This window comes from Bradyrhizobium sp. F1.4.3 (genome assembly GCF_040548375.1).
Taxonomy (GTDB): Bacteria; Pseudomonadota; Alphaproteobacteria; order Rhizobiales; family Xanthobacteraceae; genus Bradyrhizobium.
In genome coordinates this window covers 1-55844 of the sequence record NZ_JBEPRN010000022.1, presented here as the reverse complement: position 1 = coordinate 55844, position 55844 = coordinate 1, and the positions used below count along the sequence as shown (strand labels likewise).

The 55844-nt window shown below is 64.2% G+C and carries 51 protein-coding genes, 1 tRNA gene and 2 pseudogenes (1 of these 54 running past the window's edge); 26 read left to right on the top strand and 28 right to left on the bottom strand.

Translation table 11 applies throughout. The annotated features are described in order from the left end of the window. The 3 genes from ABIB73_RS33820 to ABIB73_RS33810 form a co-directional block, all read right to left on the bottom strand. Positions 1 to 83, bottom strand: the start of a protein-coding gene (locus tag ABIB73_RS33820; RefSeq protein ID WP_354231336.1) for a Bax inhibitor-1/YccA family protein. It extends 709 nt beyond the left edge of the window; the window shows 83 of its 792 coding nt (coding positions 1–83); its start codon is at positions 81 to 83; the stop codon falls past the left edge of the window. Positions 84 to 354: 271 nt separating this feature from the next. Further along, on the bottom strand, positions 355 to 2925 hold the full coding sequence (locus tag ABIB73_RS33815; protein ID WP_354231334.1) for an ABC transporter permease: 2571 nt from the start codon (positions 2923 to 2925) through the stop codon (positions 355 to 357). Continuing rightward, positions 2922 to 3644 carry an ABC transporter ATP-binding protein gene (locus ABIB73_RS33810; RefSeq protein WP_354231332.1) on the bottom strand — a complete coding sequence of 241 codons (723 nt, stop codon included), beginning with the start codon at positions 3642 to 3644 and terminating at the stop codon, positions 2922 to 2924. The genes ABIB73_RS33815 and ABIB73_RS33810 overlap by 4 nt, the downstream gene beginning before the upstream one ends. A gap of 55 nt (positions 3645 to 3699) precedes the next feature. Here ABIB73_RS33810 and ABIB73_RS33805 point away from each other — a divergent pair, with 55 nt between their 5' ends. Then, positions 3700 to 4344, top strand: a complete 645-nt coding sequence (locus ABIB73_RS33805) for an arylesterase (RefSeq protein ID WP_354231330.1) — start codon at positions 3700 to 3702, stop codon at positions 4342 to 4344. A 171-nt stretch (positions 4345 to 4515) separates the two neighbouring features. After that, a complete protein-coding gene (thpR, locus tag ABIB73_RS33800) occupies positions 4516 to 5052 on the top strand; it encodes an RNA 2',3'-cyclic phosphodiesterase (RefSeq protein WP_354231328.1) in 537 nt (178 codons plus the stop codon). An 80-nt stretch (positions 5053 to 5132) separates the two neighbouring features. Here thpR and ABIB73_RS33795 read toward each other — a convergent pair whose 3' ends face one another. Next, positions 5133 to 5387, bottom strand: a complete 255-nt coding sequence (locus tag ABIB73_RS33795; protein WP_354231326.1) for a type II toxin-antitoxin system VapB family antitoxin — start codon at positions 5385 to 5387, stop codon at positions 5133 to 5135. 140 nt (positions 5388 to 5527) lie between these two features. Here ABIB73_RS33795 and zapE point away from each other — a divergent pair, with 140 nt between their 5' ends. From zapE to ABIB73_RS33745, 10 genes are all read left to right on the top strand, one after another. Beyond that, positions 5528 to 6715, top strand: a complete 1188-nt coding sequence (gene zapE, locus ABIB73_RS33790; RefSeq protein ID WP_354231324.1) for a cell division protein ZapE — start codon at positions 5528 to 5530, stop codon at positions 6713 to 6715. A gap of 182 nt (positions 6716 to 6897) precedes the next feature. After that, positions 6898 to 7866 (top strand): malate dehydrogenase, encoded by a 969-nt coding sequence (gene mdh / locus ABIB73_RS33785; RefSeq protein WP_354231322.1) that lies wholly within the window; start codon positions 6898 to 6900, stop codon positions 7864 to 7866. A 217-nt stretch (positions 7867 to 8083) separates the two neighbouring features. Then, positions 8084 to 9280: an ADP-forming succinate--CoA ligase subunit beta gene (sucC, locus tag ABIB73_RS33780; RefSeq protein WP_354231320.1), complete on the top strand. Its 1197-nt coding sequence runs from the start codon at positions 8084 to 8086 to the stop codon at positions 9278 to 9280. A 4-nt stretch (positions 9281 to 9284) separates the two neighbouring features. Beyond that, positions 9285 to 9764, top strand: coding sequence for a DUF1579 family protein (locus ABIB73_RS33775; RefSeq protein ID WP_354231318.1), 480 nt, complete (start codon positions 9285 to 9287; stop codon positions 9762 to 9764). 33 nt (positions 9765 to 9797) lie between these two features. Then, the gene (gene sucD / locus ABIB73_RS33770) at positions 9798 to 10682 is read left to right on the top strand and encodes a succinate--CoA ligase subunit alpha (protein WP_354231316.1); all 885 of its coding nucleotides are present in this window, start codon (positions 9798 to 9800) and stop codon (positions 10680 to 10682) included. Positions 10683 to 10819: 137 nt separating this feature from the next. After that, entirely contained in the window at positions 10820 to 13789 is a 2970-nt protein-coding gene (locus ABIB73_RS33765) for a 2-oxoglutarate dehydrogenase E1 component (protein ID WP_354231314.1), read from the top strand. Between the two features lie 180 nt (positions 13790 to 13969). Beyond that, the gene (gene odhB / locus ABIB73_RS33760; protein WP_354231312.1) at positions 13970 to 15217 is read left to right on the top strand and encodes a 2-oxoglutarate dehydrogenase complex dihydrolipoyllysine-residue succinyltransferase; all 1248 of its coding nucleotides are present in this window, start codon (positions 13970 to 13972) and stop codon (positions 15215 to 15217) included. Positions 15218 to 15272: 55 nt separating this feature from the next. Continuing rightward, on the top strand, positions 15273 to 16034 hold the full coding sequence (locus tag ABIB73_RS33755) for an SDR family oxidoreductase (RefSeq protein ID WP_502918478.1): 762 nt from the start codon (positions 15273 to 15275) through the stop codon (positions 16032 to 16034). Positions 16035 to 16070: 36 nt separating this feature from the next. Next, positions 16071 to 17471, top strand: a complete 1401-nt coding sequence (lpdA, locus tag ABIB73_RS33750) for a dihydrolipoyl dehydrogenase (protein WP_354231308.1) — start codon at positions 16071 to 16073, stop codon at positions 17469 to 17471. A gap of 34 nt (positions 17472 to 17505) precedes the next feature. After that, the gene (locus tag ABIB73_RS33745; RefSeq protein WP_354231306.1) at positions 17506 to 18036 is read left to right on the top strand and encodes a hypothetical protein; all 531 of its coding nucleotides are present in this window, start codon (positions 17506 to 17508) and stop codon (positions 18034 to 18036) included. A 102-nt stretch (positions 18037 to 18138) separates the two neighbouring features. Here ABIB73_RS33745 and ABIB73_RS33740 read toward each other — a convergent pair whose 3' ends face one another. Both ABIB73_RS33740 and ABIB73_RS33735 read right to left on the bottom strand, forming a co-directional pair. Next, a complete protein-coding gene (locus ABIB73_RS33740) occupies positions 18139 to 18729 on the bottom strand; it encodes a DUF4337 domain-containing protein (protein WP_354231304.1) in 591 nt (196 codons plus the stop codon). Between the two features lie 90 nt (positions 18730 to 18819). Beyond that, positions 18820 to 19785 carry a tyrosine recombinase XerC gene (locus ABIB73_RS33735; protein WP_354231302.1) on the bottom strand — a complete coding sequence of 322 codons (966 nt, stop codon included), beginning with the start codon at positions 19783 to 19785 and terminating at the stop codon, positions 18820 to 18822. 122 nt (positions 19786 to 19907) lie between these two features. Here ABIB73_RS33735 and ABIB73_RS33730 point away from each other — a divergent pair, with 122 nt between their 5' ends. Then, the gene (locus tag ABIB73_RS33730; RefSeq protein ID WP_354231300.1) at positions 19908 to 22118 is read left to right on the top strand and encodes a primosomal protein N'; all 2211 of its coding nucleotides are present in this window, start codon (positions 19908 to 19910) and stop codon (positions 22116 to 22118) included. A gap of 264 nt (positions 22119 to 22382) precedes the next feature. Here the strand turns inward: ABIB73_RS33730 and ABIB73_RS33725 are convergent, their stop codons facing one another. Next, on the bottom strand, positions 22383 to 22886 hold the full coding sequence (locus ABIB73_RS33725; protein ID WP_354231298.1) for a septal ring lytic transglycosylase RlpA family protein: 504 nt from the start codon (positions 22884 to 22886) through the stop codon (positions 22383 to 22385). 636 nt (positions 22887 to 23522) lie between these two features. On the opposite strand from ABIB73_RS33725, the gene ABIB73_RS33720 reads away from it, so the two are divergent. From ABIB73_RS33720 to ABIB73_RS33695, 6 genes are all read left to right on the top strand, one after another. Further along, positions 23523 to 24083, top strand: a complete 561-nt coding sequence (locus tag ABIB73_RS33720; protein WP_354231296.1) for a F0F1 ATP synthase subunit delta — start codon at positions 23523 to 23525, stop codon at positions 24081 to 24083. Continuing rightward, positions 24083 to 25612 (top strand): F0F1 ATP synthase subunit alpha, encoded by a 1530-nt coding sequence (gene atpA / locus ABIB73_RS33715; RefSeq protein WP_354231294.1) that lies wholly within the window; start codon positions 24083 to 24085, stop codon positions 25610 to 25612. The genes ABIB73_RS33720 and atpA overlap by 1 nt, the downstream gene beginning before the upstream one ends. A 190-nt stretch (positions 25613 to 25802) precedes the next feature. Then, a complete protein-coding gene (locus ABIB73_RS33710; RefSeq protein ID WP_354231293.1) occupies positions 25803 to 26678 on the top strand; it encodes a F0F1 ATP synthase subunit gamma in 876 nt (291 codons plus the stop codon). Between the two features lie 54 nt (positions 26679 to 26732). Further along, positions 26733 to 28175 (top strand): F0F1 ATP synthase subunit beta, encoded by a 1443-nt coding sequence (gene atpD, locus ABIB73_RS33705; RefSeq protein WP_354231291.1) that lies wholly within the window; start codon positions 26733 to 26735, stop codon positions 28173 to 28175. Positions 28176 to 28274: 99 nt separating this feature from the next. Further along, the gene (locus ABIB73_RS33700) at positions 28275 to 28682 is read left to right on the top strand and encodes a F0F1 ATP synthase subunit epsilon (protein WP_354231289.1); all 408 of its coding nucleotides are present in this window, start codon (positions 28275 to 28277) and stop codon (positions 28680 to 28682) included. 149 nt (positions 28683 to 28831) lie between these two features. Next, a complete protein-coding gene (locus ABIB73_RS33695) occupies positions 28832 to 30487 on the top strand; it encodes an adenylate/guanylate cyclase domain-containing protein (protein WP_354231287.1) in 1656 nt (551 codons plus the stop codon). Positions 30488 to 30602: 115 nt separating this feature from the next. Here ABIB73_RS33695 and ABIB73_RS33690 read toward each other — a convergent pair whose 3' ends face one another. The 10 genes from ABIB73_RS33690 to proB form a co-directional block, all read right to left on the bottom strand. After that, a complete protein-coding gene (locus ABIB73_RS33690; RefSeq protein WP_354231285.1) occupies positions 30603 to 31112 on the bottom strand; it encodes an RNA pyrophosphohydrolase in 510 nt (169 codons plus the stop codon). A gap of 64 nt (positions 31113 to 31176) precedes the next feature. Beyond that, positions 31177 to 31680 carry an RNA pyrophosphohydrolase gene (locus tag ABIB73_RS33685; protein WP_354231283.1) on the bottom strand — a complete coding sequence of 168 codons (504 nt, stop codon included), beginning with the start codon at positions 31678 to 31680 and terminating at the stop codon, positions 31177 to 31179. Positions 31681 to 31755: 75 nt separating this feature from the next. After that, positions 31756 to 32979, bottom strand: a complete 1224-nt coding sequence (locus ABIB73_RS33680) for a divergent polysaccharide deacetylase family protein (RefSeq protein WP_354231281.1) — start codon at positions 32977 to 32979, stop codon at positions 31756 to 31758. Positions 32980 to 33126: 147 nt separating this feature from the next. Beyond that, entirely contained in the window at positions 33127 to 34482 is a 1356-nt protein-coding gene (locus ABIB73_RS33675; protein WP_354231279.1) for a S41 family peptidase, read from the bottom strand. Continuing rightward, complete coding sequence (locus tag ABIB73_RS33670) at positions 34479 to 35804, bottom strand: murein hydrolase activator EnvC family protein (RefSeq protein WP_354231277.1); 1326 nt, start codon at positions 35802 to 35804, stop codon at positions 34479 to 34481. Before ABIB73_RS33670 ends, ABIB73_RS33675 begins: the two co-directional genes overlap by 4 nt. Positions 35805 to 35837: 33 nt before the next feature. Next, positions 35838 to 36320 carry a 23S rRNA (pseudouridine(1915)-N(3))-methyltransferase RlmH gene (gene rlmH, locus ABIB73_RS33665; RefSeq protein WP_354231276.1) on the bottom strand — a complete coding sequence of 161 codons (483 nt, stop codon included), beginning with the start codon at positions 36318 to 36320 and terminating at the stop codon, positions 35838 to 35840. Between the two features lie 95 nt (positions 36321 to 36415). After that, positions 36416 to 36772, bottom strand: a complete 357-nt coding sequence (rsfS, locus tag ABIB73_RS33660) for a ribosome silencing factor (RefSeq protein WP_354231274.1) — start codon at positions 36770 to 36772, stop codon at positions 36416 to 36418. A gap of 207 nt (positions 36773 to 36979) precedes the next feature. Continuing rightward, the gene (locus ABIB73_RS33655; protein WP_354231272.1) at positions 36980 to 37624 is read right to left on the bottom strand and encodes a nicotinate-nucleotide adenylyltransferase; all 645 of its coding nucleotides are present in this window, start codon (positions 37622 to 37624) and stop codon (positions 36980 to 36982) included. Between the two features lie 23 nt (positions 37625 to 37647). Then, positions 37648 to 38943: a glutamate-5-semialdehyde dehydrogenase gene (locus ABIB73_RS33650; protein WP_354231270.1), complete on the bottom strand. Its 1296-nt coding sequence runs from the start codon at positions 38941 to 38943 to the stop codon at positions 37648 to 37650. A gap of 147 nt (positions 38944 to 39090) precedes the next feature. Beyond that, complete coding sequence (proB, locus tag ABIB73_RS33645) at positions 39091 to 40212, bottom strand: glutamate 5-kinase (protein WP_354231268.1); 1122 nt, start codon at positions 40210 to 40212, stop codon at positions 39091 to 39093. 191 nt (positions 40213 to 40403) lie between these two features. Between proB and ABIB73_RS33640 the strand changes: the two genes are divergently transcribed. After that, a complete protein-coding gene (locus tag ABIB73_RS33640; RefSeq protein ID WP_354231266.1) occupies positions 40404 to 41369 on the top strand; it encodes a Bug family tripartite tricarboxylate transporter substrate binding protein in 966 nt (321 codons plus the stop codon). A gap of 82 nt (positions 41370 to 41451) precedes the next feature. Then, positions 41452 to 41721: a hypothetical protein gene (locus ABIB73_RS33635; protein ID WP_354231264.1), complete on the top strand. Its 270-nt coding sequence runs from the start codon at positions 41452 to 41454 to the stop codon at positions 41719 to 41721. Between the two features lie 15 nt (positions 41722 to 41736). Here ABIB73_RS33635 and ABIB73_RS33630 read toward each other — a convergent pair whose 3' ends face one another. The 3 genes from ABIB73_RS33630 to ABIB73_RS33620 all read right to left on the bottom strand — a co-directional run bounded on the left by ABIB73_RS33630 (position 41737) and on the right by ABIB73_RS33620 (position 45189). Next, positions 41737 to 43371: an alkaline phosphatase family protein gene (locus tag ABIB73_RS33630; protein ID WP_354231262.1), complete on the bottom strand. Its 1635-nt coding sequence runs from the start codon at positions 43369 to 43371 to the stop codon at positions 41737 to 41739. A gap of 195 nt (positions 43372 to 43566) precedes the next feature. Beyond that, on the bottom strand, positions 43567 to 44607 hold the full coding sequence (gene obgE / locus ABIB73_RS33625) for a GTPase ObgE (protein ID WP_354231260.1): 1041 nt from the start codon (positions 44605 to 44607) through the stop codon (positions 43567 to 43569). A gap of 102 nt (positions 44608 to 44709) precedes the next feature. Further along, entirely contained in the window at positions 44710 to 45189 is a 480-nt protein-coding gene (locus tag ABIB73_RS33620) for a MaoC family dehydratase (RefSeq protein WP_354231258.1), read from the bottom strand. 132 nt (positions 45190 to 45321) lie between these two features. On the opposite strand from ABIB73_RS33620, the gene ABIB73_RS33615 reads away from it, so the two are divergent. Beyond that, positions 45322 to 46236, top strand: coding sequence for a DMT family transporter (locus ABIB73_RS33615; protein WP_354231256.1), 915 nt, complete (start codon positions 45322 to 45324; stop codon positions 46234 to 46236). Positions 46237 to 46292: 56 nt separating this feature from the next. Here the strand turns inward: ABIB73_RS33615 and ABIB73_RS33610 are convergent, their stop codons facing one another. The 3 genes from ABIB73_RS33610 to rplU form a co-directional block, all read right to left on the bottom strand. Then, a complete protein-coding gene (locus ABIB73_RS33610) occupies positions 46293 to 46886 on the bottom strand; it encodes a GNAT family N-acetyltransferase (protein WP_354231254.1) in 594 nt (197 codons plus the stop codon). Positions 46887 to 47027: 141 nt separating this feature from the next. After that, positions 47028 to 47297, bottom strand: coding sequence for a 50S ribosomal protein L27 (gene rpmA, locus ABIB73_RS33605; protein ID WP_045004325.1), 270 nt, complete (start codon positions 47295 to 47297; stop codon positions 47028 to 47030). A 97-nt stretch (positions 47298 to 47394) separates the two neighbouring features. Continuing rightward, the gene (gene rplU, locus ABIB73_RS33600; RefSeq protein ID WP_354231251.1) at positions 47395 to 47784 is read right to left on the bottom strand and encodes a 50S ribosomal protein L21; all 390 of its coding nucleotides are present in this window, start codon (positions 47782 to 47784) and stop codon (positions 47395 to 47397) included. Between the two features lie 354 nt (positions 47785 to 48138). Here rplU and ABIB73_RS33595 point away from each other — a divergent pair, with 354 nt between their 5' ends. Next, entirely contained in the window at positions 48139 to 49275 is a 1137-nt protein-coding gene (locus ABIB73_RS33595) for an ROK family protein (RefSeq protein ID WP_354231249.1), read from the top strand. A 168-nt stretch (positions 49276 to 49443) separates the two neighbouring features. On the opposite strand, the gene ABIB73_RS33590 is transcribed toward ABIB73_RS33595, so the two are convergent. Continuing rightward, a complete protein-coding gene (locus ABIB73_RS33590) occupies positions 49444 to 50307 on the bottom strand; it encodes an alpha/beta fold hydrolase (protein WP_354231247.1) in 864 nt (287 codons plus the stop codon). A gap of 135 nt (positions 50308 to 50442) precedes the next feature. Between ABIB73_RS33590 and ABIB73_RS33585 the strand changes: the two genes are divergently transcribed. Next, a tRNA-Ser gene (locus ABIB73_RS33585) sits at positions 50443 to 50532 on the top strand. 73 nt (positions 50533 to 50605) lie between these two features. Next, entirely contained in the window at positions 50606 to 50998 is a 393-nt protein-coding gene (locus ABIB73_RS33580) for a hypothetical protein (RefSeq protein WP_354231246.1), read from the top strand. Positions 50999 to 51014: 16 nt separating this feature from the next. Here the strand turns inward: ABIB73_RS33580 and ABIB73_RS33575 are convergent. Next, positions 51015 to 52377 (bottom strand): annotated as a pseudogene (locus ABIB73_RS33575) (aminotransferase-like domain-containing protein). A 160-nt stretch (positions 52378 to 52537) separates the two neighbouring features. On the opposite strand from ABIB73_RS33575, the gene ABIB73_RS33570 reads away from it, so the two are divergent. Further along, entirely contained in the window at positions 52538 to 53410 is an 873-nt protein-coding gene (locus tag ABIB73_RS33570; RefSeq protein ID WP_354231244.1) for a DMT family transporter, read from the top strand. Positions 53411 to 53420: 10 nt separating this feature from the next. Here ABIB73_RS33570 and ABIB73_RS33565 read toward each other — a convergent pair whose 3' ends face one another. The 3 genes and pseudogenes from ABIB73_RS33565 to ABIB73_RS33555 all read right to left on the bottom strand — a co-directional run. Continuing rightward, a complete protein-coding gene (locus ABIB73_RS33565; protein WP_354231242.1) occupies positions 53421 to 54635 on the bottom strand; it encodes an EAL domain-containing response regulator in 1215 nt (404 codons plus the stop codon). 286 nt (positions 54636 to 54921) lie between these two features. After that, positions 54922 to 55347, bottom strand: a complete 426-nt coding sequence (locus tag ABIB73_RS33560) for a hypothetical protein (RefSeq protein WP_354231240.1) — start codon at positions 55345 to 55347, stop codon at positions 54922 to 54924. Between the two features lie 397 nt (positions 55348 to 55744). Beyond that, a pseudogene (locus ABIB73_RS33555) lies at positions 55745 to 55844 on the bottom strand (IS481 family transposase); the annotation flags it as partial.

Genomic DNA, 55844 nt, shown 5'->3' with positions numbered 1-55844 from the left:
AGGCCGGCGTCGACCGTCGCGGCGTCAACACGCCCGGCGGCCCTGCCGAAAGGAGAAGCGTAGTTACGGTCTAGGTCCGACATGGTCGAATTCCCGTTGGTTGCCCGGTCCGGCACGAGGGTTGCCATGCCGCCGGTTCGTCAAATTCTATCTCGGATACCGATGTCTGCCGACATTAAATTTGGCTAACAATCGGGGCTCCGAACCCGTCCGATATGTGGGAAACTAACACATTCGCTGCAACCGTCCACGCGCGGCTGAATGTCGCCCTCCGCTCACAATCCTGACGGGCGGAGGTGGTTAACCGCGGGAATCGGGCGATTCCGCTCCCGCGCGACCACCCGCTACCTTTTGTCACAAATTACGCAACACCGTGGCGGGCTTTTTGTTCAGCGCCAGCAGGGTGCCGGCGAGCCCGAGCCCGACGGTGACGACCAGGGCGGCCGCGACCACGCCGGCCGCGCTGCCGGCCTGCCAGACGAAGCTCAGCGTCATCAGCCGCGTCACAATCATCCAGGCCGCGATACTGCCGGCGAAAACGCCGAACACCGCGGTGGCGAGCCCGATCAGGAGATACTCGAGCGCATAGGCGCCGAGCAGCCGCAGCCGCGTCGCGCCCAGCGTCTTCAGGATCACGGCATCATAGACCCGGTGACGATGGCCGGCAGCGAGCGCGCCGCCCAGCACCAGGATCGCCGAGATCAGGGTCACGGCGCTGGCGCCGCGGATCGCGAGCGCCAGATTGGTCACGACCGAGCCGACCGTCTCCATCACCTCGCGCACGCGCACGCTCGTCACCATGGGATAGGCGTCCGCGACCTGCTTGATGATCCTGCCGTCGCTGCCTGCGTCGCCGCCGGCCTCCGTCAGCGTCGCGATGTGGGTATGCGGCGCGCCCTTGAAGGCGTTCGGCGAGAACACGAGGACGAAATTGATGCCGAGCCCCTGCCAGTCGATGGTGCGCAGATTGCCGATTCTGGCCGGGATGTCGCGGCCGAGCACGTTGACCACGATCTCGTCGCCGAGCCTGAGGCCGAGCCCGTCGGCGATCTTCTTCTCCATCGAGACCAGCGGCGGGCCGGAATAGTCGGCGCCCCACCACTCGCCCTCGACCACCTTGGAGCCTTTCGGCAGTTCGCCGGTATAGGTCAGGCCGCGGTCGCTTTGCAGCACCCATTCGGAATCGGTCGTGGGCTTGAGGTCCTCGGCGCGGACACCACGCGCGGCCACGATGCGCCCGCGCAGCATCGGCACGTCCTCGACCTTCGCATCCGGAACGATCTGGTGGAGATAGCCGTCGAACTGCACCGCCTGTGTGCTCGGAATGTCGATGAAGTAGAACGACGGCGCGCGATCTGGCAGCGCGGCGAGAAATTGCCGGCGCAGATTGCCGTCGATCTGGGTGATGGTGACGAGCACGGCGAGCCCGAGACCGAGCGACAGCACGACGGACGGCGTCAGTGCGCCCGGGCGGTGGATGTTGGCGATCGCAAGCCGCAGCATCGGCAGCCGCGTGCGCGGCAGCCGCCGCGCGATCGCCATCAATAGCGCGGCGACACCGCGGAGCAGCGCGAACACGATGACGGAGGAGAGCACGAACACCGCGGCGATGCGCTTGTCGAAGGACAGTCCGATTACGACGGCGACGAGCAGGGCGACGACGACGCCCATGAAGGCGAGATAGCGCCAGCGCGGCCGGTGCCATTCGTTGCTGATGGTGTCGCGGAACAGCGCCGCGACGGGCACGTCGTGGACGCGCCCGAGCGGCCACAGGCCGAAGGCGAGCGCGGTCAGGAGGCCGTAGACGAAGGACAGCGCGAGCTCGTCGGCATGCACGGCCGGCACCACCGGCAGCGGCAGGAGCTTGCCGAACAGGCCGACGATGGCAAACGGCATCGCGGCACCGAGCGCAAGCCCGATCACCGAGCCGATTCCCGCGAGCAGGATGACCTGCGCGAGATAGATGCCGAACACGTCGCGCCCCGTGGCGCCGACGGCCTTGAAGGCCGCGATCACCTCGAGCCGGCGGTCGATATGGCTCTTCACGGCGTTGGCGACGCCGACGCCGCCGACCAGCAGCGCGGCGAGGCCGACCAGGGTCAGGAATTGCGTGAAGCGGCTGATATTGCGCTCGAGCTGCGGCGAGGCATTGGAGCGGCTGCGGACCTCCCAGCCGGCCTGTGGCGCGGCGTTGCGGGCGTCCGCGATGAAGGCGTCAGTGGCGCGGTCGCTGTTGGCCGCATCCGGTAGCTTCACCCGGTAGACCCAGCGCACCAGGCTACCGGGCTGGATCAGGCCGGTGGCGCGCAGGCCGGCCTCGCTGATCAGGAAGCGCGGACCGAAGCCGATGCCGCCGGCAAGCTTGTCGGGTTCGGCCTCGACGGTGCTGCGGATCTGGAACGTCGCGGAGCCAATGGTGACGCGGTCGCCGGTCTTGAGCGAAAGCCGCGCCAGCAGTGTCGGATCGGCGGCGGCGCCGAACGCGCCGTCGCGCTCGACGAGTAGATCGGACAGCGGCATTGGCGGCGCCAGCGTCAATTGCCCGAGCATCGGATAGGTGTCGTCGACCGCCTTCATCTCGACCAGCGCCAGCTGGCCCTCGGCCGAGCGCGCCATGCCGCGCAAGGTGGCGGCAATGGAGACGGTGCCGCGCGAACGCAGGAAGGCGACCTCTTCCGGCTTGGCCTCGCGCTGGAACAGCACGAACGAAACGTCGCCGCCGAGCAGCGTGCGGCCTTCGCGGGCGAGGCCGTCGCTCAGGCTCGCCGAGACCGAGCCGACGCCGGCGATCGCCATCACGCCAAGCGCGATACAGGCGATGAAGACGTAGAAGCCGCGCAGGCCCCCGCGCAATTCGCGCAGCGCGTAGCGCAGCGACAGCGCGACACCATTGGGCCGCGCGAACGGTTCGACGGCTGCGCTCATGCTGGCGTCGTCTGCGTGTCGATGCGGCCCGAGCGCAGGCGGATCACGCGATCGCAGCGATGCGCGAGCGAAGAATCGTGCGTCACCAGCACCAGCGTCATGCCGCGCTCGGCATGCTTGCCGAACAGCAGATCGACGATCTGCTTTCCGGTCGCCTCGTCGAGATTGCCGGTCGGCTCGTCGGCGACGAGGATCGTGGGATCGGGCGCCAGCGCACGGGCGAGCGCGACGCGCTGCTGCTCGCCGCCGGAAAGCTGTGTCGGATAATGATGCAGGCGATCGCCGAGCCCGACCGATTGCAGCTCCTGCGTCGCGCGCTTCGCGGCATCGGGATTGCCGGCGAGCTCGAGCGGCACGGCGACATTCTCCAGCGCCGTCATGGTCGGGATCAGGTGAAAGGACTGGAAGACGATGCCGACCTGGCGGCCGCGGAAGCGGGCCAGCGCATCCTCGTCGAGGGCATTGAAAGGCGTGCCGTCGACCACCACCTCTCCGCTATCAGGACGCTCCAACCCCGCCATCACCATCAGCAGCGTGGATTTGCCCGAGCCTGACGGACCGATCAGGCCGATCGTCTCGCTACGGCCGACCCGCAGGCTGATATCCTTGAGGATGTGAACGCGTGCCGCCCCCGTACCCAATGAGAGATTGACGTTGGAGATGGCGATGGTGTCCGCCGAGCTGTCGGCGAGCGAAGAGGATTCGATGCGACTGTCCATGGTCCGGTCATATGGCAACTCCGATAGCGCGGTCGAGAGGCGTTACGGATTGTTCATGCACATAGCCGTGTTGATGTTCGCTTTGATGACGGTCGTGAATGCGGCATCCGCCCAGGCGCAACCGGCGGCGAAGCCGATCAAGCTCGTCGTCCTCGGCGATTCCCTGAGTGCCGGCCTCGGCCTCCCGGCCCAGGAGGCATTCCCCGCGAAACTCCAAAAATCCTTGCAGGCCAAAGGCATAGCCGTCGATATGATCAACGCGGGGGTGTCCGGCGACACCGCCTCCGGCGGGCGCGACCGGCTCGACTGGTCGGTGCCGGAGGGAACCGAGGGGGTCATCGTCGAGCTTGGCGCCAACGACGCGCTGCGCGGCATCGATCCCGACTTGACGCGTACAGCGCTGACCGACATCGTCGCGCAGCTGAAGGCGCGCAGGATTTCGGTCATGCTGAGCGGCATGGTGGCCCCGCCGAACTATGGCGCCGACTATGCCGCGCGCTTCAATTCGATTTATCCGGATCTCGCGAAAAAATTCGACGTGCCGCTCTATCCGTTCTTCCTCGACGGTGTCGCGGCCGACGCCAAGCTCAACCAAGCCGACGGCATTCATCCGACCGCGGCCGGCGTCGACATCATCGTCAACAACATGATGCCCACGGTGGAGGCATTCCTGCGCACGATCGGCGAGCAACGCCGTTGAAAAGCAGGCAATGCTAACCCTAACAACCAGGGTTTTCCCGGGGTAGCGTGGCCCACTCTTCGCAGAGTCACACAACTGCGATAGGAATCAGGGTACCGGTGATTCGTCGCCGGCTCTAATTTGGATAAGCTCTGCTGAGGGGTCGTATCCAAGCATCGGGAGTGCGAAACGATGCCGCGTTTGTTCACTGGTCTGGAAATTCCGGCCGAGGTCAGCCAGACGCTTTCCAACTTGAGGGGCGGCCTTCCCGGCGCCCGCTGGATCGATCCCGAAAATTATCACGTCACCTTGCGCTTCATCGGCGATATCGACGGCATCTCCGCCAACGAGATCGCCTCGATGCTGTTTCGCGTCAACCGCAAACCCTTCGAGGTGAAGGTGCAGGGGCTAACGAGTTTCGGCGGCCGCAAGCCGCGCGCGGTGGTCGCCACCATTGCGCCGAGCAAGCCGCTGATCGAATTGCAGGCCGAGCTCGAACGGATGATGCAGCGGATCGGCCTCGACCCGGAAGGCCGCAAGTTCATCCCGCATGTCACGCTGGCCCGGCTGCACGACGCCTCCGACCGTGACGTCGCCGACTATCTCTCGCTGCGCGGCTACTTCCCGAGCAAGGCGTTTCTTGCAGAGCGCTTCGTGCTGTTCTCGTCGCGCGCCTCCACCGGCGGCGGCCCGTATGTGGTCGAGGACGCCTACGAGCTTTGTCCGTGAGTTTGGCTATCAAGAATTTGGCTATCAAGAAGATGAGACGCGGACCCATATGGCGCGTAGACGCGTAGCGTTGATCGCGATCAGAATGGCAATCCGTGTTTGTCATATCCCACAATTTCGTCTGGCGTCCGGTCGGCTATCACAGGCAGTTCGCTCCAGCGTCGACGGATTGCGGCCATATCGTCCAAGAGAGCGGTTTTGCGATGCTGATTGCTGATCCGGCCCAGCCGCTCCTCGATAGCTCGCTTCGTCGCGATCGCAACGGTCTCGCCGGTGAGTTGCGCCAGACTCCACGCCAGATGTTCGGTCTCGGAATCCTCGATGCTAAAAGCCATGTTAGCAACCCCGTGGTAGCCGGTTTAACCCTCTGATATCTCAGCCGTATGCCCGCTCCCACGTGGACAAAGTCAAGCGCATACGCCCCTTGCACCAATATACCGTTGCAATTTGCCGCCGTCTCTGGCGGTAAAGGGCCATGCTCTCGACCCCCAGTTCCTCTTTCCGCGACGCGTACCAGGCCCAGATCGCGTCCGGCGCGATCGAGCCCGATGCCGCGCAGGCCGAGGTCGCCGAAGCCTATGCGGCGCTCGACCTTCGGCTCGCGGACTACAAGCCGCCGCGCAAGCAGGGCCTGCTCAGCCGCCTGTTCAGCAGCAGCGACAAGGACGAGGCGCCGCGCGGGCTCTACGTCCATGGCGAAGTCGGACGCGGCAAGACCATGCTGATGGATCTGTTCTTCCAGTACAGTACCGTCGAGCACAAGCGGCGCGCGCATTTCCATGAATTCATGGCCGAGGCGCATGAGCGCATCTACGACTATCGCCAGAGCATTTCGCGCGGCGAGATCGCCGATGGCGACGTCATCGCGCTGACCGCGCATGCGATCTTCGAGGAGAGCTGGCTGCTCTGCTTCGACGAATTCCACGTTACCGACATCGCCGACGCGATGATCCTTGGCCGCCTTTTCTCAAAGCTGTTCGAACTCGGCACCGTGGTGGTCGCGACCTCCAACGTCGCGCCGGACGATCTCTACAAAGGTGGCTTGAATCGTTCGTTGTTCCTGCCGTTCATCAAGCAGATCACCGACCACATGGACGTGCTGCGGCTCGATGCGCGGACCGACTTCCGGCTGGAGAAACTTCAGGGCGTGCCGATGTGGCTGACGCCGGCAGATGCCGATGCGGACACCGCGATCGCCCGCGCCTGGTCGAAGATGACCGGCGGCGCCAAATGCAAGCCGCGCGATATTTCGATCAAGGGCCGCATCCTGCACGTGCCGTGCTCGGCCCATGGCGTGGCGCGGTTTGCGTTCGCCGATCTCTGCGAGAAGCCGCTCGGGGCATCCGACTACCTCAGGCTCGCGCACGACTATCACACCATCCTGGTCGACCATATTCCAGTGATGGACCTCTCTCAGCGCAACGCCGCCAAGCGTTTCATCACGCTGATCGACACGCTCTATGACAATGCCGTGAAGTTGATGGCGTCGGCCGATGCCAATCCGATTTCGCTCTACCTCGCCGATGAGGGCAACGAGGCCAACGAGTTCAAGCGGACCTCGTCGCGCCTGATCGAAATGAGCTCGGAATCCTATCTGGCGCTGCCTCACGGCCGCAAGGATTCCACCGCCAGCGGCTCGACCAAGGGCCTGGTAGAGACTTAAGTCCTATTACCAGACGTCGTCATTCCGGGGCGCGCGAAGCGCGAGCCCGGAATGACGGGGCTGCATGCCCGAGGCATCAGCAAGCCCGACAATTGGGCATCCGCCGACTTGAACGGGGGAAGCGAAAGGGATAACCACCCTGTCAGTTTTCCCCTCCTTACGTGTCTAAAGGACAGGTTCACATGGCGCGCGACAAGATTGCTTTGATTGGCTCCGGTCAGATCGGCGGAACGCTGGCTCATCTCATCGGCCTGAAAGAACTGGGCGACGTCGTGATGTTCGACATCGCCGAGGGCGTGCCGCAGGGCAAGGCACTCGACATCGCGCAGTCCTCGCCGGTCGATGGTTTTGACGCGCACTTCACCGGCGCCAATTCCTACGAGGCGCTCGACAACGCCAAAGTCTGCATCGTCACCGCCGGCGTGCCGCGCAAGCCGGGCATGAGCCGCGACGACCTCCTCTCCATCAACCTCAAGGTCATGGAGCAGGTCGGCGCCGGCATCAAGAAGTACGCCCCCGACGCCTTCGTCATCTGCATCACCAACCCGCTCGACGCCATGGTCTGGGCGCTCCAGAAGGCCTCGGGCCTGCCGCACAAGAAGGTCGTCGGCATGGCCGGCGTGCTGGATTCCTCGCGCTTCCGCTACTTCCTGGCCGACGAGTTCAACGTCTCGGTTGAAGACGTCACCGCCTTCGTGCTCGGCGGCCATGGCGACACCATGGTGCCGCTGGTGAAGTACTCCACCGTCGCCGGCATCCCGCTGCCCGACCTCGTCAAGATGGGCTGGACCTCGCAGGCGCGCCTCGACGAGATCGTCGACCGCACCCGCAACGGCGGCGCCGAGATCGTCAATTTGCTCAAGACCGGCTCGGCCTTCTACGCCCCAGCCGCTTCCGCGATCGCGATGGCCGAGAGCTATCTGCGCGACAAGAAGCGCGTGCTGGCCTCAGCCGCCTACCTCAACGGCGAATACGGCGTGAAGGACATGTATGTCGGCGTGCCCGTCGTGATCGGCTCCAAGGGCGTCGAGCGCGTCGTCGAGATCGAACTTTCCGGCAAGGACCGCGAGGCCTTCGACAAGTCGGTCGGCGCGGTGCAGGGTCTGGTCGACGCCTGCAAGAAGATCGCACCTGATCTTCTCGGCCGCTAAGCCAACAACCCCCGCCGAAGATCGAAAATGATCTTCGGCGGTTTCACTTCCGGGGCCCGGCTGCAACACTTGTTGAAGGCTGGCGGGTTCCGGGTCCGGAAGTCCAGAAATCCATGTCAAAGAATCCGGGTTGCAGTTCCTGTGGTATATGGTATGCCAGCCACAAGACTGAGGTGGGCCTACGAGGTCACCGCCCGCGGGTTCAGGGAGCGACTATATGAATATCCATGAATATCAGGCCAAAGCGCTGCTGAACGAGTTCGGCGTGGCGATCTCCAAGGGCGTTCCGGTTCTGAAGGCGGCTGATGCGGAAGCTGCCGCCAAGGCCCTCCCGGGCCCGGTCTGGGTGGTGAAGAGCCAGATCCATGCCGGCGGCCGCGGCAAGGGCAAGTTCAAGGAAGCCTCGGCCGGCGACAAGGGCGGCGTCCGCATCGCCAAGTCGGCCGCGGAAGTCACCGAATTCGCCAAGCAGATGCTCGGCGCCACGCTGGTGACGATCCAGACCGGCGCCGCCGGCAAGCAGGTCAACCGCCTCTACATCGAGGACGGCTCCGACATCGACAAGGAATTCTATCTCTCGATCCTGGTCGACCGCGAGACCTCGCGCGTTTCGTTCGTGGTGTCGACCGAGGGCGGTGTCAACATCGAGGACGTCGCGCACAACAGCCCCGAGAAGATCGTGACCTTCTCGGTCGATCCGGCGACCGGCATCATGGGCCACCACGGCCGCACCGTCGCGAACGCGCTGAAGTTGTCCGGCGATCTCGCCAAGCAGGCCGAGAAGCTCACCGCGCAGCTCTACGCGGCGTTCGTCGCCAAGGACATGTCGATGTTGGAGATCAACCCGCTGGTCGTGACCAAGCAGGGCCAGCTCCGCGTGCTCGACGCCAAGGTGTCGTTCGACGACAACGCGCTGTTCCGTCATCCCGAGGTGCTCGCGCTGCGCGACGAGACCGAGGAAGACGCCAAGGAAATCGAGGCGTCGAAATACGACCTCAACTACGTCACCCTCGACGGTAATATCGGTTGCATGGTCAACGGCGCCGGTCTCGCCATGGCGACGATGGACATCATCAAGCTCTACGGCATGGCGCCGGCGAACTTCCTCGACGTCGGCGGCAGCGCCAGCAAGGAGAAGGTTGCGGCGGCGTTCAAGATCATCACCGCCGACCCGAACGTGAAGGGCATCCTGGTCAACATCTTCGGTGGTATCATGAAGTGCGACGTGATCGCCGAGGGCGTCACCGCCGCCGTGCGCGAGGTCGGCCTCAGCGTGCCGCTGGTGGTCCGCCTCGAAGGCACCAATGTCGAGCTGGGCAAGAAGATCATCCGTGAATCCGGCCTGAACGTGGTGCCGGCCGACAATCTCGATGACGCCGCGCAGAAGATCGTGAAGGCCGTCAAGGGAGGCTAAGGCCATGACCCAAGACCATCTCGCCGCATCATCTCCGCTGCCGGAGCACGCGCGTCTTGCCGCGTTCGCCGGCGAATGGAATGGCGAAGAGGTGGTCTTCCCGTCGCGCTGGACCGCCGGCGGGCCGGCGACCTCGCGCACCGTGGCGCGCATGGATCTCAACGGCTTCTACCTGATCCAGGACTCCGTCCAGATGCGCGACGGCAAGGAGATCTTCGCCACCCACGGCATCTTCACCTACGATCGCGACGACCGGACCTATAAATTGTTCTGGTACGACTCGCTCGGCTACACGCCGCCCTCGCCCGCCTCAGGCGGCTGGGTCGGCAAGACCCTGACGCTGGTGCGCGGCTCGCTGCGCGGCAATGCGCGCCACGTCTACGAAATCATCGACGACGATGCCTATTCGTTGAAGATCCAGTTCTCGCCGGACGCGGAAGGCTGGGCTGACGTGCTCACCGGCGTCTACCGCCGCATCCACTGACCTCTCACTGTTAGTTTCGCGAAAGCAGACCTCATGTCCATCCTGATCGACAAGAACACCAAGGTCATCTGCCAGGGCTTCACCGGCAAGAACGGTACCTTCCACTCCGAGGCCGCGATTGCCTACGGCACCAAGATGGTCGGCGGCACCTCGCCGGGCAAAGGCGGCTCGACGCATCTGGGCCTGCCGGTGTTCGACACCGTACGTGATGCGCGTGAGAAGACCGGCGCGGATGCGTCGGTGATCTACGTGCCGCCGCCGGGCGCTGCCGACGCGATCTGTGAAGCCATCGATGCCGAGATCCCGCTGATCGTCTGCATCACCGAGGGCATTCCGGTCCTCGACATGGTGCGGGTGAAGCGCTCGCTCGCCGGCTCCAAGTCGCGCCTGATCGGGCCGAACTGCCCGGGCGTCATGACCGCTGGCGAATGCAAGATCGGCATCATGCCGGCCAACATCTTCAAGACCGGCAGCGTCGGCATCGTCTCCCGCTCGGGCACGCTGACCTACGAAGCCGTGTTCCAGACCTCCCAGGAAGGCCTCGGCCAGACCACCGCGGTCGGCATCGGCGGCGACCCGGTCAAGGGAACCGAGTTCATCGACGTGCTGGAGATGCTGCTCGCCGACCCCAAGACCGAGTCGATCATCATGATCGGCGAGATCGGCGGTTCCGCCGAGGAGGATGCCGCCCAGTTCCTCAAGGACGAGGCCAAGCGTGGCCGCAAGAAGCCGATGGTCGGTTTCATCGCCGGTGTCACCGCTCCTCCCGGCCGCCGCATGGGTCATGCCGGCGCGATCATCTCGGGCGGCAAGGGTGACGCCGGTTCCAAGACCGACGCGATGAAATCGGCTGGAATTACAGTCTCGCCGTCTCCCGCCCGCCTCGGGCACACTCTTGCCGAAAAGTTGAAAAGCTAATTCACTTCTTCGTACTTTTCCGGGCGAAGTTTCGCAGCAAATAGGATAAATGGTGCCTGTCGCGTCGAGCCTCTGCCGGGGAGCTTGACGCCAGCGCCGTTTGTTATGCGCGAACCGAAATCGCCAGGAACTCAAGTATGTCTCGCCAGGACGCGAACGCAGCCTTTGCCCTCTCCTCCTTTTTGCAGGGCACCAACGCCACCTACATCGACGAAATCTACGCCCGCTACGAGAAGGACCCGTCCTCGGTCGACGCCGAGTGGCAGGAGTTCTTCAAGAGCCTGAAGGACCAGCCGGACGACGTCCGCAAGAACGCCCAGGGGCCGTCCTGGGAGCGCGCCAATTGGCCGCTGGCGCCGCAGGACGACCTTACCTCCGCCCTCGACGGTAACTGGGCGGAAGTCGAGAAGGCGGTCGGCAGCAAGATCGCCGCCAAGGCGCAGGCCAAGAGCGGTGACAAGGGCGCCGAACTCTCTTCCGCCGATGTGCTCCAGGCGACGCGCGACTCGGTCCGCGCGCTGATGCTGATCCGCTCCTATCGCATGCGCGGCCACTTCCACGCCAAGCTCGATCCGCTCGGCATCGAGGCGCCCCGCAACCGCGAAGAGCTCGACCCCCGCACCTACGGCTTCAGCGAAGCCGATTTCGACCGCAAGATCTTCCTCGATCACGTGCTCGGCCTCGAATACGCCAGCTTGCGCGAAATCACCGCGATCTGCGAGCGCACCTACTGCCAGACGCTTGGCGTCGAGTTCATGCACATCAGCAACGCTGCGCAGAAGGCCTGGATCCAGGAGCGCATCGAAGGGCCGGACAAGGAGATCTCCTTCACCCGCGAAGGTCGCCGCGCCATCCTGATGAAGCTGGTCGAAGCCGAAGGCTTTGAGAAATTCTGCGACACCAAGTTCACCGGCACCAAGCGTTTCGGTCTCGACGGCGCTGAGTCGCTGATCCCGGCGCTCGAGCAGATCATCAAGCGTGGCGGCAATCTCGGCGTGAAGGAAGTCGTGGTCGGCATGCCGCATCGCGGCCGCCTCAACGTGCTGACGCAGGTGATGGGCAAGGCCCATCGCGCCCTGTTCCACGAATTCAAGGGCGGCTCGGCCAATCCGGACGCGGTGGAAGGCTCCGGCGACGTCAAGTATCACCTCGGCGCGTCCTCGGACCGCGAGTTCGACGGCAACCGCATCCATCTGTCGCTGACCGCGAACCCCTCGCATCTCGAGATCGTCGATCCCGTGGTGCTCGGCAAGGTCCGCGCCAAGCAGGACCAGCACGGCGATCCGCCGGACCAGCGCATTTCGGTGATGCCGCTCCTGATGCACGGCGACGCCGCGTTCGCCGGCCAGGGCGTCGTCGCGGAGTGCTTCGGCCTCTCGGACCTGAAGGGCTACCGCACCGGCGGCTCCGTGCACTTCATCGTCAACAACCAGATCGGCTTCACCACCTATCCGCGCTATTCGCGCTCCTCGCCGTATCCGTCGGATGTGGCGAAGATGATCGATGCGCCGATCTTCCACGTCAACGGCGACGATCCGGAAGCCGTGGTGTTCGCGGCCAAGGTCGCGACCGAGTTCCGGCAGAAATTCCACAAGCCCGTCGTCATCGACATGTTCTGCTATCGCAGGCACGGCCATAACGAGGGCGACGAGCCGGCTTTCACCCAGCCGGTGATGTACAAGAAGATCGCAGCTCATCCCACAACGCTGGAGCTCTACGCCCGCCGCCTGATCAGCGAAGGCGTGATGACCGAGGGCGAGGTCGACAAGGCCAAGGCCGACTGGCGTGCGCGGCTCGATGCCGAGTTCGAAGCCGGCACCGGTTACAAGCCGAACAAGGCCGACTGGCTCGACGGCAAGTGGGCGGGCTTCAAGATCGCCGACCAGGAAGAAGATGCGCGGCGCGGCATCACCGGCGTCGACATCACCGAGCTGAAGGATATCGGCCGCAAGATCACCAAGGTGCCGGACGGTTTCCGCGTCCACCGCACCATCCAGCGCTTCCTCGAGAACCGCTCCAAGGCGATCGACAGCGGCAACGGCATCGACTGGGCGACCGGCGAGGCGCTAGCGTTCTGCACGCTGCTCAACGAGAACCACCATGTCCGCCTGTCCGGGCAGGATTCGGAGCGCGGCACTTTCTCGCAGCGCCACTCGGTCCTGATCGACCAGGAGGACGAGAGCCGTTACACGCCGTACAACCATCTCGGCCACGAGCAGGGCCATTACGAGGTCATCAACTCGCTGCTGTCGGAAGAAGCCGTGCTCGGCTTCGAATACGGCTATTCGCTCGCGGAGCCGAACACGCTGACACTGTGGGAAGCCCAGTTCGGCGACTTCGCCAACGGTGCGCAGGTCGTGTTCGACCAGTTCATCTCCTCGGGCGAGCGCAAATGGCTGCGCATGTCGGGTCTCGTCTGCCTGTTGCCGCACGGCTATGAGGGCCAGGGACCGGAGCACTCCTCGGCGCGTCTCGAGCGTTACTTGCAGATGTGCGCGGAAGACAACATGCAGGTGGTCTATCCGACCACGCCGGCGAACTACTTCCATGTGCTGCGCCGGCAGCTCCATCGCGAGATCCGCAAGCCGCTGATTGTGATGACGCCGAAGTCGCTGCTGCGTCACAAGCGGGCGGTGTCGCGCCTGGAGGAGCTCGCCAAGGGAACGACCTTTCACCGTATTCTCTACGATGACGCCCAGATGCTGCCGAACGAGGCCGTCAAGCTCGTTCCCGACGACAAGATCCGCCGTATCGTGCTCTGCTCCGGCAAGGTCTATTACGACCTCTACGAGGAGCGCGAGAAGCGCGGCATCGACGACATCTATCTGATGCGCGTCGAGCAGCTCTATCCGGTGCCGCTCAAGGCGCTGGTGGCCGAATTGTCGCGCTTCAAGAAGGCGGAAGTGATCTGGTGCCAGGAAGAGCCGCGCAACATGGGTGCGTGGCACTTCATCGAGCCCTATCTGGAATGGGTGCTGAACCAGGTGAACGGTGTGAGCCGGCGTCCGCGTTATGTCGGCCGCGCCGCTTCCGCCGCGACCGCCACTGGCTTGATGTCGAAGCATCAGGCGCAGTTGAAGGCGTTCCTGGACGAAGCATTGAGCTAATCAATTCTCGACTGAGTCATGCCCCGCGAATGCGGGGCATCCAGTAATCCGCGGCGTTCGTTTTGATCACGAAAGTCACGGCGTACTGGATCGCCCTCCCCAGTGCGCAAGCGCGCACAAGGCGGGCGATGACATGTAAAATTCACGACCCGCATTGGCGATCTCCTTAAGGAAAAGACCATGACTGAAATTCGTGTGCCGACGCTCGGCGAATCCGTCACCGAGGCCACCATCGGCCGCTGGTTCAAGAAGGCCGGCGATCCCGTCGCCGTCGACGAGCCCTTGGTGGAGCTCGAGACCGACAAGGTCACCATCGAAGTCCCGGCGCCCACCGCCGGCACGCTGAGCGAGATCATCGCTGCCGATGGCACGACGGTTGCGGTCGGCGCGCTGCTCGGCCAGATCACCGAAGGCGCCGCGGGTGCCGCCAGGCCGGCCGCTGCTCCTGCAAAGCCCGCGGCTGCCGCTCCGGCCGCCGCAGCTGCTGCGGCCCCCGCACCGGCCCCGGCTAAGGCGGCTCCGACCGATGCGCCGCTCGCGCCGTCCGTGCGCAAGCTGTCGGCCGAGACCGGCATCGACGCTTCGACCGTTCCGGGCTCCGGCAAGGACGGCCGCGTCACCAAGGGCGACATGCTCGCTGCGATCGAGCGCGCTGCGTCCGCGCCGACCCCGGTCAATCAGCCCGCCGCCGCCGTTCAGGTGCGCAGCCCCTCGCCGGCCGATGACGCCGCCCGCGAAGAGCGCGTCAAGATGACCCGGCTGCGCCAGACCATCGCGCGCCGCCTGAAGGACGTGCAGAACACCGCTGCGATGCTCACGACCTTCAACGAAGTCGACATGACCAACGTCATGGCGCTGCGGGCGCACTACAAGGACGCGTTCGAGAAGAAGCACGGCTCGAAGCTTGGCTTCATGGGCTTCTTCACCAAGGCCGTCGTGCAGGGGCTGAAGGACATCCCGGCCGTCAACGCCGAGATCGACGGCACCGACCTGATCTACAAGAACTACTACCACATCGGCGTCGCCGTCGGCACCGACAAGGGCCTCGTCGTACCTGTCGTGCGCGACTGCGACAACAAGTCGATCGCCGACATCGAGAAGGGCATTGCGGATTTCGGTCGCCGCGCCCGCGATGGCCAGCTCAAGATCGACGAGATGCAGGGCGGCACCTTCACCATCACCAATGGCGGCATCTACGGCTCGCTGATGTCGACGCCGATCCTGAACGCGCCGCAGTCCGGCATCCTCGGCATGCACAAGATCCAGGAGCGGCCGATGGTGATCGGCGGCAAGATCGAAGTCCGCCCGATGATGTATCTGGCGCTGTCCTATGATCACCGCGTGATCGACGGCAAGGAAGCCGTCACCTTCCTGGTTCGCGTCAAGGAGAGCCTGGAAGATCCGGCGCGGCTGGTGCTGGACCTCTGATTCCTGATGCCTTGAAAACGCCGTCGCCTCTATGGGCGACGGCGTTTGTCGAAAGATGGAGGCGAGCGTGACGGATAAAGTCGTTGTCATCACCGGCGGCAGCCGCGGCATTGGCCGGGCGACCGCGATCGCGTCGGCCGCGCGCGGCTTCCGCGTCGTGGTCGGCTATGCCAGCAACAAGACAGCTGCCGATGAGGTCGTCGCGGAGATCGCCGCGAGCAACGGCAAGGCCATCGCAGTGAAATGCGATGTCGCCGAGGAAAGCGACATTCTCGAGCTGTTCAATGCGGCGGACAAGTTCGGCACGCTAGGGGCGCTCGTCAACAATGGCGGCATTGTCGGCAAGAGCGGCGTGCGCGTCGACGAGATGTCGGCCGAGCGCATTCAGCGCGTGATGGCGGTCAACGTCACCGGCTCCATCCTCTGCGCGCGCGAAGCCGTGAAGCGGATGTCGACCAAGCACGGCGGCAAGGGTGGCGTCATCGTCAATCTGTCATCGGTTGCTGCCAAGCTCGGCGCGCCCAATACCTATGTCGACTATGCCGCCTCCAAGGGCGCGATCGATTCCTTCACCATCGGCCTCGGTTATGAGGTCGCCAGCGAAGGCATTCGCGTCGCGGGCATTCGCCCCGGCCTGATCGACACCGAAATCCACGCCTCCGGCGGCGAACCCGATCGGCACCATCGTCTGGCCCATATGGTGCCGATGAAGCGTGTCGGCACCGCCGAGGAAATCGCCAATGCCATCGTCTGGCTGATGTCGGACGATGCCTCCTACGTCACTTCAGCCATTCTCGATGTGTCCGGCGGACGCTGACACATCCCTCCACGCTTAACCTACGGGACTTCTCTCATGGCTACCTACGATCTCGTCGTCATCGGCACCGGACCGGGCGGTTATGTCTGCGCGGTGCGCGCCAGCCAGCTCGGCATGAAAGTCGCCGTGGTGGAAAAGAACACCACGCTCGGCGGCACCTGCCTCAATGTCGGCTGCATGCCGTCGAAGGCGCTGCTGCACGCTTCGGAGATGTTCGAGGAGGCCGGGCATTCCTTCGCCAAGATGGGTGTGTCGGTTTCGGCGCCGAAGCTCGACCTGCCGTCGATGATGAACTTCAAGCAGCAGGGCATCGACGGCAACGTCAGGGGCGTCGAGTTCCTGATGAAGAAGAACAAGGTCGACGTGCTCAAGGGCACCGGCAAGATCCTCGGCACCGGCAAGATCGAAGTCTCCGCCGACGGCAAGTCGCAAATCATCGAGACCAAGAGCATCGTGATCGCCACCGGCTCCGACATCGCGCAGCTGAAGGGCATCGAGATCGACGAGAAGCGTATCGTGTCGTCGACCGGCGCGCTGTCGCTGGACAAGGTCCCCGGCAAGCTCCTGATCGTCGGCGCCGGCGTGATCGGGCTCGAGCTCGGCTCGGTCTGGCACCGTCTCGGCGCCGAAGTCGTCGTCGTCGAATTCCTGGATCGCATTTTGCCCGGCATGGATGGCGAGATCGCCAAGCAGTTCCAGCGCATCCTGGAAAAGCAGGGCTTTGCGTTCAAGCTCGGCGCCAAGGTCACCGGCGTCGACATTGCGGGCAAGTCGCTGAAGGCGTCTATTGAGCCCGCCGCCGGCGGCGCTGCGGAAACGCTGGAAGCCGACGTCGTTCTCGTCTGCATCGGACGCGTGCCCTACACCGATGGGTTGGGTCTGAAGGAAGCCGGCGTTGCGCTCGACAATCGCGGCCGCGTGCAGATCGATCCGCACTTCGCCACCAGCCTGAAGGGCGTCTACGCCATCGGCGACGTCGTCGCCGGTCCCATGCTCGCGCATAAGGCCGAGGATGAAGGCGTTGCGGTTGCGGAGATCATCGCAGGGCAAGCCGGCCACGTGAACTACGATGTTATCCCAGGCGTCGTGTATACCACGCCGGAAGTGTCCTCCGTCGGCAAGACCGAGGAGGAACTGAAGCAGGCCGGCGTGGCTTATACCGTCGGGAAGTTTCCCTTTACCGCCAACGGCCGTTCCAAGGTCAACCAGACCACCGACGGCTTTGTGAAGATTCTCGCAGATGCGAAAACCGATCGCGTGCTCGGCGTGCACATTATCGGCATTGAGGCCGGCGAAATGATCCACGAAGCCTGCGTTCTCATGGAGTTTGGTGGCAGTGCGGAGGATCTCGCCCGCACCTGCCATGCGCATCCGACCCGCTCGGAGGCCATCAAGGAAGCCGCGCTTGCAGTCGGCAAGCGGGCCATCCATATGTAGGCGACGCCCCGAGCCGAATCGGGCGGGAATACACATGCTGCGCCGCCTTCTTCAACCGGTCTGGGTCCTGCTGGCGATCATCTTCCTGATCGAAGCCTGGCTGTGGGATCATCTCGAGCCGATCGTCGCGCGGGTCGTCGCAATCATCCCGCTCGCCCGGTTCAAGCAATGGCTGGCGGAGCGCGTCGATGCGCTGTCGCCGGCCATGACGCTGATCGTGTTCGCGGTCCCCATCATCCCGCTGTTTCCGCTCAAGCTGGTCGGCCTGTGGCTGCTCACGCATGAATACTGGACCAGCGCGGTGTTCACGATCCTGTTCGCAAAAATGCTCGGCGTCGGCGTCACCGCCTTCGTGTTCGACGTCACGCGCGACAAGCTTCTGGAGATGGCCTGGTTCGAGCGGCTCTATGAGCTGGTGCTGAGGCTGCGTGCCAAGGCCTCCGAGATCGTCGATCCGGTCAAGCGGCGCATCAAGGAGCTGATCGCGGGCAACGGCGAGGGCTGGTCCTCGCGCACGCTCCGCCTGATCCAGCGCTTCCGCAAGAGCGTGCACGAAGCGCGCTGATCCTAGCAACTGGTCTATCCCCGTCACCCTGGGCTGGCCGCTTCTTCAGCTCGCACCCTCAGGATGACGGGATTAACACCAACGTTGCCGGGCCCAGCCCTATCAGTGCAGATGCAGCAGATGCGGCCACCACGCGCCGAGTACAGTCATCGTCAGGCCGGCAAGCGTCAGCAGGCCGCTGATATAGGCTAGCGCGACCATGCCAGTGATGATGGTCGCCGACGCCAGCACGATGCCGATCTGGAAGGCGGCCGACGCGAGCTCGAAGTGGTGGTATTTGGCCGTGGCCTCGTCCCGCTCATGCTCGGCGTCCTTGGCCTTCTCGGCGAGCTGTTCGGTACCTTCTTTGGTCTCCGGCTCGGAGCGGTAGCGCGCCGCGGTCTTCTGCCAGTCGTCGATCTGCTTCTGCACCGCGGTCCTGGTGGCGTCGTCGGTTGCGGAGCCCAGCGTCAGCTTGCCCTGCTCGGCCGCGGTCTGCACCACCGTGCGGCGGATGCTCTTCGCCTGGAAGAAGGCCCAGAGGTTGGAGGCCTCGACGTTCTTGCTGATCGATTCGGTCTGGGCGCCCTTGCCGAGCGTTTCCGAAATCGCCAGGAATAGCGCCAGCACGGCGATCAGAAGGGCGATCTTCCTGTTCTCGCCGGATGCGTGCTCGGCATGCTCCGCATGCTCCATGCTCTCATGTGCGCTCATCATTCCCCTCCTGCCTTGGTTTCCCACGATTGACCGAACCGCGGGCGCCGCGCAAGAGGCATGCGCGCTATGACAGCTTCATGTCAGGATTCAGCGGCGCGGATGCGCGCTCGCATAGACCTCAAGCAGCCGCTCGGAATCGATGCCGGTGTAGATCTGCGTGGTCGAGAGCGAGGAGTGGCCGAGCAGTTCCTGGATCGCGCGCAGATCGCCACCGCGTGACAGCAGATGCGTGGCGAAAGAATGCCGGAGCGCATGCGGCGTGGCGCTGTCGGGCAGACCGAGCGCGCCGCGCAGCCGCTCCATCGCGAGCTGGATGATGCGCGGGCTCAGGGGCCCGCCGCGCGCGCCGAGGAAGATCGGTCCCTCGGGGGGGAGAGGATGCGGGCACGCCGCGACATACTCGTCGACCAGCGCCAGCACGTTTTGCAGCACCGGCACCATGCGCGTCTTGTTGCCTTTGCCGGTGACGATCAGCACGTCGCCTTCGCCGGCTCGCGGGACTTCGCGGCGTTTCAAGCCCAGCGCTTCGGAGATGCGCAGGCCTGATCCATACAAGAGAGCCATCACAGCGGCGTCGCGCACCAAAATCCAGGTCTCGCGGTCCTCGCCGGCGCGCTCGTCGGCGTCCGCAAGGCGCTTTGCCGACGCCATCGGCAACGGCTTCGGCAGTGTTTTGGCGACCTTCGGCGCACGGATCGCCGAGAGCGCCCCGACCTTGCCCTTGCCTTCGCGTTCCAGGAAGCGGCCGAACGAGCGCAGGCCCGCCAGCGCGCGCATCAGCGAGCGGCCGGCAATGTCGTCGGCGCGGCGCATCGCCATGAAGGCGCGAACGTCCGTTGCTTCGAGCGCAGCGAAGCGTTTTAGCGTCACGCGCTCGCCCCAATGGGCGCAGAGGAAATCCAGGCACTGCCGCAAGTCGCGGCCATAGGCCTCCAGCGTTTTCGGCGACAGCCGCCGCTCGGCGCCGAGATGCGACAGCCAGCGCGCCATCTCCTGCGCGATCGACGGATCGGCGCTGGCGAGCTCGATTTGTGGGGCGGCCGCTTTGCTCATGAGCTCTGGACGTGGTGATTCCGCACAGTATATCGCATCACACCCGTTTACTGTTCGCTAAGGCCGGCCCGGGGCGCTAGCCTCAAGGCCTTAAGGTTCCGATTCTCCATCCAAGATAATTCATGGATCATTCGCCGCGCAGCAGCACCGTCTCTCCAAACGCGACCCGCATGGTCGACGTGCTGGTGCCGGTCGCGCTCGACCAGACCTATTCCTACAAGGTGCCGCGCGGCATGGAATTGAAGGCGGGCGATCTCGTCGGCGTGCCGCTCGGCCCGCGCGAGGTGCTCGCCGTGGTCTGGGCGGAAAATGCCAATCCCGATCCGCGCCTGCATAACCGTCTCAAGGATGTCAGCGAGAAGCTCGACCTCCCGCCCTTGAAGCCCGAGCTGCGTTCGGTGGTCGACTGGGTCGCCAATTACACGCTGAGCCCGCGCGGCATGGTGCTGCGCATGTGCCTGCGGATGGGCGAAACCCTCGGGCCGGAGCGAGTGCGCGCCGGGGTGCGTCTGGTCGGTGATCCGCCGAAGCGGCTGACGCCGGCGCGGCAGCGGGTGATCGAGCTGCTGTCGGACCGGCTGCTGCACGGCAAATCCGAGGCCGCCAAGGCGGCCGGTGTCTCGGCCGGCGTGATCGACGGCCTGGTCGACGAAGGCACGCTCACGGTCGAGCCGTTGCCGCCGCCTCCGCCGCCTCTGGCACCCGATCCGGATTTTGGCCGGCCGGATTTCACGCCGCTCCAGCGCGCCGCGGTCGATACGATGCGCGCGCTCGCGGCCAACGGCACGTTCCACGTCGCGCTGCTCGACGGCGTCACCGGTTCGGGCAAGACCGAGGTCTATTTCGAGGCGATTGCAGAAGCCATCCGCCGCGGCAAGCAGTCGCTGATCCTGATGCCGGAGATCGCGCTGACCGGCCAGTTCCTCGACCGCTTCGCGCAGCGCTTCGGTGTGCGGCCGCTGGAGTGGCATTCGGAGCTGACGCCGCGCACCCGCGCACGCAATTGGGCGGCGATCTCCGAAGGGAGCGCGCCGGTCGTGGTCGGCGCGCGCTCGGCGCTGTTTCTGCCTTACGCCAATCTCGGGCTGATCGTCGTCGATGAAGAGCACGACCAGGCCTACAAGCAGGACGACGGCGTGCATTATCACGCCCGCGACATGGCGGTGGTGCGCGCACATATCGCAAAGATTCCGGTCGTGCTGGCCTCCGCAACGCCATCGGTCGAGTCCGAGGTCAATGCGCGCAAGAACCGCTATCAGCGCATCGCGCTGCCGTCGCGCTTCGGCGGCCAGCACATGCCGCATATCGAGGCGATCGACATGCGCCGCGAGCCGCCCGCGCGCGGCCGCTTCATCTCGCCGCGCCTGGCAGGCGAGATCAGAAGCGCAATCGAGCGGCGCGAGCAGGCGCTATTGTTCCTCAATCGTCGCGGCTATGCGCCGCTGACCCTGTGCCGCGCCTGCGGCCATCGCTTTGCCTGCACCATCTGCGATGCCTGGCTGGTCGATCACCGCTTCCGCCAGCGCCTGGTCTGTCATCATTGCGGCTTCTCGATGCCGCGCCCGCAGATTTGCCCGCATTGCGCGGCCGAGGAATCGCTGGTCGCGGTCGGCCCCGGGGTCGAGCGCTTGCAGGAGGAGGCGGCTGCGCTGTTTCCGGAAGCGCGCACCATGGTGCTGTCGAGCGATCTCATCACCTCGATCGAGACGATGCGCTCGGAGCTGAACGATATTGCCGAAGGCCGCGTCGACATCATCATCGGCACGCAGCTCGTCGCAAAGGGGCACAATTTTCCGCGGCTCAATCTCGTCGGCGTGGTCGATGCGGATCTGGGCTTGAGCAATGGTGATCCGCGCGCGTCCGAGCGCACCTGGCAATTGCTCAACCAGGTGATCGGCCGCGCCGGGCGCGAGCAGGGCCGTGGCGTCGGCTATCTCCAGACCCACCAGCCCGACCATCCCGTGATGAAGGCGCTGATCGCATGCGACCGCGAGGCCTTCTACGACAGCGAGATCGACCTGCGCGAGCGCACGCTCTATCCGCCGTTCGGGCGGCTCGCGAGCCTGATCATCTCCGCAGGCGACCGTCCGAGCGCGGAAGGCTTTGGCCGCAGGCTCGTTGCACTCGCGCCGCGCGACGAGCGCGTGGTGGTGCTGGGCCCGGCCGAAGCGCCGCTCGCCGTGATCAAGGGGCGCTACCGCTTCCGCATCCTGGTGAAATCGGCGCGCGGTTTTGATCTGTCCGACTATTTGCGCAATTGGCTCACCGTTTGCCCGAAGCCGAAGGGCAATCAAAAGCTCGAGGTCGACGTCGATCCGCAGAGCTTTTTGTAGTTCCGCCGTCATTCCAGGGCGCGCGACAGCGCGAGCCCGGAATCCATTTCACCGCAGACTCTGCCGCCCGATGGATTCTCAGATGCGCAATTGCGCATCATAGCTCGCGCCAAGTGGCGCGCCCCGGAATGACGGAGCAAACAAAAAGCCCGCCGTCCCCCAAGACGGCGGGCTCGCTTCACCCCGCGCCAATCCCCGCCGCTCACACGTCCATGTGGACGATGACGAGAACTGCGCTTGTGAGGCGAGGCGGGTCGTGCGCCGTTAGGAAACGACCTCGGCGGTGACGCGGCCGACGCCGGCACCGGTGAGGCCGATGGCGCGGGCAGCGCCCGTGGAGAGGTCGAGCACGCGGCCGCGCACGAACGGGCCACGGTCATTGATGGTGACGATGACGCTCTGGCCGCCATGGGTGACGCGGAGCTTGGTGCCGAACGGCAGCGAACGGTGCGCCGCGGTCATGGCGTTCTGGTTGAAGCGCTGGCCCGACGCGGTCCGGCTGCCGGACTCGTTGCCGTAAAAGGAGGCCATGCCGGAGAAGCTGTGGCCCGAACCCGACGACGGCGCCATTGACGCAATGGACGCATTGGCATTGCGCCAGTCCGGGTTGGTGTTGGAATCGTTCTGGGCCTGGTGGTGATGGTAGCGGTGATGCCTGGATTTGGCGGAAGCTTCGGTGGCAGTTCCGCCGACGAGGAGAGTTGCGGCAACGAAAGCGATCGCCGTACGCGGCCGGGTCACAGAGCCCAGCGTCTTCAAAGACAGCATTTAGTGGTCCCTAAGCTAGTATTGCCACATATGTGGCCAGTGGAGCCCTCATCAGTTTGTGAGCGGGATCGCGTTTCGTTGCGCAATGAGGCGTGAATTGGGCAGTAGTTCCGCTATGAGTGCTGCTGAAATATCTTGTTACTCGTGCCGATATTCGGGCGATGTTCCGTATTCTTTCACTTTAACGGTTTGTTAACTAACATATTACTTGCGAATACTGTAAAACGAAGTCGTTTCTCGAGGCGTTTAGAATTGGGTAAGTATTCGGCGGGTGAAGCGGACGAGGGCAAACTCACGGCTCAGCGAGCTGTGTTCATGGCCGCTATGCGCTGAGGGCAGGAACCAATGGGCCGGTCGCCGCAGCAATGCTCGCGGCAATTCCGTGACGTGGCAGGTCAGTGTTCGGATATCGCGGCGTGCGACGAACTGGCGAGAAACAGCCGAGCCTTTAAGTTGCCGTCATGTTGCACGTGCGCGCCTGCTATGTTAGCAAAGCCGCGATTTTAACGAGCCCGGCACTTCCTGTGCCGGTCGGAAATCGAAGTCCCGCTTGAATTCCAAGGGCTTGGATCGCTAGGCGCCGCTTCGTGGCGACGGTTTTCCCCTTGCGAATTTGACAGCTAAAAGAGCGCGTCTGTGGCTGCAGAAAATACCTCCGTTTCCGGTGTGTCCGGTCGTTATGCAACGGCCTTGTTCGAGCTGGCCCGCGACCAGAAAGTGGTCGACGAGGTCAACGCCGACCTCGGCCGGTTCGAGGGCCTCTTGAACGAAAGCGCCGATCTGAAGCGCCTCGTCCGCAGCCCGGTGTTCGCGGCCGAGACCCAGTCCAGGGCCCTCTCGGCCGTTCTGGACAAGGCCGGCATCGCCGGCATCTCCGCCAATTTCCTGAAAGTCCTGACCGCCAACCGCCGCCTGTTCGCGGTGGCTGACGTCATCCGCGACTACCGCGCCCTCGTCGCCAGGTTCAAGGGCGAGGCGACCGCGGACATCACTGTGGCAGAGGCGCTTTCGGACAAGAATCTCGATGCCCTCAAGGTTGCCCTGAAGTCGGTGACCGGCAAGGACGTCGCGCTCAACGTGAAGGTCGATCCCTCGATCATCGGTGGCCTCGTGGTCAAGCTTGGCAGCCGCATGATCGATAGTTCGCTTCGCACCAAACTCAATTCGATCAAGCACGCGATGAAAGAGGCAGGCTGATGGACATCCGCGCCGCGGAAATTTCCGCGATCCTGAAGGACCAGATCAAGAATTTCGGCCAGGAAGCTGAAGTCTCCGAAGTCGGACAGGTGCTGTCCGTCGGTGACGGTATCGCTCGCGTCTACGGTCTGGACAACGTCCAGGCCGGTGAAATGGTCGAGTTCGAGAACGGCACCCGCGGCATGGCGCTGAACCTCGAGACTGACAACGTTGGTATCGTTATTTTCGGTGCCGACCGCGAGATCAAGGAAGGCCAGACCGTCAAGCGCACCCGCGCCATCGTGGATGCGCCGGTCGGCAAGGGCCTGCTCGGCCGCGTCGTCGACGCGCTCGGCAACCCGATCGACGGCAAGGGTCCGATCCAGGCCGACAAGCGCATGCGCGTCGACGTCAAGGCGCCCGGCATCATTCCGCGCAAGTCGGTGAGCGAGCCGATGGCGACCGGCCTCAAGGCGATCGACGCCCTGATCCCGATCGGCCGCGGCCAGCGCGAGCTGATCATCGGCGACCGCCAGACCGGCAAGACTGCGATCGCGCTCGACACCATCCTCAATCAGAAGCCGCTGAACGCGCAGCCGGACGAGAACATCAAGCTGTATTGCGTCTACGTCGCGATCGGCCAGAAGCGTTCGACCGTCGCCCAGTTCGTGAAGGTGCTGGAAGAGCAGGGTGCGCTGGAATATTCGATCATCGTCGCCGCCACCGCGTCCGATCCGGCGCCGATGCAGTACATCGCGCCCTTCACCGGCTGCACCATGGGCGAGTACTTCCGCGACAACGGCATGCACGCCGTCATCATCTATGACGATCTATCCAAGCAGGCCGTCGCCTACCGCCAGATGTCGCTGCTGCTGCGCCGCCCGCCGGGCCGCGAAGCCTATCCGGGCGACGTGTTCTATCTGCACTCCCGCCTGCTCGAGCGTGCGGCGAAGCTGAACAAGGACCAGGGCTCCGGCTCGCTGACGGCGCTGCCGGTCATCGAAACCCAGGCCAACGACGTGTCGGCCTACATTCCGACCAACGTCATCTCGATCACCGACGGCCAGATATTCCTGGAAACCGACCTGTTCTTCCAGGGCATTCGCCCCGCTGTGAACGTCGGTCTGTCGGTGTCGCGTGTCGGCTCCTCGGCGCAGACCAAGGCCACCAAGAAGGTCGCCGGCAAGATCAAGGGCGAGCTCGCGCAATACCGCGAAATGGCGGCGTTCGCGCAGTTCGGCTCCGACCTCGACGCCTCGACCCAGCGCCTGCTCAATCGCGGTTCGCGCCTCACCGAGCTCCTGAAGCAGCCGCAGTTCGCGCCGTTGAAGATGGAAGAGCAGGTTTGCGTGATCTGGGCCGGCACCAACGGCTATCTCGATCCGCTCCCGGTCAACAAGGTGCGTGCGTTCGAGGACGGCCTGTTGTCGCTGCTGCGTGGCAAGAACGTCGAGATCCTCAACGCGATCCGCGACAGCCGCGATCTCTCCGACGACACCGCCGCCAAGCTGAAGTCGGTGGTCGAAGGCTACGCCAAGAGCTTTGCTTAAGAAGACCGGCTTTGCATAAGAAGGCCGTCACGGCCGGACGAAAGCGCAAAGCGCGTCTTTGCGGTCCCGGCCATCCGCGCCTCACCGCGTGGGAGACGACGACGTGGATGCCCGGGACAAGCCCGGGCATGACGACTGGGATAGGCTAGCGGCTCGATCGTAACGGTCGAACCGCCGGGGTGAACGAAGAATGGCTTCACTTAAAGACATGCGCGTCCGCATCGCCTCGACCAAGGCGACGCAGAAGATCACCAAGGCCATGCAGATGGTCGCGGCGTCCAGATTGCGCCGCGCGCAGATCGCGGCCGAGGCGGCGCGGCCCTATGCCGACAAGATGAGCGCGGTGATCTCCAATATCGCCGGCGCCGCCGCGGGCTCGCCCGGTGCGCCGGCGCTGCTGGCCGGCACCGGCAAGGACCAGGTTCACCTGCTGCTCGTCTGCACCGGCGAGCGCGGCCTGTCCGGCGCCTTCAACTCCTCGATCGTGCGTCTCGCCCGCGAGCGCGCGCAGGCGCTGATGGCCCAGGGCAAGGAAGTGAAATTCTTCTGCGTCGGCCGCAAGGGCTACGAGCAGCTCCGCCGCCTGTTCGACAAGCAGATCGTCGAGCACCTCGACCTGCGCAGCGTTCGCCAGCTCGCCTTCGTCAATGCCGAAGACATTGCCAAAAAAGTGCTGGCGCGCTTCGATGCCGGCGAGTTCGACGTCTGCACGCTGTTCTATTCGCAGTTCAAGTCGGTGATCGCCCAGATCCCGACCGCGCAGCAGATCATTCCGCTGGTCGTGGAAGAAAAGGCGGCGAACGCGCCGTCGACGTCCTACGAATATGAGCCGGAGGAGGACGAGCTCCTCTCCGGCCTGCTGCCGCGTAACATCGCGGTGCAGATCTTCCGCGCGCTGCTGGAAAACAATGCCTCGTTCTATGGCGCGCAGATGAGCTCGATGGACAACGCCACCCGCAATGCCGGCGAAATGATCCGCAAGCAAACCCAGATCTATAACCGAACCCGTCAAGCCCAGATCACCAAGGAGCTGATCGAGATCATCTCCGGCGCCGAGGCGGTCTGACGCACGAACCAAACGACGGTCGTTCAAGTACAGAATTCCGAAGGAGAGCAATTCATGGCCACAGCAGCTAACCAGATCGGTCGCGTCACCCAGGTCATGGGCGCAGTCGTCGACGTGCAGTTCGAGGGCCACTTGCCGGCCATTCTCAATTCGCTGGAAACCAAGAACGGCAACATCCGCCTCGTGCTGGAAGTCGCCCAGCATCTCGGTGAGTCCACCGTGCGCACGATCGCGATGGACGTGACCGAAGGTCTGGTGCGCGGCCAGGAAGTGACCGACACCGGCCAGCCGATCGCGGTTCCGGTGGGTGCTGGCACGCTCGGCCGCATCATGAACGTCATCGGCGAACCGATCGACGAAGCCGGCCCGATCCAGTCCGAAGGCAAGCGCGCCATCCACCAGGAAGCGCCGTCCTACACCGACCAGTCGACCGAAGCTGAAATTCTCGTCACCGGCATCAAGGTCGTCGATCTTCTTGCTCCGTATGCGAAGGGTGGCAAGATCGGCCTGTTCGGCGGCGCCGGCGTCGGCAAGACCGTGCTGATTCAGGAGCTGATCAACAACGTCGCCAAGGCGCACGGCGGTTACTCGGTGTTCGCCGGCGTCGGCGAGCGTACCCGCGAGGGCAACGACCTCTACCACGAGTTCATCGAGTCCAAGGTCAACGCCGATCCGCACAATCCGGATCCGAGCGTGAAGTCGAAGTGCGCGCTGGTATTCGGCCAGATGAACGAGCCGCCCGGCGCCCGCGCCCGCGTCGGCCTCACCGGTCTGACCGTCGCCGAGCACTTCCGCGACCAGGGCCAGGACGTGCTGTTCTTCGTCGACAACATCTTCCGCTTCACGCAAGCCGGTTCGGAAGTGTCGGCGCTGCTCGGCCGTATTCCGAGCGCCGTGGGTTATCAGCCGACGCTCGCCACCGACATGGGCGCGCTCCAGGAGCGCATCACCACCACGCAGAAGGGCTCGATCACCTCAGTGCAGGCCATCTACGTTCCGGCCGACGACTTGACCGACCCGGCGCCCGCGACCTCGTTCGCGCATTTGGACGCCACCACGGTGTTGAACCGCGCGATCTCGGAAAAGGGCATCTACCCGGCGGTGGACCCGCTCGACTCGACCTCGCGCATGCTCTCGCCGCTCGTCGTCGGCCAGGAGCACTACGACACCGCGCGCCAGGTCCAGCAGGTGCTCCAGCGCTACAAGTCGCTCCAGGACATCATCGCCATTCTCGGCATGGACGAGCTTTCGGAAGAGGACAAGCTGACGGTGGCCCGCGCCCGCAAGATCGAGCGCTTCCTGTCGCAGCCGTTCCACGTCGCCGAAATCTTCACCGGCTCGCCCGGCAAGTTCGTCGACCTCGCGGACACCATCAAGGGCTTCCGCGGTCTCTGCGAAGGCAAGTATGACCACCTGCCGGAAGCCGCCTTCTACATGGTCGGCACCATCGAAGAGGCGGTCGAGAAGGGCAAGAAGCTGGCGGCGGAAGCCGCCTAAGCTGGCGAATAGCGAATAGGGAGTGGCGAGTAGAATCTATTCGCCATTCGCTACTCGCCACTCGCCCGTTCGCTACTCACCATTCGCAAGGCGTTCTCCATGGCCACCTTCCACTTCGATCTCGTCTCGCCGGAAAAGCTCGCATTCTCGGGCGAGGTCGACCAGGTCGACATTCCCGGCGTCGAGGGTGATTTCGGCGTGCTGGCGGGTCATGCGCCGGTCGTGGCTGCGATCCGCCCGGGCATCCTCACCCTCACCGCCGGCGGCAAGCACGAGAAGATCATCGTGCTCGGCGGCCTCGCCGAAGTCTCCGAGAAGGGCCTGACCGTGCTCGCCGACGTCGCGACCTCGCTCGCCGAGCTCGACCGCGCGCAGTTCGCCGAGACCATCTCTGAGATGGAAGAAAACCTCAAGGAGCACGAAGGCGGCGAGCTCGATCGAGCCATCGAGCGGCTGGATCACTTCAAGAGCATCCAGCAGCAGCTCAATAGCACAGCTATGCATTAAGCCCCGGGGCACCGCTCCGGGGCTCGGACAAGAGATTCCTGAATAAGTTCAGCGCTCGTCACCGCCGTGACGGGCGCTGAAACTTTGTTGCAGCGCGCCGCCGATAGCGGCATTCTCACCCGGAATTTTGTTCCGGGGGCCGGTCGCAGATGAAACGCAAGATCGCAGCGATTTTCGCAGCCGATATTGCCGGTTACTCAAGGCTGGTCGCGGAAGACGAGGAGGAGACGCTGCGGCGCCTGGCCTCCTATCGCTCGGTCGTTGACGATTTCATCGCCAAGGCGAGCGGACGCATCTTCAATACCGCCGGCGATGCCGTGCTCGCGGAATTTCCGAGCGCGGTCGACGCGGTGCGTTGCGCGATCGACATCCAGGAATCCCTGCGGACCCGCAACATGGCTTACCCGCCAAGCCGGCAGATGTCGTTCCGCATCGGCATCACCATCGGCGACGTGGTCGAGCGCGACGGCGATCTCCTGGGCGACGGCGTCAACATCGCGGCACGGCTGGAAGGCCTCGCCGAGGTCGGCGGCATCTGCGTCTCCCGCGCCGTGCATGAACAGGTCGCCAACAAGCTGTCGGTGCAGTTCGCCGACATCGGCGCGCAGGAGGTCAAGAACATCCCGACGCCGGTGCACGCCTACATGGTGGCGATGCGGCGTGAGGACGGCACCTATGCCACGCCGCAGGTGAAGAAGGTGGCAAAGGCAGCACCCGCGCCGAACTGGATGTGGCCGCTGGTGGTCGGAATCGTCTCCGTCGTCGCCATTGGCGTCGGCGGCTTCCTGTATTTCACCAAGCTCGAAACCACCAAGGAAACTTCCTCCGCGGCCGCAACGTCACCGAGTCCAACGGCTACGGTAACGCCCAGCCCAATGCCCACGTCGGCCGCGAAGGCGCCGATGCCCATGCCGACGCCGACACAAAGTGCAGCGGCTGCCGCTACACCGACGCCGATGCCGTCGCCGCCTTCCGCCTCAGGCGGCAAATTCTCCGTGGACGCGGTGCCGTTTATCGGCGAGCGCCTGCGCGCCTATCTCAGCAACGAATATTCCGCCGCCGGCGATTACAAGGCGTTTGCCCTGAACATCGGCGGCTTCACCGGCTCCGCGCTCAATCAGCCGAACGAGGAAGCCGCGCGCAATGCGGCGCTGGACCAGTGCCAGAAGCGCGCGGATGCCGCGCAGTCGCCGCGGCGCTGCGAACTCTATGCGGTCGGCAACAATGTCGTCTACACGCAAGGCAAGCCGCCAATGCCGCCGCAGCCATGGGTTCGGCACGACACCATGACCGAGCGTCCCTTCGTGTCGAAGGACTTTCCGATGCTGCGCGACCCCGCCAAGGTTCGCATCGAGAACATGTATGTGCCGGCCGCGAAATCGCGTTCGGTCGCGCTCGGTCCGGGCGGACAATATTTCATGGTGTTTGGATCGTCATCCGTCGACGAATCGACGCGGCGCTCGCTGGAATCCTGCGGCGCGATCGCCGGCGTGGCCTGTATGATCGTGGCGGTCGACGAAAATTTCGTCGTGCCGATCCCGACCTTGCTCAAGATCAACGGCTTCTTCCATGCCGTGAGCAATTCCTCGATCGTGGCCGATGCCCGCGACGAGGTGGTACGCAAACTCGGCGATGGTATGGGCTGGAATGCTGTTGCCGTCGGCACCGCAGGCCGCCCCGGCCTTGGCCTGAAAGCCGCGGACGAGCAGACGGCGGTCAACGCTGCGCTCGCCGACTGCGTCAAGCACGACAGCGACTGCCACGTCATCGCGATCGGTCCGTTTACGGTGGGGCCGACCAATTAGCGCGGACCCGGCGCGTCGTGGCTGATTTTGCCCGACGTCTCAGTGACTTCGCAGAGACCACCGCGCATCACGCCGGCGCTGGCCTGCTACTGTGCATGGGGTTGTTTTCGACATTTCAAGTTTTGGTCGCGAACCGCGCGAATTGAAGCGCCACGCCGCGATAGACATCGCGCCGAAACGGCACCACGAGATCAGCGACGCGTTCGAGATGTTCCCAGCGCCACGCATCGAACTCCGCGGGCTGTCCGTTGCGCGGCGTCAGCGGGTCGATCTCGTCGTCACGGCCGGTGAAGCGCAGCGCGAACCATTTCTGGCGCTGGCCGCGGAATTTCGCCAGCCGGTGCGTCTGTGGTCCGTCATAGGGCGGGAATTCGTAAGTGAACCAATCGGTCTCGCCGAGATAGTCTGCGCTGCGGACACTGGTCTCTTCCCAGAGCTCGCGCATCGCTGCATCGCGCAGGTTCTCGCCCTCGTCGACGCCGCCTTGCGGCATCTGCCAGTCGAGGCCCGGCAGGACGATCTCGGGTCCGTCGCCCTTGAAGCGGTGGCCGATCAGGACACGGCCATCGGCGTTGAACAGCGCGATCCCGACATTGGGACGGTAGGGCTTGTTGTCGTTGGACATGCGGTCACTTCTTTGATCGTCATCTTGGGTTCGTGCTTTGCACGCCCCGGAATGACGATGCAAATTATTCGTCCGCGAGCGCGGCAAATTCCTTCACCACGCGCTCATAGACCGGGCGTTTGAAGGGAATGATCAACCCGGTCAGGTTCTTCATCGGCTCCCAGCGCCAGCCCACGAACTCGGCCTTGTGGCCGCCGCCGGGGTTTTCGACGTTGATCTCGCTGTCCTTGCCGGTGAAGCGCACCGCGAACCATTTCTGGCGCTGGCCGCGATAGCGTCCCTTCCAGGCGCGGCCTGCGACCGTGCGCGGAATGTCGTAGATCAGCCAGTCCGGCACTTCGCCGAGCCGTTCGACCGAGCGCACGCTGGTTTCCTCGTAGAGCTCGCGCTTGGCGGCCTCCCAGGTGTCCTCGCCGGGATCGACGCCGCCCTGCGGCATCTGCCAGACATGACTGTCGTCGACATGCTCGATGCCGCCGGCGCGGCGTCCGATGAATACCAGTCCCTTTGGGTTGATCAGCATCACACCGACGCAGGTTCGGTAGGGCAGATCCTCATAGCGCGCCATTCCGCCAAACCTCTCGCGTGCTTTCGGCACGGCTCAATTGGCCCCGCGGGACCCGCGCCACACCAATCCGTTGATTTAGCTGGATTTTGATTTCAGCATCGCGGTTGTCAATGGCACCAAAAGGATACCCCGGTCGCTCAATGTCTTGATCCAGGTGCCGACCCTGTCGATGGAGACGGGGAGGGCGGAGGCGGTGCCGACGGCGACGCCGCGCTCGCGCGCCACCGATTCGAGCTTGTTCAGGGCGCGGTCGATCTCGTTCGGGGTCGGCACCGCGTCGATGGCGATGTCACCCTTGCCGAACGGAACTGCCAGGCTCGCCGCGGCCTGGGGCGCGATGCTGCGGGGCGAGGAGCCGTCGTCGAAGAAGCCGAGCCCGCGCTTGGATGCCTCGCGGATGATCGGCTGCATCGCCGCCTCGGTCGCCACGAAGCGGGCGCCCATGAAATTGGTGATGCCGGCATAGCCTTGCATCCGGCTCAGGTGCCAGTACAGGCGGTCGGTGTTCTGGTCGGCGGTCAGCGAGGTCAGCAGCGTCTGCGGCCCCGGATCGTTGTCGGGGAAGTCGTAGGGCTCCATCGGGATCTGCAGGAAGATCTCGTGGCGCTGGGCGCGGGCCCGTTCGGCGAGCTTGCCGGGATCGGAGCCATAGGGCGTGAAGGCCAGCGTCACCGCCGGCGGCAGCTTCATGATCGCGTCGGTGGTCTTGGCCGCGCCGACGCCGAGGCCGCCGATCACGATTGCGACCACCGGCATTTTCGCGGCCTTGGCGCGGTCGGCATCCGCCGCATAGACGTTGAACGGCTTTAGCCCCTCGGCAACCACCGGGATCATGCCGTAGCGCGATTTCTCCAGCAATTTGGGGTCGATCCCGGCCATGACGGCTGGCGCTGCGGAGGCTGCCTCGCCCTTGTCGGCGGCGTCGCCGCCGCCGATCACCACGTCATGGCGCGCGCCGGTGGAGCCGTCGATCATGGTGACGGTCTTGTTCTCGCCCGAAGCAGCCGGCTTCGGTGCCTCCCTGGTCTCGTGCTTGCTCTCTTGGCCATGTCCGGCGGCGGCCGGCTCTGCGGAGGGCTTCTCTTCAGCGGTCTTGGGGTCGCGGATCGCAATCCGCACCATTGGTTCGCCGCCGAGCGGGTCCTTGTTGAAGATGGCGAAGCCGGCAAAGGCGACCAGGAACAGGCCGAGCAGGACGGCCAGCGCCTGCATGGCAGTGAACGGCAGCCGCAACCGCCGTTTCCGGCGCGGCTTCTCCTGTCCGAGCGGGGCGCTCAGATCATCGGCCGTTTCAGTCATGCGCGATCCCGAATCACTTAAGCCGACGATACCACGCCAAGGTCAAGCGGCGGCAGGCCGGGATCGGCCGGGGAGGGCGTGGTGGAACTTCCAAGCAAAAAGGGCGGCTCCAGGAGCCGCCCTTTTCGACGAATCGATTTGACGCGCCTAGTTCGCCGCTTTGGGCTTGTCGGCGGCAGCCTTGCTGTCGCCCGGGGTGGGCGCCGCGGAGGCGCTGTTCTTGATGCCGTGGAGCAGATCGTCGGCGAGCTTGAGCGCCTTGTCGTCCTTGGCATCCGGCGGGACATAGGACTGCGAGCCGGTCTTCTCGTCGCCGTCGTTCTTCAGATGGCCGCGCAGCGAGGCCTCGCCCTTGGTGTCGGTGCGGGACTTCAGCTCGTCCGGCACGTCCTGGAGCACCTCGATGTCGGGCACGATGCCCTTGGCCTGGATCGACTTGCCCGACGGCGTGTAGTAGCGCGCCGTGGTCAGACGCAGCGCTCCGTTGCCCGAGCCGAGCGGGATGATGGTCTGCACCGAGCCCTTGCCGAACGAACGCGTGCCGACGATGGTCGCGCGCTTGTGGTCCTGGAGCGCGCCGGCGACGATCTCTGACGCCGAAGCCGAGCCGCCGTTGACCAGCACGATGACCGGCTTGCCCTTGGTCAAATCGCCCGCGTGCGCAGTGCGCCGCTGGGTCTCCTCGGCATTGCGGCCGCGGGTCGACACGATCTCGCCCTTCTCCAGGAAGGAGTCGGACACGGTGACGGCTTCCTCGAGCAAGCCGCCCGGATTGTTGCGGAGGTCGATGATGTAGCCCTTGAGCTTGTCGCCGATCTGCGTCGAGAGGTTCGCGACCTCCTTCTTCAGGCCTTCGGTGGTCTGCTCGTTGAAGGTGGTGATGCGGATATAGGCGATGTCGTCGGCCTCGATGCGCGCGCGCACCGAGCGGACGCGGATGTTGTCGCGCACCAGCGTGACGTCGATCGGATTGTCCTGGCCCTTGCGGATGATCTTGAGCTTGATCTTGGTGTTGACCGGGCCGCGCATCTTCTCGACCGCCTGGTTCAGGGTCAGGCCCTGCACCGCCTCGTCGTCGAGATTGGTGATGATGTCGTTGGCCATGACGCCGGCGCGCGAGGCCGGGGTGTCGTCGATCGGCGAGACCACCTTGATCAGGCCGTCTTCCATCGTGACCTCGATGCCGAGGCCGCCGAACTCACCGCGAGTCTGCACCTGCATGTCGCGGAAGCTCTTGGCGTCCATGTAGCTCGAATGCGGATCGAGACCGGTGAGCATGCCGCTGATGGCGGATTCGATCAGCTTGGTGTCATCGGGCTTCTCGACATAGTCGGAGCGTACGCGCTCGAAGACGTCGCCGAACAGATTGAGCTGACGATAGGTGTCGGCGGTCGCGGCTCGCGCGCTGGAGCCCATGAACACCGCGCGCGGCTGGGTCACGAACAGCGTCAGCGCCGCACCGGTGGCCGCGCTGAGGAGGATAACTGAAGTCTTGCGCATCATCCGCGAACCTTCTCGCCTTCATTTGCGGCCCACCATGGGCCTGGATCGATTGGAGTGCCGTCTTTGCGGAACTCGACATACAACACAGGTTGACTCGCGTTCGTGGCAAGAATGGAGGCGACTTGAGATGTCGACCCCATGGACGCGACCGGCTCCCCCGTGAGCACAAACTGTCCGATGTTTACCGAAATGCGCTCCATCCCGGCGATCAGGACATGATACCCGCCCCCGGCATTGAGGATCAAGAGTTGTCCATAGCTGCGGAACGGGCCGGCATAGACCACCCAGCCGTCACACGGCGTCGTGACCTGCGAGCCCGGCCTGCTCGCCAGCGAAATGCCCTTTTGGACCCCGCCGACGCCGTCGGAACCACCAAAATCCCTGATCTTGTTACCGTTAACCGGCAAGGGCAGCAGGCCCTTGGCCGAGGCGAACAGGATCGCCGGGGTGGTCCGGGAACGGTCCTTGAAAGCGGCCGGGCCGGGCTTGGCGTTGGCGACCGCCTTTGCCTCGGCCTGCTTTGCGGCCTCAGCCGCCTTCTCTGCTGCCTTGGCGGCGCTTTGCAAGTCTTGCTCCATCTTGGCGATCAGCCCCTGGAGATCGCCGACCTGCTTTGACAGCGTGATGGCGCGCGAATTTTCGGCATCGAGGTCCTTTTCCCGCGCCGATTGCTGGCGCTGCCGCTCGTCGACCAGGGCGGCGAGCCGGGTCTGGTCATTGCGGACCTTGTCGCGGTCGGAGGCGAGCTGATCGCGTTCGGTGGCGATGTTCTTGCGCAAGGCCACGAGCTCGCCGAGTTCGCCTGCGATCTTTTCGGCGCGTCCGCGCAATTCCGGCACGACGGCGCCGAGCAGCATCGCGGTGCGCAGTGATTGCAGCGCATCTTCGGGCCGCACCAGCAGCGCCGGCGGGGTACGCCGGCCGGCGCGCTGCAAGGCCGCCAGTACCTCGACGATGTCGGCGCGGCGCGAATCAAGCGAGGCGCGCGTCTCCTGCTCGCGGCCGTTCAACGTCCGCAGCCGCGCTTCGGCCTCGTCGATCTTGGTCTCGACGGTGCGGACATTGGCGGCGGTGTCGATCAGCTGCTGATTGAGCTGGGTTCGATCCTGACCGAGCGAGGAGATCTCGGCCTTCAGCTTGGCCTGCGCTTCCTCTGCGCTCTTCTGCCTTGCGCGCGCGGCTTCCAGCTCCTGCTCGCGCTGCTTGATGGCGTCGGGTGAAATGGCTGCGGTCTGGGGCGCCGGCGTTGCCGTCTGAGCTTGCGCGAGGCTTGCGCCGGCGCAGCTTGCAATCAGCAGCAAATTGAGAATCGGCGTTCGCATCGCTTTACGCAAAGGTGCTCGTTGTGGCGCGCATCACGCGCGGTGATAGGGATGGCCGGCCAGAATGGTGGCGGCCCGATAAAGCTGTTCCAGAAGCATGACGCGGACCATTTGATGCGGCCAGGTCGCAGAGCCGAACGCGATCGCGATCTTGGCCTTACGGCGCAATTCGGGCGAAAGTCCGTCCGCCCCTCCGATCACGAAGATAGTATGACCGGCGCCCTCGTCGCGCCAGCGCCCCAGATGCCGTGCGAATACGGTGGAATCGAGATTTTGCCCGCGTTCGTCCAGCGCCACCAGGATCGACTTTTCCGGAATATGCGCGGAGATCGCCGCAGCCTCTTCGGCCATCCGTGTCGCGGTGTCGCGCGCGCGGCTTTCGGGAATTTCGTGGACGGTGAGCTCGCGGAATCCGAGCTTGCGGCCGGCTTCGTCGAACCGCTCGAAATAGCGGTCGGCAAGCTCCCGTTCGGGACCCTGCTTCAGCCGGCCCACCGCAATGACAGCAACACGCATGATGTCTTCAGAGTCGCGTTTTCAAGACCGCGCGCATCCCGCGCGCGCACGACGCTAGCATGCGCGTCAGCCGATTCGTAATCGGCCTGTAGCCTCTAGATCGCCTTCGCCGCCCCTGGGCCCTGCGTGTACAATCTCTCGAGATTGTAGAACTCACGGACCTCGGGTCTGAACACGTGCACGATCACATCGCCGGAATCGATCAGCACCCAGTCGCAGTTGGGCAAGCCCTCGACGTGGATGTTCTTGAGGCCGGTTTCCTTGAGGCTCTTCGTGACGTTCTCCGCGATCGCGCCAACGTGCCGGTTGGCCCGGCCCGTGGTAACGATCATGTAGTCGGAGTATGCCGATTTGCCGCGAAGGTCGATGGTGACCGTCTCTTCCGCCTTCATGTCGTCGAGGCGGGAGAGGATCAGGCTCAGCGTCTTGTCGGCGTCGGGTTGCGCCTTCAAGGCCGCAGCTTTGGTCGATGTTTTACGCGCCGGTTTCGTTGCCTTGGGTAAAACAGACTTGGACAATACAGACGTGGCCAGGGACCATTCCTTTCACTGTATCGCGAACGCCGAATCCGGCCTTCGCTGGTTACACTACATCATGTGGGGTTAAGGGTTTCAATATGCCAGAGAGCCCCAGCCCACACACTCTGTCTCAACTGTGTCTCACTTCGTACCTTTCCAGCTTCCGTCCGGGTTCCGCAGGCGGGTTGAGGAGAGGTTCAGCTTCAACCCTGTGAGGAAGACCCAGGCCGGCGCCGGCAGATCCGCAAGCAACGCTGCCTTATTCTCGGGTACGCGATAGCGCGAAAGCGCCTGGGCGGCGGGTGAAGCGAGGGCACGAAAGCTCTGTGGCGGGCGATCGATGACCGCAATCGGCACCTGGTCGGCGATGCGCCGCCAGTGCTGCCAATGATGGAATTGAGCGAGGTTGTCGGCGCCCATAATCCAGACAAAGCGCAAGCCGCTGAGACGGCGGCGCAAGGTGTTGATCGTGTCGATAGTGTAGCGCGTACGAATGACGGATTCGAGACAGCTCACCTCGATCCTGGAATCGCTGGCGACGTCGCGCGCGGCCTGCATGCGCTCGCCGAGCTCATGCAGCGTGCCGTTCTCCTTCAGCGGATTGCCCGGCGTCACCAGCCACCACACACGATCGAGCTGAAGGCGTTTCAGCGCGAACTGGCTGATGGCGCGATGGGCCTGATGCGGCGGGTTGAACGAGCCGCCGAGCAGGCCTATGCGCATGCCTTCGGTGTAGGACGGTATGGCCTGCGCGAAGAAACGTGGCGCGACGAAATTGTTACTCAATGCCCCGCGCCTCGCGCCATGACTTACGGCCGCGTCTGCCCGGTGCCGTGGACGCGGTACTTGAAGCTCGTCAACTGTTCTGCACCGACCGGGCCGCGGGCGTGAAATCTTCCAGTCGCGATGCCGATCTCGGCGCCGAAGCCGAACTCGCCGCCATCGGCAAACTGCGTCGAGGCGTTATGCAGCACGATCGCTGAGTCGACTTCGCTCAGGAATTTCTTCGCGGCCGCCTCATCCGCGCTCACGATCGCATCGGTATGCTGCGAGCCGTGGTTCTGGATGTGAGCGATCGCACCGTCGACGCCGTCGACCACTTTCGCTGCGATGATCGCGTCGAGATATTCGGTGTCCCAATCGTCGTCGCTCGCAGGTTTTACGCGCGCATCGGTCTTTTGCACGGCGTCGTCACCGCGCACTTCGCAGCCGGCCTCGATCAGCATCTCGACCAGCGGCTTCAGGCTCTTCGCAGCCCCCGCGCGATCGACCAGCAGCGTCTCGGCTGCGCCGCAGACGCCGGTGCGGCGCATCTTGGCGTTGAGCACGATCGACTTCGCCATGGCGAGATCGGCGCTGGCATCGATATAGACGTGGTTGACGCCTTCGAGATGCGCGAACACCGGCACGCGTGCCTCGGCCTCGACGCGCGCAACGAGGTTCTTGCCGCCGCGCGGCACGATGACGTCGACGGCGCCGTTGAGGCCGGACAGCAGCATGCCGACCGCCGCGCGGTCGCGCGTCGGCACCAGTGTGATTGCGGCCTCGGGGAGGCCCGCTTCACGCAAGCCCTGGACGAGGCATTCATGGATGGCGCGGCAGGAGCGGAAACTGTCCGAGCCGCCGCGCAGGATCACGGCATTGCCCGCCTTCAGGCACAGCACGCCGGCGTCCGCGGCAACGTTCGGCCGGCTCTCGAAGATCACGCCGACGACACCGAGCGGCACACGCACGCGCTCGATGGTCATGCCATTCGGCCGCTGCCAGCTCTCGGTGACGACCCCGATCGGATCGGCAATGCCGCGCACGATGCCGATGCCCTCGGCCATTGCCTTGACACGCGCCGGCGTCAGCGTCAGGCGGTCGATGAAGGAGGCGGTCATGTTGCTGGACGCACGGGCCTCCGCGACATCCTCGGCATTGGCGGCGAGAATGGCGGCGGCATTGTTGAGGGTCGCGCGCGCCATGGCCTCGAGCGCCCGGTTCTTCTGCTCCGGCGGCGCCAGCGCCAGCACGCGCGCAGCAGCGCGGGCGCGGGTGCCTAGATCGGTCATCAGCGCCTGGAGATCGGCATTGCCGTCGAGCGCTTTGAGGGGGGCGGCCATAGCTAGTTCAACCTTCTGCTAAGGCAGTGTCCTAGCACGGAAATCCCGCTTTTGCGAAGGGTCGGGAGGGTATGGCTGGTCTCCCCGGCCGCGTGCTGGCTGGGTCATTGACCTAGCAGTCCCTTAAAAAAGCGCCCGGCTCGGCCCTTACCCGCCCACCACCAGATCGTCGCGGTGGATCATCTCGGCGCGGCCGCTGATGCCGAGGATGGCCATCACGTCCGGCGACGAGCGGCCCCTGATCCGCTCGGCGTCCTCAGCGTCATAGGCGATCAGGCCGCGGCCGATCTCGCTGGTGTCGGGACCGCGCACGATCACGGCGTCGCCGCGGGCGAAGTGGCCCTCGACCTTGATCACGCCGGCCGGCAGCAGGCTGGCGCCGGCGCGCAGCGCTGTGACAGCACCGGCGTCGATTGTCAGTGTGCCCTTCGGCTCCAGCGTGCCAGCAATCCAGCGTTTTCGCGAGGTGATCGGGTTGGCCGGCGTCAGGAACCAGGTGCATCGGCCGCCATCGGCGATTGCCTGCAAGGGATGCTCGATCTTGCCGGACGCAATCAGCATATGCGTGCCGCCGGTGGTGGCGATCTTGGCCGCTTCGACCTTGGTGCGCATGCCGCCGCGCGACAGTTCGGACTCGGCGTCTCCCGCCACGGCTTCGATCTCCGAGGAGATGCTGTCGACGACGGGGATGAGCTTTGCGTTCGGATTGTTCTTCGGCGGAGCGTCGTAGAGCCCGTCGATGTCGGATAACAGCACCAGCAGGTCGGCGCTCGCCATGGTGGCGACGCGCGCCGCGAGGCGGTCATTGTCGCCGTAGCGGATCTCGTTGGTGGCGACCGTGTCGTTCTCGTTGATCACGGGGATTGCGCGCCACTCCAAAAGCTTGCCGATGGTGGAGCGGGCATTGAGGTAGCGGCGGCGCTCTTCGGTGTCCTGGAGCGTGACCAGGATCTGGCCGGCGCCGATGCCGTGCGCGCCGAGGACCTCCGACCAGATCCGCGCCAGCGCGATCTGGCCGACGGCGGCCGCCGCCTGGCTTTCCTCCAGCTTCAGCGGGCCCCGCGGCAGCTTGAGCCGGCTGCGACCGAGCGCGATCGAGCCCGAGGAGACAACGAGCACGTCGCGGCCCTCGCGGTGCAGCTTGGCCATGTCGTCGGCGAGCGCGGCGAGCCAGGATGCCCGCACTTCGCCCTTGTCGGAATCCACCAGCAGGGCGGACCCGACCTTGACGACGATGCGGCGGAATTGACTGAGTTCGGGGCTGGTCATGGCGTTAGGGACGATCTGCTCTGCACGAGGAAACGGCGGAGCGACAGGCGGCGCCGATAAGGCCAGCTTTTGCAGCAGGACGATGGCCGGCGCAAGGCGGCCGGCATGGTAAACGGCGAAGGTCGGCCTTGTCTTGGACGCCGGCCCGGTTCTAATGCCCGCAACCAAAAATGGGCCGAAAGAGGAAACGTATGGATCGCCGCAAATTCATGGCCGGATGTCTCGGCCTGCCGCTGTTGGCGCAGGCGGGTCAAGCGCAAGCGCAGGCCGGGCTCACAAAAATCATCTTTCCGTTCGCAGCAGGGGCGGGCGGCGACACGCTGTGCCGTTTGATTGCTCAGGAGATGGCGCCGGTGCTGCAACGGACCATTGTGGTCGAGAACCGCACTGGCGGTGATGGCCTGATCGGCATCAAGGCGGTGAAGGGCGCAAGCCCCGACGGCAGCATGGTGCTGGTAACGACCGGCCCCACCATGTACCTGCTGCCGATGGTGGAGACGATTCCGAGCTTTGATACCGCCAGGGATTTCATGCCGGTGTCGCTGCTGGCGCGGTTCGAATTCGCGCTCGTGGTCGGTCCGGCGGTCGACGCTGCCGATTTCAAGGCCTTCGTCGCCTGGCTGAAGGCGCATCCGGACAAGACGTCGTTCGGGGTGCCGAGCAACGGCACCATTCCGCATTTTGCCGGCTCGAAACTTGAGAAGGACCTCGGCATTCCCTTGACCCGCGTGCCCTATCGCGGCAGCGCGCCCATCCTCAACGACCTCATCGGCGGCCACATTTCTTTCGGGATCACCACGCTGGCCGACGCGCTGCCGCAGCATCGCGCCAAGGGAGTGAAGATCATTGCGGTCTCGAGTGCGGAGCGTTCGCCGTTCGCTCCGGAAGTTCCGACGCTGAAGGAGAGCGGCATCGATCTCGTCGCCGACGCCTGGTACGGCATGTGGCTTCCCACCGGCAGTCCGCCGGAATTCGCCAGCAAGCTCGGCGCCGCAGCAAGCGCCGCGCTCGCCAGGCCCGAGGTGAAGGAGAAGCTCACCGCGATCGGCTTGATCCCGGTCGGCAGCAATGCGGACGGGCTGACCAAAGAGCTTGCCGCGAACACGGCGTTCTGGCAGCCGATCGTGAAGGCGACGGGATACAAGATCGAGAATTGAGCGGACGGCTCACGCCAAACTCTCCGCCGTCATGGCCGGGCTTGACCCGGCCATCCACGCGCTTTCGCGATCGAGGTGAGACGTGGATGCCCGGGTCAAGCCCGGGCATGACGAGAGTTGGATTCGCAAGGGAGGTCTTGGGACGATGATCTGTTTGAGAATCAATGAAGAAGGAGCTGATCTCCGAGTGACTCGTGATGAATTGCACATGCTGAACAATGCGCTGAATGAAGTCTGTAACGGCGTTCACATTCATGAAGACGCATTTCAGACCCGATTGGCGTTCGAGCGGAGTGATCTTCGCGCCTTGTTGGCTCAGATCGGTGGGTTGCTGCCACAAGCTCGAAACTGAGATGTTGCGCGCAACTCACAGCTTCGAGCGCTGCGCGATCCCGTCCTTGATCGATGCAAGCTCCGCCTCGTCCCAGATGCCGATCAAAATCCCGCCCTTCACCTGGAGCTGGTTGTCGGCATAGGCCGCGATCTTCTCGCGGGGGGTGGTGATGTGATCGTTGGGATGCAGCGCCCAGTCGAACAGCTCGGCCTGTAACCTCGTGATGATGCCGGCGCACTCCGGATCCTCGCCGCGATCCAAAAACTCTTCCGGATCGGTCTCTAGATCGTACAGCATCGGGCGGAAGCCGGAGGCATGGATATATTTCCAGCGGCCGTCGAACACCATGAACAGGCGGCAGCGCTCGATCGGCTGGTTCAGCTTCAGCCGCACGTCCTGCATGGCGTAGTCATATTCGGAGAAGGCGACCTTGCGCCAGTCGGACGGCGTCGGCCCGCGCAGCAGCGGCAGCAGTGAACGCCCTTCGAGGACGTGCCCCGGCACCTTGCCGCCAAAATAGTCGACGAAGGTCGGCGCGAGGTCGATGGCCTCGACCAGCGCATCGCTGCGCGTGCCGCGCGTGGCGTCGGCTTCCGCTGAGGGATCGATGACGATCAGCGGGATCTTTGCCGATTGTTCGTGGAACAGATCCTTCTCGCCCATCCAGTGATCGCCGAGATAGTCGCCATGATCCGACGTGAACACGATCATGGTGGTTTCCAGCAGATCGTGTTCCTCCAGAAATTTCATCAGCACGCCCATCTGGTCGTCGATCTGGGTGATCAGGCCCATATAGGTCGGGATCACCTTCTCCCGGGCATCGTCGCGCGCCATGTTGCGGGAGTAGCGCATGTCCATATAGGCGCCGAACACCGGATGCGGATTTTGCCGCTCGCGCTCGGAGCGGATCGCCGGGATCATGTCATCGGTCGAATACATGCTCGCGTAAGGCTCTGGCGCGATGTAGGGCCAGTGCGGCTTGATGTAGGACAGATGCAGGCACCACGGTCGGCCGTCGGTCTCGGCTTCGCTGATAAAATCCATCGCGCGGCGCGTCATGTAGGGCGTCTCGGAATGCTCGTCCGGCACACGCGCGGCCTTGTCGGCGTGCACCAGCAGCCAGCCGTTCTGCAAGGAGCCGTCATCCGCGGCGCCGGAATTGGCCCAATGCTCCCACGGATTCGTCGCCTCGAATCCTTGCTTCCGCAGATACTCATCGTATTTCGGGCGCGGGCGGCCGGTCGGATGCAGGCCGTCGTCGCGCTCGTAAGGTTCAAAGCCGCATTCGGCGACGTGCACGCCGATCATCGACTCGGGCGGAATGCCGAGCGCCTTCATGCCTTCGAGGTCGGGCGCCATGTGGGTCTTGCCGACCAGCACGTTGCGCACGCCGATCTTCTTCAGATGATCGCCGAGCGTCGGCTCGCCGACACGCAAGGGCCAGCCATTCCAGTGCGAGCCGTGCGAGCGCATATAGCGGCCGGTGTAGAACGACATCCGCGACGGACCGCAGATCGGCGACTGCACATAGGCTTTTGTGAAGAGCACGCCACGCTTGGCCATGGCATCGATGTTGGGCGTCTTCAGCCGGGGATGGCCGGTGCAGCCGAGATAGTCGTAGCGAAGCTGGTCGCACATGATCCAGAGAATGTTTTTCGCGCGCGCCATGCTTATCGCTCCATCCTTCGATTGCGGGATATTGCGCTATCGATGGCGCGAAGAAAACCTCTCCCATAGGGAGAGGTCGGCGCGTAGCGCCGGGTGAGGGGTTGCGCTCACTCGTGGACCTGTCCCCCTCACCCGATTTGCTGCGCAAATCGACCTCTCCCCGTTGGGGAGAGGTGTTGAGAGAGTGCCGGTCTACTATGCCGACCAGGGCTCGGCTTCGGCCGCGCTCTTCGCCTTGGCGGAGACCGGGCTCTCGCCGATCACGTCGGCCAGCGCGCGCAGGGCTTCCTTGACGCCCTGACCTGTGGCGCCGGACATCAGCAACGGCGTCTTCTTGGCGGCGCGCTTCAGCCGGTCCTTCTGCTTCTTCAATTCGTCCGGCTCGACCGCGTCGATCTTGTTCAGCGCGACGATCTCAAGCTTGTCGGTCAGCAGCCCGCCATAGGCGTCGAGCTCCGTGCGCACCGTCTTGTAGGCCTTGCCGGCATGCTCGCAGGTCGCATCGACGAGATGCAGCAGCACGCGGCAGCGTTCGACATGGCCGAGGAAGCGGTCGCCGAGGCCGGCGCCTTCATGCGCGCCCTCGATGAGACCGGGAATGTCGGCCAGCACGAATTCGCGGCCATCGGAGTTCACGACGCCGAGCTGCGGATGCAGCGTGGTGAAGGGATAATCGGCGATCTTCGGCTTGGCCGCGCTGACCTTGCTGAGGAACGTCGACTTGCCGGCATTGGGCAGGCCGACCAGGCCGGCATCGGCGATCAGTTTCAGCCGCAGCCAGATCCAGCGCTCTTCGCCGGGCTGGCCGGGATTGGCATTGCGCGGCGCGCGGTTGGTCGAGGATTTGAAATGCGCGTTGCCGAAGCCGCCATTGCCGCCCTCGGCGAGCACGAACTTTTCGCCGACATTGGTGAAGTCGTGGATCAGCGTCTCGCGGTCTTCGTCGAAGATCTGCGTGCCCATGGGGACCTTCAGCGTGATCGGCTTGCCGTTGGCGCCGTGGCGGTCCGAGCCTGCGCCGTTCTCGCCCTTCTGGGCTTTGAAATGCTGCTGGTAGCGGTAATCGATCAGCGTGTTCAGCCCGTCGGCGACCTCGAGGATGACACTGCCGCCGCGGCCGCCATTGCCGCCGGAGGGGCCGCCGAATTCGATGAATTTTTCGCGGCGGAACGCCACGCAGCCGTTCCCGCCGTCACCGGAGCGGATATAGACCTTTGCTTCGTCGAGGAATTTCATGGGCCATAGGTAGGCCAGCCGGTCCCGCGCGGCAACCCGGACTTACCCGCAAACCGGCCGAATTTCGGCGATTTTCGCCCCGTGCTTAACCCCGAGACGACGTCAGAGGGGGCGTCGACGGATCAGGAATTTCTGCATTCCTTCCAGCACCAGCTCCTTGCGCTGGTTGAACGCGGTGCTGGTCAGCGTCACCACGCCGGTCGAGCGCCCTGGCGCGAGCTCGGTGACTTCGAGCGCGGGATAGATGGTGTCGTCGGCAAATACGGGTTTGAGGAACCGGCTCGACTGCTCGAGGAAGCCGACCAGAGACTCTTCGACCATGAACGGAAACAGGCCGGCGCCGGGCGCGGTGTGGACCAGCGTCTGGAAGCCGTGCGCGAGCAGATGCGGCATGCCGCGGCTGCGGCAATATTCCACGTCATAGTGCACCGGATGAGTGTCGCCGCTCGCAGTCTGGAACGCCGCGAACACCGCCGAGGTCTGGGTGCGGCTCGGCAGCACAAAACGCTCGCCGACGACGAAATCCTCAAACCAGCATTGCGTGGGGATCATGCGATGCTGGGTCGGTTCGAAGTCGGTCATGGCTTGGCTCTTTTCTTGGCTCTTTCGTCGGTGACGCGCCTATCGCTACCGCGATGCGAAGAGTGCGACAATCCGTTCAATTCGCCTTGCCTGGGCTTGTCGCGGGCGCCTGCGTCATTAAAACGGCGCTCGATGCCTCTGTTCAAGAATCTCTCCGCCTATGACGACCGCTCGGCGCGGCTGGCCGGCATTGCACTCATGGTGCTGTCGATCTTCATGTTCTCGTTCGGCGACGCCATGGGCAAGTTCCTGGTCGGGACTTATTCGGTGGGGCAGCTGCTGTTCCTGCGCGCCTGCGCGGCGCTGTTGCTGCTGTCGCCGCTGATCTGGCGGCAGCGTCACGACTTCTTTCGCCTCGAGCGGCCGTGGCTCCAGCTGCTTCGTGTCACGCTGTCGACGCTGGAGGTCGCCGCTTTCTTCGTCGCGACGGTCTATCTGCCACTCGCCGACGTCATTACCTATTATCTCGCCGGCCCCATCTTCGTCACCGCGATGTCGGCGATCTTCCTGGGCGAGAAGGTCGGCTGGCGGCGCTGGACAGCGATTTTGATCGGTTTCTGCGGCGTGCTGATCGCGCTGCGGCCGTCGGCGCAGACCGTCAGCCTGCCGGCGCTGATTGCGCTCGGCGGTAGCCTGTCGTTCGCAACCCTGATGCTGATCACGCGCAGCCTGCGCAAGACACCTGATATCGTGATGGCGTCCTCGCAATTCGTCGGCACCTTCCTGCTGGGCGCTGTGCTGTCGGTATATCACTGGGTGCCGCCGAGCCCTGGCAGCCTCGTGATCTTCGCACTGGCTGGATGCATCTCGGTGACGGCGCTGTTCTGCGTCAACCGTTCGCTCAAGCTCGCACCGGCGAGCGTGGTGGTGCCCTATCAATATTCGATGATCGTGTGGGCTGTGATTTTCGGCTTCGTCGTGTTCGGCGACGTTCCGCAGGTCGCGACCATCGTCGGCGCCGCCATCATCATCGGCGCCGGGTTCTACATTTACTTGCGCGAACGCGATCTCGGCCGCAGCGATGCGCAGGTGAATCCGCCGGCCTAGCCGCAACCACAACGTCATCCCGGCCATCGCCGGGACGACATCGTATGGCTAGGCTGCTACCTCACCCTTCGCGCACTGCTCCAGCTCTTCAGTGACGCCCACACCCCGCGCGAGAGGCGGAAGCAGTCGACCGGGGTGGAGGATCCCAACGCCAGGAAGCGATGCAGCTGGACGCCGCTCCACTGGAAGCCGCACTTCTCCAGCACCTTGCGCGAGGCCGGGTTGGTGACGCGCGCGCCGGCATAGAGGTGGTCGTCCTCGAACTCCTCGAAGAAGAAGTCGATTGCGCCGCGCGCAGCTTCGGTGCCAAAGCCCCGGCCCCAGTGCTCGACCCCGAGCCAGTAGCCGAGCTCGGCATTGTCAGGCGTCGAGCTGTCGATCCCGACCATACCGACCGGCGTGGTGTCGTGCTCGATCAGGAACACGGTCTCGCTGCCGAGCTCGGCGGTGGCGCGGATGAAATTGACGGCGTCGTCCTGCGAATAGGGATGCGGCAGACGCCGCGTGTTCTCGGCGATACGGCGGTCGTTGGCGAGCCGGGCGATGGTCCTGACGTCGGCGAGTGTCGGACGCCGCAAGGTCAGCCGCTCGGTGGCGACGACGCTCGGTCTCGCCTCCCGCAAGGTCGTGCTCGAAAAATCCTGCAACATGTCCGGCTCCGTCGAAGTCACTAAGTGAAAAGTGAGCAAGTCAAACGAAAGGGGAGGCCGGTGTCCCGCCTCCCCTGGAGCCTATGTGTGGACTCCGCCGGTTTGGTCAGGACCCGGCGGACTCCAAATTTGATCCACCGTCTATTCAGCCGCCTCTGCGAGCGGGAGCACCGATACGAAGGTGCGGCCGTTGGCTTTGGCCTGGAACGTGACGCGACCCTCGACCTTGGCGAACAGAGTGTGGTCAGTGCCCATGCCGACATTAAGGCCGGGATGCCAGGTGGTGCCGCGCTGACGCGCAATGATGTTGCCGGGAATAACAACTTCCCCGCCGAACGCCTTGATGCCAAGGCGCTTGCCCTTTGAATCGCGACCGTTGCGCGATGAACCGCCTGCTTTTTTGTGAGCCATAGCTCGTCTCCGAAACCTTGCGTATCTCTAGATCAATTCCTTGACGGAATCATTTCACAATTTCTCACGCATCAATTCGTGAATTGGCGTGATCAATTTATGCGGCGTCGGCTTCCTTCGCCTCTTCCTTGGCGACCTTTTCCCGCTTCGGACGCGGCCCCTTGGTGGGCTTGGCGTTGTCCGTCAGGATCTCGCTGATGCGCAGCACCGTGATCTCGTCGCGGTAGCCGCGCTTGCGGCGCGAATTCTTGCGGCGGCGCTTCTTGAACGCGATGACCTTCGGCCCGCGCTTGTGGTCGAGCACCTCGACCGCCACCGACGCACCGGCAACCGTGGGCAGACCCAGGATCGGCGTGTCGCCGCCGACCACCAGAACTTCATTCAGCTGCACGATCGAGCCGACTTCGCCTTCGATCTTGCCAACTTCCAGGACATCATCCGGAACGACGCGGTACTGCCGGCCGCCGGTTTTGATGACTGCGAACATCGTTTTCTTCCTTCGTGTTCAATCCCGGCCTCGAGACTTGACGTCCGGGCCGGCTTTTTGTCAGTCGCTATGGGTTTATGCAAGTTTTGTGGGGCGGGAGGTATCCCTTTGAAAACCCACGTAAAAACAAGCGGCGCGAGAAACGCCCCGCGCCGGTTGTGGGACTTATAGCCGCCATCCGCCGAGAGTCAAGGAAAACTGCCGAAAACGGCCCGGATTGGATGGATTTGAGCCGTTTCGACGCCCGCGATCGAATCCCGGCCCACGCTGCAACCAACCGGTTCCACCGCCGTTGTCCAAAGACTTCGCATCCCAAGAATCTCGCCAGGAATTTCGCAAGCGGGCAAGGGCACCATGGCAACGGACGAACTGGTCGCGACGACGGGCATCGCACAGCACGGCGCGACCCGGCTGCCGTCGGTCGATATCGACAGCTTCAACATCGAAATGAAGGACGAGGACGGCTTCCTCGGCGACCGCGCCAGCAAGGGTGCGTTCCGTGACATCCTCGACCGCTGGCGCAAAACCTTGCGCAAAGCCGGTGAAGATCCGTTCGGCGACGAGCCCTCGGACCAGATCAGCAAGAAGACCCTGGATACGATCCTGGTCGGCGACGACACCGAGGCGTCCGCGATCGTGCACAGCGCAATCGAGGAATTCGCCCAGGAACTCGCCTATGTCACGCGGCGCTTCATGAAGACCAAGGCCTGGGCCAAGACCGAGCGGATCGTGGTCGGCGGCGGGTTTCGCGACTCCAGGCTCGGCGAGCTCGCGATCGCGCGTACGGAGATCATCCTGAAGGCAGAGGATTTCAAGGCCGACATGGTGCCGATCCGCGCCCACCCGGATGAGGCCGGTCTGATCGGCGCGCTCCATCTCGCGCCATCCTGGATTTTCGAGGCTCACGACAGCATCCTTGCGGTCGATATCGGCGGTACGAACATCCGCTGCGGCGTGGTCGAGACGCGCTGGAAGAAGGCCAGGGATCTGTCGAAAGCGGGTGTCTGGAAAGCCGAGCTGTGGCGTCACGCCGATGACGAGCCCACGCGAGAAGGCGCGGTGAAGCGGCTCACGAAAATGTTGAAGGGGCTGATCTCGGAGGCCGAGAACGAAGGCCTCAAGCTCGCGCCCTTCATCGGCATTGCCTGTCCCGGCGTGATCAACGAGGACGGCTCGATCGAGAAGGGTGCCCAGAACCTGCCGGGCAATTGGGAGAGCAGCAAGTTCAACCTGCCGGCGAGCCTGATCGAAGGCATTCCGCAGATCGGCGAGCACGACACTGCGATTCTGATGCACAATGACGGCGTGGTTCAGGGCCTCTCGGAAGTGCCATTCATGCAGGATGTCGACCGCTGGGGCGTGCTCACCATCGGCACCGGCCTTGGCAATGCGCGCTTCACCAACCGCCACAAGGACGGCGGCAACGGCAAGGACAAAGACCGGGATTCTACTGAGAACGGCAAGAAAAAAAGCAAGAACGACAAGGAGTAACCTTGACTGGTTAGGTTAAGGGACGGATTGCGTTGCGACGCGCGGACTGCACGCTAGGGTCGAATTGTCGCCTCACGCAGGCCGGCGAAGCCGCCCTTCCCGGCCAGCATTGTAATGAGCGGCACGGGACCGCCAGTGTTTACCGCGTCTGGCGGTCCCACCCGTCCTTCAGCTCCAGCCGATACGCTGAAAGAAACTCGCGATCTCAGCCGCCGCACGATCCGGATTCTCGCGATGCGGAAAGTGTCCGACGTCCGGAAACATCGCAAGATCGAGATCACTGAAGGTCTCCTTGAGCCGATCGGTCCAGGCATAGGGAAACAGCGGATCGTGCTCGGCCCAGCGCACGCAGGCCGGCACATTGATCGGCGGCAGTTTAGGTGCTTCGCCCCTCATCATCGCAACACGCCCGGCATGCGACGCGCGATAATGCGCAAAGCCGCCGGCGAGATTGCCGGCCTTGAAAAAATTATCGGCAAAGTCGTCGAGGACGTCATCGAAGGCATCCTTCCGATGCGCCCAGCCTTTCAGGAAGTGGCCGATATAGAGACGGCAGGTCTCGCGGCTCGCGCCGATGAGTTGCGGTGCCATCTCCATCTGGTGGAAAGACTGGTACCAGATGTGGTTGAGCCGGTCGGGCGCCGCCATGCGCGGCCCGATGCCGGGATAGACGAAATCGAAGAAGAACAGCCCAGTGAGCCGCCCCGGCGCCAGCCGAGCCAAAGGTTGCATGACGGCGCCGCCTACGTCGTGGCCGACGACACCGAATCGGTTGATGCCGAGCCCGTCCATCAGCGCCAGCACATCCGCTGCATGGCCGTCCGGTCCGTAAGGCCCGTCCGGCTTGTCGCTGTCGCCAAAGCCGCGCAGATCGGGCGCGATCAGCAAGAAACGGTCGGCCAGTCGCGTCATGACCGGCTCCCAGGTCAGCCAGAATTCCGGCCAACCATGCAGCAAAAGTAGCGGCTTGCCCCGCCCGGTGCGGACCAGGTGGAAGTTGGCGCCATTGGCCTTGATCGTAAGGTGCTCCATGGCGGTTCCTCCGGAGTTTGGAAAGACAGAGCGAAAGAGGCAGCGGATTTTCCCCTTTCGCGCCTTGTCTGGCCCGCCATCCTCGCCTATTACACGCCCCGACCACAGGGGTTCCTGCCCCTCATCGGCACTTCAGGAGAGGTGGCAGAGTGGTCGAATGCACCGCACTCGAAATGCGGCATAGGTGCAAGCCTATCGGGGGTTCGAATCCCTCCCTCTCCGCCATACGACCGCGCATAAGCGCACGCATTCGCACTCAGAATGCGCGGATCGAAGAAAATTATGAGCGGATCTGGTCATGGCGATGAAGATCGGACCGCAGCCTGACAAATGGCTCCGAAAAAAAGCCAAGCAGGGCATGCGCGGCTATCCCGTTGGGACGATCGCCTTCTACGGTCCCGACAATCGGCTAGCCTCCAAAGTGGCTGTCTCTTGCATCCAAACGGAAGGTGCCGAGCCCGAATTGCGCCGCTGGGTTTCGGAGTCGGGAGACGTGAGGACCGATAAGACAATACTAGCGGAAATTGCCGCCTTCCTAAAGCAGCATTCGGTGCACTCGGTAGCCATGGTCGATGGAATTATTGGCTGTCCGCATGAAGAAGGCGTTGATTATCCGATGGAAGAGTCCTGCCCGCGCTGCCCATATTGGAAGGGACGGGATCGCTGGACCGGGGATCTTGATCCGAGCTGAGACTGAGCCGCTCAAGTTAGCCGGCGCTATCTGCCTTCAACGCCTGCCGCATCACGTCCCACATTCGCGGATCGCTCGATTGCGCCACGTTGAATCGCAGGAAGCTTGATGCGGTCTGCGATACGCTGAAGACGTTGCCTGGCGCGAGCACGATATCCTCTTCGAGCGCCGCCCGCGCGACCTCGGTCGCATCCTGCCCTCCGGCGAGACGGCACCACAGGAAGAAACCGCCGCGCGGCATCAGCCACGGCTCCAACCCCAGGGTCTGAAGTTTTCGCGCTACGTCGCGCCGTGCGCGCGTGAGCCGTTGCCGCAGCTCCTCCATGTGCTTGCGATAGCTGCCGCCGGCCAAAACCCTGGCGATGATTTCGGTCGCAACCGGGCTCGGGCCGCCAAAGCTGGTTGCGACCTGGAGGTCGACGAGATGCTCGATCCAGTCCGCGCGCGCGGCGATGTAGCCGCAGCGCACCGATGCGGACAGTGTCTTGGAGAAGCTGCCGATGCGGATCACGTGGGTGAGTCCGTCGAGCGCGGCCAGACGCGGCGATCGCTCCGGCTCGAAGTCGCCAAAAATGTCGTCCTCGATGATGGTGAGGTCGTGCGCGGCAGCCGCGGTCAAAAGCCGGTGCGCGGTCGGAAGCGAGAGCGACGCGCCGGTTGGATTGTGCAGAGTTGGTGATGTAGAGCCGCGGCCGCTCGGCGGCGAGGATCTGCTCGAAACGCGCGACGTCCGGGCCCGACGGTGTGTAGGGCACACTGACGATCTTCACTTGATGCGCCCGCAACAGCGCGCGAAAATTGAAGTAGCAGGGATCGTCGACCAGCACGGTGTCGCCGGGACGGAGCAGGAAGCGGCAGACGAGGTCGGTTGCCTGGGTGCCCGAGCCCGTCAGCATGAGCTGGTCGATCGACGCCTCGATCGCGTCCTCGGCAAGGCGCGTAAGCAGGAACCGGCGCAGTGCCAGCGCGCCGCGCGTCGAGCCGTAATCGGTCAGCAGGCTCTCGTCGGCACGGGCGAGCGCGCGGACGGCGCGGCGCAAGGCTGCCTCCGGCATCCAGTCCGGCGGCAGCCAGCCGCAGCCAGGTTTTGGCACGGCGGCATCAGCATCGAGCGATTGCCGCGAGACCCAGAACGGATCGACCGCCCGGTCGCGGCGCGGTTCGACCTCGGCCAGCGCAAGCGGCGGCATCATTGTCGGCGACACATAGAAGCCGGAGCCACGACGCGCGCGGATCAGGCCTTCGGCGGCCAAACGATCATAGGCTTCGACGACCGTCGAAGGCGAAACACCCATCGCAATGGCGAGGCTGCGGATCGAGGGCAGGCGGTCGCCGGCACTGAGCGCGCGGCCCGCGACCTTGGCGCGGATCGTGCTCATCACGTCAGTGGTCCTGGTTCCTCCCCGGCCCTTCGTTCGTGCCTCGCCGTCCAATGTGTATGACCTTCCATATCCATACAGTTTCACCGGATTGTACTGGATTGTCGCTGGTCTTGCCACCGGCCAGGACCGAAGATCGCTGTCCAGAAAGAGAGACACAATGCAATCTGCGGGCAGTGGCTGGGGCAACGGGCTCCCGAATGGTCTTTTGGGCGTCATCATCTTCAGCGGCTCGCTGCCGGCGACGCGCGTGGCGGTCGGCGGCTTCTCGGCGCTGTTCCTGACCTCCGCGCGCGCGGTCATTGCGGCGCTGATAGGCGTTGCTGTCCTTGGCCTGCTCCGCCAGGCGCGGCCGCAGCGGAAGGATCTCGTCTCGCTCGCCATCGTCTCACTCGGGGTTGTCGTCGGCTTTCCCCTGCTGACCGCGCTCGCGCTCCAGCACATCACATCCGCGCATTCGATCGTCTTCATTGGCCTCTTGCCGCTGTCGACCGCGATCTTCGCCGTGCTGCGCGGCGGCGAGCGGCCGCAGCCGATGTTCTGGCTGTTCGCTGTCCTCGGCAGCGCCACAGTGGCAGGGTTTGCCCTGTCGAACGACGGCACGGCATCCGTTGCGGGCGATCTCCTGATGGTGGCCGCGATCGTGCTGTGCGGGCTCGGCTACGCCGAAGGCGCCGCGCTGTCGCGCCGCCTCGGCGGCTGGCAGGTGATCTCCTGGGCGCTGCTGCTGGCGCTGCCGCTGATGGTGCCGGTCGCGGCTTGGACCTGGCCTTCGACATGGGGCGGCATCGGCGCGCCGGCCTGGATCGGGCTCGCCTATGTCTCGATCTTCAGCATGTTCGTCGGCTTCATCTTCTGGTATCGCGGCCTTGCGACCGGCGGCATCGCGCGTGTCGGTCAGTTGCAGCAGCTCCAGCCGTTCTTCGGCCTTGCGCTCGCCGGTTTCCTTCTGCACGAGCCGGTCGCATGGAGCATGATCTCCGCGACCGCGCTCGTCGTCGTCTGTGTGTTCTTCGCGCGACGGTATGCCTGAGGCCTGCGCCTCATTCCCGGCCCATCACCGTCCGCGTCAGCGTGCTCCTCGCAAACTTCTTCAGCGGCATCGGCTTGCCGAACAGATAGCCTTGCACGAGGTCGAAACCGAGTTCGTTGGCGGCGACCAGGTCGGCGCGGCTTTCGATGCCTTCGGCGGCCGTGCGCACACCGTAACCCTGCGCGAGCTCGACGATGTGGCGGCACACGGTTCGCTTCAGGCGATCATTGCCGCAGCCGGTGACGAATTGCCGGTCGGCCTTCAGCTTGACGAAGGGAATCTTGTCCAGACCCATCAGCTCCGGCCAGTTGGCGCCGAGATTGTCGATCGACAGGCCGATGTTGTGGAAGCGCATTTCGCGCGCGGCTTCGGTGAGGAATTCGAGGTCGTGGATCGCCTCTTCGCTGGCGATCTCGATCGTCAGTCCGCCGAAGGCCGGATGCGTCGGCACGCGGCGGCAGAGATCGCGCACGGCCTGCGGCTCTTTCAGATAGGGCGCGGGAAGTTTGATCGACAGATCGACCGCGTTCTGCCGCTCCAGGAGATAATGCCAGTCCTCCACGGCGCGCTCGATCACGAACTCCGACAGGTCACGGAAATGCGGATCGCGCTGTTCGGGGATGAAATAGGCCGGCGGCACCACGCCCCAGGTCGGGTGCCGCATCCGCACCAGCGCCTCGGCGCCGCAGCGAACCAGCGTGCGCGCTTCGATCTTGGACTGATACCAGAGCTCGAGCCAGCCCGCATGCAGGGCCTCGCCGACATGCACCGCGGGGCTTGGCGCCGGCTCTTCCGGCAACAGCATCGCGACGCGCTCGCGCAGCGTCTCGGCGGCAAAGGGTGTCGTCAGCGACGGCAGCATCGCAAGGCCATATTCCTCGCCGACCTGCTGCACGGCTTTCAGGATGATCGACTCGCGAGCGCCGACGGCGAGAACCTTGCCGCCAAACGCCTCGCGCACCAGCGTCTCCAGAAATTTGCCCGGCTCGATGCCGTCGGCGGCGATGCCGAACAGGATCAGGTCCGGCAATTCGTTGGCGAGCACCGCCTGGAGCTCGTCCGCGCTGCCGCATTCGCTGGTCACGAAGCCGAGATCCTCGAGCACCTCGCTCATGAAGGCGCGCAGGTGGCGCTTGCCGTCGGCGACGCACGCGCGCGGCGTCACCTTTCGCCGTCCGAAGGTTACAGGCCTCCGTCCGGCTAGTTCACTGATCCCGTCACTCATCGCAAGCCACTCCCGTTCCGTGACGGTGTGTTAGCGAGGGAGGGGGGCTTCAAATATGGAGAGCTTCAGCGCGAATGTTGAATTGTCCGGGTAACGTTAAAGCCCCCATCACTTCTAAAATTGTCCGGATTGTCTTGAAGAAGTTTTTACACCTGCCGGCGTTCTGCGCGCGGGAGCACGGCAATCTCGCAGGATTTTCTCAGGACCCGGCTTGTCGACGGACGCAGCCGGTGTCCTGCAATTGGACGAAGCCGCGCGCGCTTCGCCCAATTCAATAACGCCGGTATCAATTGCCGGTGGCTTTGTCGTGTTCGCCCATGCCGACCGCCTTGTAGTCATAGGTCGGATAGAATTCGGTGCGGTACGGGCCCCACGCAGTATCCTCGATGATGCGATTGACTTCGCGTAGCCGCGAGGCCGGCAGGCGCAGCGTGATCACCTGGCCAATGCCCATCATCACGTACCAGCTCACGACCTCCACGCCTGCTGGCGGGAAGGCCTTGTAGAAGTTCTGCTTGGCAAGCTGCGCATTCAGCTCATTGAGCGGACGCGACTGGTCGTGCTTGAAGAAGACGGTGAGCAGGACCGCATTGTCCGCGGTCGGTGCGGCATTGCCCGGAGACGGCGCGGTCTGCGCCATCGTCGTCGATGTGAGCGCGCATGCGCCCACGAGCCACGCCATCATCGTCAATGTCAGTCGGATCGATCTCATCGCGAAATTCCTTCCATCGCAGCATGCGGTGCATTGGAGGATAGGTGCGACACGCCCGGTCCATGAACTCATTTTCGCGCGATGCGCGCATGTTCGCCCTTCGCTCGTGACAGTTATGCGACAACTCGCCCGGGCGCGGGCTCCGTGAGTGTGAAGCACCTCACATGCGCATTGCTGCACCTGCGCTATTGGTCACGCAGCCGGTGGTGGGCGGTCGAGGATCGCAGCTATGACAACGCGGCGGCTGATGTATTGGTGGTTCAGGTTCGTGCTGTCAGGGCGATTTCTCGATCGCTTCCTGAGCCTGCCGCGCGCCCCGCACGAGTAGTGCGCGTGGCATTTATTAGTGGAGCATGATCTTGTCGGAAAACCGCTACACGCTCGTCCGGATCATGCTCTAGGTGTGGAGCCTCAAGAGGTTGTCCTCGGTTAGACCGAGTCTGCTGATAGGCGTTTGAGATTTTATACCACCGTGGGGCCGGTGCCAGTTGTATTGG

What these genes read in the sequence shown, in the direction of transcription:
- ABIB73_RS33815 (WP_354231334.1), bottom strand. Translation starts at nt 2,925, where the DNA reads ATGAGCGCAGCCGTCGAACCGTTCGCGCGGCCCAATGGTGTCGCGCTG.
- ABIB73_RS33810 (WP_354231332.1), bottom strand. Translation starts at nt 3,644, where the DNA reads ATGGACAGTCGCATCGAATCCTCTTCGCTCGCCGACAGCTCGGCGGAC.
- ABIB73_RS33805 (WP_354231330.1), top strand. Translation starts at nt 3,700, where the DNA reads ATGCACATAGCCGTGTTGATGTTCGCTTTGATGACGGTCGTGAATGCG.
- thpR (WP_354231328.1), top strand. Translation starts at nt 4,516, where the DNA reads ATGCCGCGTTTGTTCACTGGTCTGGAAATTCCGGCCGAGGTCAGCCAG.
- ABIB73_RS33795 (WP_354231326.1), bottom strand. Translation starts at nt 5,387, where the DNA reads ATGGCTTTTAGCATCGAGGATTCCGAGACCGAACATCTGGCGTGGAGT.
- zapE (WP_354231324.1), top strand. Translation starts at nt 5,528, where the DNA reads ATGCTCTCGACCCCCAGTTCCTCTTTCCGCGACGCGTACCAGGCCCAG.
- mdh (WP_354231322.1), top strand. Translation starts at nt 6,898, where the DNA reads ATGGCGCGCGACAAGATTGCTTTGATTGGCTCCGGTCAGATCGGCGGA.
- sucC (WP_354231320.1), top strand. Translation starts at nt 8,084, where the DNA reads ATGAATATCCATGAATATCAGGCCAAAGCGCTGCTGAACGAGTTCGGC.
- ABIB73_RS33775 (WP_354231318.1), top strand. Translation starts at nt 9,285, where the DNA reads ATGACCCAAGACCATCTCGCCGCATCATCTCCGCTGCCGGAGCACGCG.
- sucD (WP_354231316.1), top strand. Translation starts at nt 9,798, where the DNA reads ATGTCCATCCTGATCGACAAGAACACCAAGGTCATCTGCCAGGGCTTC.
- ABIB73_RS33765 (WP_354231314.1), top strand. Translation starts at nt 10,820, where the DNA reads ATGTCTCGCCAGGACGCGAACGCAGCCTTTGCCCTCTCCTCCTTTTTG.
- odhB (WP_354231312.1), top strand. Translation starts at nt 13,970, where the DNA reads ATGACTGAAATTCGTGTGCCGACGCTCGGCGAATCCGTCACCGAGGCC.
- ABIB73_RS33755 (WP_502918478.1), top strand. Translation starts at nt 15,273, where the DNA reads ATGGAGGCGAGCGTGACGGATAAAGTCGTTGTCATCACCGGCGGCAGC.
- lpdA (WP_354231308.1), top strand. Translation starts at nt 16,071, where the DNA reads ATGGCTACCTACGATCTCGTCGTCATCGGCACCGGACCGGGCGGTTAT.
- ABIB73_RS33745 (WP_354231306.1), top strand. Translation starts at nt 17,506, where the DNA reads ATGCTGCGCCGCCTTCTTCAACCGGTCTGGGTCCTGCTGGCGATCATC.
- ABIB73_RS33740 (WP_354231304.1), bottom strand. Translation starts at nt 18,729, where the DNA reads ATGAGCGCACATGAGAGCATGGAGCATGCGGAGCATGCCGAGCACGCA.
- ABIB73_RS33735 (WP_354231302.1), bottom strand. Translation starts at nt 19,785, where the DNA reads ATGAGCAAAGCGGCCGCCCCACAAATCGAGCTCGCCAGCGCCGATCCG.
- ABIB73_RS33730 (WP_354231300.1), top strand. Translation starts at nt 19,908, where the DNA reads ATGGATCATTCGCCGCGCAGCAGCACCGTCTCTCCAAACGCGACCCGC.
- ABIB73_RS33725 (WP_354231298.1), bottom strand. Translation starts at nt 22,886, where the DNA reads ATGCTGTCTTTGAAGACGCTGGGCTCTGTGACCCGGCCGCGTACGGCG.
- atpA (WP_354231294.1), top strand. Translation starts at nt 24,083, where the DNA reads ATGGACATCCGCGCCGCGGAAATTTCCGCGATCCTGAAGGACCAGATC.
- ABIB73_RS33710 (WP_354231293.1), top strand. Translation starts at nt 25,803, where the DNA reads ATGGCTTCACTTAAAGACATGCGCGTCCGCATCGCCTCGACCAAGGCG.
- atpD (WP_354231291.1), top strand. Translation starts at nt 26,733, where the DNA reads ATGGCCACAGCAGCTAACCAGATCGGTCGCGTCACCCAGGTCATGGGC.
- ABIB73_RS33700 (WP_354231289.1), top strand. Translation starts at nt 28,275, where the DNA reads ATGGCCACCTTCCACTTCGATCTCGTCTCGCCGGAAAAGCTCGCATTC.
- ABIB73_RS33695 (WP_354231287.1), top strand. Translation starts at nt 28,832, where the DNA reads ATGAAACGCAAGATCGCAGCGATTTTCGCAGCCGATATTGCCGGTTAC.
- ABIB73_RS33690 (WP_354231285.1), bottom strand. Translation starts at nt 31,112, where the DNA reads ATGTCCAACGACAACAAGCCCTACCGTCCCAATGTCGGGATCGCGCTG.
- ABIB73_RS33685 (WP_354231283.1), bottom strand. Translation starts at nt 31,680, where the DNA reads ATGGCGCGCTATGAGGATCTGCCCTACCGAACCTGCGTCGGTGTGATG.
- ABIB73_RS33680 (WP_354231281.1), bottom strand. Translation starts at nt 32,979, where the DNA reads ATGACTGAAACGGCCGATGATCTGAGCGCCCCGCTCGGACAGGAGAAG.
- ABIB73_RS33675 (WP_354231279.1), bottom strand. Translation starts at nt 34,482, where the DNA reads ATGATGCGCAAGACTTCAGTTATCCTCCTCAGCGCGGCCACCGGTGCG.
- ABIB73_RS33670 (WP_354231277.1), bottom strand. Translation starts at nt 35,804, where the DNA reads ATGCGAACGCCGATTCTCAATTTGCTGCTGATTGCAAGCTGCGCCGGC.
- rlmH (WP_354231276.1), bottom strand. Translation starts at nt 36,320, where the DNA reads ATGCGTGTTGCTGTCATTGCGGTGGGCCGGCTGAAGCAGGGTCCCGAA.
- ABIB73_RS33650 (WP_354231270.1), bottom strand. Translation starts at nt 38,943, where the DNA reads ATGGCCGCCCCCCTCAAAGCGCTCGACGGCAATGCCGATCTCCAGGCG.
- proB (WP_354231268.1), bottom strand. Translation starts at nt 40,212, where the DNA reads ATGACCAGCCCCGAACTCAGTCAATTCCGCCGCATCGTCGTCAAGGTC.
- ABIB73_RS33640 (WP_354231266.1), top strand. Translation starts at nt 40,404, where the DNA reads ATGGATCGCCGCAAATTCATGGCCGGATGTCTCGGCCTGCCGCTGTTG.
- ABIB73_RS33630 (WP_354231262.1), bottom strand. Translation starts at nt 43,371, where the DNA reads ATGGCGCGCGCGAAAAACATTCTCTGGATCATGTGCGACCAGCTTCGC.
- obgE (WP_354231260.1), bottom strand. Translation starts at nt 44,607, where the DNA reads ATGAAATTCCTCGACGAAGCAAAGGTCTATATCCGCTCCGGTGACGGC.
- ABIB73_RS33620 (WP_354231258.1), bottom strand. Translation starts at nt 45,189, where the DNA reads ATGACCGACTTCGAACCGACCCAGCATCGCATGATCCCCACGCAATGC.
- ABIB73_RS33615 (WP_354231256.1), top strand. Translation starts at nt 45,322, where the DNA reads ATGCCTCTGTTCAAGAATCTCTCCGCCTATGACGACCGCTCGGCGCGG.
- ABIB73_RS33610 (WP_354231254.1), bottom strand. Translation starts at nt 46,886, where the DNA reads ATGTTGCAGGATTTTTCGAGCACGACCTTGCGGGAGGCGAGACCGAGC.
- rpmA (WP_045004325.1), bottom strand. Translation starts at nt 47,297, where the DNA reads ATGGCTCACAAAAAAGCAGGCGGTTCATCGCGCAACGGTCGCGATTCA.
- rplU (WP_354231251.1), bottom strand. Translation starts at nt 47,784, where the DNA reads ATGTTCGCAGTCATCAAAACCGGCGGCCGGCAGTACCGCGTCGTTCCG.
- ABIB73_RS33595 (WP_354231249.1), top strand. Translation starts at nt 48,139, where the DNA reads ATGGCAACGGACGAACTGGTCGCGACGACGGGCATCGCACAGCACGGC.
- ABIB73_RS33590 (WP_354231247.1), bottom strand. Translation starts at nt 50,307, where the DNA reads ATGGAGCACCTTACGATCAAGGCCAATGGCGCCAACTTCCACCTGGTC.
- ABIB73_RS33580 (WP_354231246.1), top strand. Translation starts at nt 50,606, where the DNA reads ATGGCGATGAAGATCGGACCGCAGCCTGACAAATGGCTCCGAAAAAAA.
- ABIB73_RS33570 (WP_354231244.1), top strand. Translation starts at nt 52,538, where the DNA reads ATGCAATCTGCGGGCAGTGGCTGGGGCAACGGGCTCCCGAATGGTCTT.
- ABIB73_RS33565 (WP_354231242.1), bottom strand. Translation starts at nt 54,635, where the DNA reads ATGAGTGACGGGATCAGTGAACTAGCCGGACGGAGGCCTGTAACCTTC.
- ABIB73_RS33560 (WP_354231240.1), bottom strand. Translation starts at nt 55,347, where the DNA reads ATGAGATCGATCCGACTGACATTGACGATGATGGCGTGGCTCGTGGGC.